Source organism: Halomonas sp. KX33721 (genome assembly GCF_001596805.1).
Lineage (GTDB): Bacteria > Pseudomonadota > Gammaproteobacteria > Pseudomonadales > Halomonadaceae > Vreelandella > Vreelandella aquamarina.
This window is the reverse complement of sequence record NZ_LVIA01000039.1, coordinates 1-56,446: the sequence shown is the minus strand read 5'-3', so window position 1 is coordinate 56,446 and position 56,446 is coordinate 1. Positions and strand designations below refer to the sequence as shown.

Below are 56,446 nucleotides of genomic sequence, written 5' to 3'. Positions count from 1 at the left end.
AGTAGGAGGGGGAGTCGCCTCCCCCGTCCTCTCACACCACCGGGCAAACGGATCCGTACCACGGCGGTTCCTGTCCCCCATTATCGGGCTGAGCTTCGTTCCGCTGAATTCGCTCGCCTGTGTGCTCTGAGCGCTTCGACAGTCTTTGGGCTTCCGGCCCGCCATACAGTTATCGAGAGCCCTCCGGGGAGGCTTCTGCTCGTACACATCAGAGAGTGGTCAACTATCCACTCGTGACAGGTTCAGCCCTTCAGCTCTTGGTTAGAGAGCCTAATATGGCCTCTGCTGACTCCTGTTCGCCCATCCCGACACCTCACGGTGTCGGTGGCCAGTGGCAGGCGAACAGGCCTCCCAGGGTAAGACGCGCGACCTTCCTCCCATCTACCCGCCGCATCTACTTCCACATCTTCTGGATAGCTATTGGGCTTCGAGTTTCATGGCCCTCTCGCCCAGATGTGGCTGCCTCATATGCGGTTCCTGTTCGTCGGGCCAGGAGTTTGCCTACAGCTTCCTTCAGATTCCGCCTCACGACGAACACCCTTGCTGTTCAGCTAACGGTTCCCGCTATCAGGGTCCGTAGGGGACTTTCACCCCCAAGTCATCCGGCCAACCACCACGGCGGACCGGATAGCGCCTAATTGGCGCTGCGCGCCATGCCTGGCGCACCATAAAAAAGCACCGCCCGAAGCGATGCTTTTTACACTTAAATTTTGCCGAGATACTGCATTTCATCAAGCATGTGAGTAGGTACATCCTCAATTAGCACTAGCGTAATTTCAGATTCACCCTCCGCTGTGGTTGCTACGTTTTCACCTAGTGATGCATTCAGGGTGTCAGGCGTAAGGTTGTACATGGCACCAGTAAATGGATCGACAATCAACCACCCAATCAACCCACCGAAAATAATATTACCACCGATATACCAACCATTCGGGCTAGCGTTAATCATCATCGTGCGGCTTTCATAGCCATCCTTGGAAATTTCAACCGTATAGGTTTTACCACCGAAGTAGCTTCCGTCAGATTTACGCAATTGCACCGTGGTCGGCGTATTACCGGAGTGCACTTCCATGCTACGCTCATCAGTGATTAGCACGTTTGCGTTGCTAGGACTGCTGTTGATCGTAATGCTTTGCTCCTTCTCGCCTACAATAGTAGCGCACCCAGTCATTAGCGATACGGTAGCAATAGCAGCGGTCATCTTCAGCATTTTCATTACAATAATCCCTTTTGATCCATAGTTATCGTAGTGGCTTTGGCCACTCTTCCATTACGCAGCCACCATGGCCACGCATTTGGCTTTATACCAAATTCTATTTATACCCCATGCTCCGACATCTTATGTCGCAACATATGCTTCATGCTAAATAGCGGAGAGGAGTTAATGATAGTGAGGTTACCATTATGACTTATGGCGGGCTAGTGTTTCAGGCTACTACTTTCTCTTACTGCCCTCCTCTCCACATAACGCCTAAGTATGCATATTCAAAAATAACGCGACATTAGTTGTCGCATCATCACTATAACGTGCACCTCTAACATCGCGGAGGGTTGAGATGATGGTGATGATGCCCGGTTGTTTAATCTCTGATGATTGCGCTCGGCAGGAGCTGGCGAAGTGGCAGGCGGATCGCGACACATGGGCCGAAACGCTGCCTGTTATGAGCTTTTTTAGCCAGTTCTTAATGTTGTCTCCTATTACTGATCAACATTTCGGTAGCGCCAGCACCGATGGTAAGTTTCTCTATTTTTGCCCACGCTATAGCGCCACACTCACAGAGGAATCGCGCCTCTATTTACAGGCGCATCTGATTTGGCACTGTGTGGCAGGCCATCTTACCGCCCCCTTGGTGGCTAGTCGGCATCGTTGGCACCTGGCCTGCGACCATGAAGTGAACACGCTGCTGCTGGCGTTAGGTGTTGCACTACCGGTTGATGCACCGCTGTTCCCGGTGTGCGTGGGCCGCAATGCAATGGAGGTGTATCGCTGGTTGGAGGGGCACCCTGACACATCGCTCGAAGTGACGGCAGATACTCACCCTGCCGAGCTTTGGTGGCACTTGCCCAATGCGCAACCCGATGTGCGAGTTGCCATGCTCTGGCGTCATCGCGCTCACCTAATCGCTAAAGAGACCAATGGGTTACCCGAGAGAGTCGCTAAGTTTTGTGAGGTTCGGTAAACTCTTCATCTTTATCACAGTGGCCAAGGTTGGCTTATTATGTCCGAAGCACGCGACACGCTCTTTCGTTATTTAACCATGCTGCAGCTGATTCCCCGCTTTCCTGGGCGTATCGCGACCCCTGTGCTAAAGGAGAAGCTTGCCGAGCGTGGTTTTAAGATCGACACTCGCTCCCTACAGCGTGACCTTAGCCAGAAGCTCTCCACTCAGTTTCCGATTGGCTGCGACGATAGCCAGAAGCCTTACCGCTGGTATTTTGATCGTGATTTTCAGTGCCAGCTACCGGCACTGGATGTACCCAGCGCCTTAACGCTGGTGCTAGCGGAAGAGTATTTAAAAGGGCTCTTGCCTCCGGTGGTGGTCGGGCAGTTATCGCCCCACTTTACCGATGCTCGGCGGTTATTGGATGAAATGAACGCCAACGGGCTTAGCCAATGGGCGCGAAAAGTACGCGCCATTCCCAACGGTAAAGCGCTGATTCCGGCTGAAATAGATGAGTCCACTTGGCAAACTATTTCTGAAGCCTTGCTTGAGCAGAAGGCAGTTGATGTCGTCTACCTGTCGCGCTCTAGCGAAACAGAAAAGCCGTTCACGCTTCATCCGCAAGGCATCGTCAGCCGCCATAGCGCGACCTATTTACTGGCCCATGTAAACGGGTTTGAGGATTTGCGCCAGTTTGCCCTGCATCGCATTAAACAAGCCACACTCAGCCAGCACCCCTGGCAGGCACAACCTGATTTTGATATTGACCACTACATTCAGGGCGGCGCGTTTGGTTATCGGCAAGGGCCGAGCGATGTGACGCTGGAAGCGGAGATCGCGAAACCTGTGGCGTGGTTGCTGCAGGAAACACCGCTTTCTGAGACGCAAACCATTGAAGCCCTCCCCGACAGTAACTGGTACTGGTTAACCGCCCAAGTACCTGATGACCAGCAAACCCTCTGGTGGCTGATGGGCATGGGCGCCAATGTGAAAGTCACCGCTCCTGCCGCGTGGCGTGAGGCATTAAAAAAGAGTGCTGAGCAGGTACTAGCACACTACCAGGACACAACGCTTTCCTGCGAGACACACTGAGGCTTTGTACGAAAACTGCCTGCGCTCGGATTGGCGCTGCATGGCCACGCTGAAACGTTAATGGGGAGACATAATGGATAACGATACCCGCTTACTCGCGTTTTATCGCGGTGAATCCCCCGATCATAAAGGGCGTTTACTTGAAGATATCTGGGCGCTCTCGCCTTTTTGGCTAGAGCATACCCACGATTATATCCAGTGGCTGTTTCCTATCCCAGAAGCGAGTCGTTTTAATAGCTTTGCGCCGCTCTTAACGCCTGCGGTGCAAACAGCTTTTGCGAATGACGAGCACTTACGCCACCACCAGCAACGCTCACTGGATGTAATGTTAAATTTTTTGGGGCTAACACGGGATGGCAACATCATCACCGCTCAGCCAACGCTATCGATACAAACCCATATCTGGTTGAAAGCCGGGGGCCATAACCACCTGCGTATTACGCGCATGATTCGGTCGTTAGCGTTATGCCACCAACCAACTTTGGCCCGCGCGCTCCAACAAGCGGTGATTGAGATTGGTACGCAGCATGGCGTGGTATCAGAAACGACACTACAGTACTGGCACGAAGCATTTTAGCTCAGCATGAGCTAGCAGCGTCGTGCTTGCACCCTCTTTCATACGCCATATACTGTATGTTTAAACATATACAGCGACATATCTTACGAGGTGGCAGATGGCGGCGTTTGACCCTTCCCGCACTACCGTGCATAAAGGGCGTGGTGCAACCTACGACCCACATAACCGCTTCGCCCCTACCCGCAGCGTGGCGGAGGATGACGGCTGGTGGCAAGAGGAGGCCACCACCTCGCTGGCAACAGAAGTGCGCGAGGAAGCCAGTAAAAGCGCGCTCTCTTGGAACAACTCTCCAGATTTACCCTTTGATCGTTCGCTTAACCCGTATCGCGGCTGTGAGCATGGCTGTGTCTACTGCTATGCGCGCCCGTCACACGCCTATTGGGATTTATCGCCGGGGCTGGATTTTGAAACCAAACTGATCGCCCGCCACGGGCTGGTGGAGCATTTAAAAGAGGAGCTTTGCCACCCCCACTACGTTTGCAGACCCATTAACCTCTCCGGCAATACCGACTGTTACCAGCCGCTAGAGGCCACCTACCAAACCACCCGCCGCTTGCTGGAATTGCTGTTGGCTTGCCGCCACCCGGTGACGCTAGTGACGAAAAGCACGCTGATTTTGCGGGATATAGATCTACTAGCAGAAATGGCAGAGCATCGCTTGGTGCGGGTGTTCGTGAGTTTGACCAGCCTAGACGCTAACCTAAAGCGCACGCTGGAACCCCGTGCGGCATCGCCGCAGGCGCGCCTGAAAGTGATTCGTGAGCTAAACACGGCGGGAATACCGGTGGGCACGCTGGTATCGCCGATTATTCCCGGCCTGACCGACCACGAAATTGAACGCATTCTGGAAGCCGCCAGTCGTGCCGGGGCGCGCACCGCGAACTGGATGCTGCTAAGGCTACCCCACGAGGTCGCGCCGCTGTTTGAAGCGTGGCTAGAAGCCCACTACCCCGAGCGCGCCGCTAAGGTAATGAGTTTGATGCGCCAGTGTCGGGGCGGTAAAACCTACGATGCTGCCTTTGGTAAGCGCTTTCGCGGTGAGGGAGTATTCGCTGACTTAATCGCCCAGCGGTTTCAGCGTGCTAGCCGCCAGTGGAACATGCAGCCACGCACCGAGCAGGGGCTGAATACCCGTGATTTTCGCCCGCCCCGGGCACAGGGGGATTTATTTGATTAGACTGCTGGAATACCCATCACTAAGAAGACGCCCTCTCCATGTCGCTCAGCAAAACAAAATCCAGCTTTTACCGCCGCCTTTACGTGGCCCACTTGATTGAGCAAGGCGTGGCCAGCGTACCCGCGTTGATGGAAGCCACCGGCATGCCGAGGCGCACCGCCCAGGACACCATCGCGTCGCTCGGCGAGCTAGATATTGAGTGTGTGTTTGAAAAAGGCGACGGCGAGCGCCACAACATTGGCCATTACACCATTAAGCAGTGGGGCGCGATTGACCCGCAGTGGGTGGCATCGAACGCTGAGCGCTTAGGGCAGGCATTGGGCTATCGCTAGCCTCGTCAGGCTCTGCCCACGCAAGGCACGCTGTATTTAACGTCACGCTGAGCGAGCTTGCTGCCATCGCCAGCACGGCGGCCAAGGGCGGGACCGCCATCATGGTCACCAGCCCAAGCGCCAGCGTGTTGTAAAGCGCCGAAAACACCAAGTTTTGCACCATGACTCGGCGGGTGCGCTTAGCCAATGCCAATAGCCTCACGATACCGCTCACCCCAGGCCAAAGCAGCTGTGCGGCGGCTCCTTCGCGGGCGGCTTCGCTGGCTTGCATGGGAGCGACGCCTACCCCGGCTTCAGCAAGGCTTAAGGTATCGTTCACCCCGTCGCCCACATAGAGCGTAGGCGAAGGCAGCGCTTTGAGCAGTGCCGCTTTGGCTTCCGGCGAACGCTGGGCGTAGCAGGCGGTTTTTGCTAACCCTACCTGCTGGCCAAGCCAGCCCACCGGCCCCTGGCGGTCGCCGCTGATCAGCGCCACGATGTACCCTGAGCGCTGTAGTTCGGCAAGGCTTGCTTTCGCATCGCTCACCGGCTGGTCGGCACAGTAAAGCGTGGCGAGCCAACCGCGGCTGTTGGCCACTACCACCTGTGAAGCAAAGGCGTAGTCAGGGTGTTGGGCGTTATCTGGCAAGGGTGTGCCAAGCTGCTGCTCTATCCATGCGGCGCTACCTAACCACCACTGCTCTCCGTTTTGAAACGTTACTTGCTGGCCTTTGCCGGGATGATCTTCAATATGAAGTACGTTATGAAATACTTTATGAAATACTTTATGAAGCGCTTTGGGCGGCGTTGCTGTTTCAGCCTTGTTCGCCCAGTCCAGCAAACCGCTGGCTAGCGGGTGTTCGCTTTGACTAACGGCGCTGTGCAGCATCGTCTGAAAAATCGTGAGATCTTCGCCTTGGCGCAGCGCGGCATGCACTACCTGATGCTGCCCACGGGTGAGCGTACCGGTTTTATCGAAGGCAATACCGCGTACTTTCGCCAGGGTTTCAAAAGCAGCAGGGTCGCGAAGCGCAATGCCCTGCTGTAACGCTTGGCTGCTACCGGCAAGGCTTGCCAGCGGAACCGCCAGCCCCACCGCGCAGGGGCAAGCCACCACCAAAACAGACAGCGCACGCACAGCAGCGTCTTCTAGACCAAGGCCCAATAGCAGCCCGAGTGGGAGTGTCAGCACAGCCAGCAGCAGCGCTACGGGGCTTAGCCATGAGGCAAAGCGGTCGGCCAGCTTGTGCAATTCGCCCTTTTTTGCCTGGGCGCGGCGCATTTGCTCGCACAGTTTATCCACCCGCCGCTGGCCGACGGTGGCCGTCACAGTCACCTTCAAAGGCGCAGCGTTTAGCCTCGCCGCATAGCGGCAGCCCGCATAGACGCGCTGCCCAGCATGCAGGTAACGGGGCACGCTTTCCCCAGTGAGCGTGGCGGTGTCCAGCCAGCCGGGCGTGTCCAGCAGGCCATCCAAGGGCACCTGCTCACCAGGAGGCACTTCAATCACGGCTCCTATGGAGACTTCCCCAACGGGCTGCGTGTCGCGCTGCTCGCCTTGGCAAACCACCACGTCATCCTCCGGCAGCCTTAGTGCATCAAAGGCTTTGAGCCCCTGCTGCCTGCACAGGGTTTCAACCAGTCGGCCCACTAGAAGCAGCACAATCAGCATCACCGCAGTATCAAAATAGACCTCTGAAGAGCCGCGCAGCAGCAGCCCTACCGATACCGCCATGGCGCCAAACACACCCAGGCTTACCAATACATCCATGCCGGGGCGTCGGGCCAATAGCGTGCGCCACCCCGCTCGGTAAAACGGTAGGCCGGAATAGAGCACGACGGGCAGTGAAAAGGCACCGGACACCCACGCGACGACCAGCTCTATGGTGGCATTGGGCAGCGCACCCACGTAGATCAGCAGCGACGCCAGCATGGTCCACATACCCAACACTGCACCTACAATCAGGCGCAGCGTGAGGTAGCGGCTCTCTTGGGCTAAGCGCTGCTGGGCATCTTGCACTGGCTCTAACTCGCTTAGCCGATAGCCCAGCCGCTTCACCACGGGGGCTAGCACCGCCAACTGGGTTGCTGCGGGAGCGCCGTTTACCCATACCGTTGCAGTAGGGTAATGAACGCTGGCCTGAGCGACGCCCGGTACGCGAGCTAGCGCGCCCTCTACCGCCAGCGCACAGCTGGTGCACCACATGCCATGAAGCGTATAGAGCGGTGCGTCGTCATTAGCAGGCGAGTCACTGTTCACGGTTACAGACAAGGCGGCACGCCAATGATGGGTAGCCCCGCAAACGCCACGCCAAAGGCAGAAAACAAGTAGAGCCAACCGGATACCACGGCATGAAAGCGCTGACGCCCCTGATGCTGCTTGGCTGTGCGGCAGCACCCCCAGGCCAACAGCACAAGCCCAGCAGCACAGAGAAGGGTAAAACCGCCCAGACCTGCGTTGAGTAGCGTGAGTGATCTTGCCTCCGGCGGCGGTGGATTTACCGCACAGGCCACCGATAGGCCGCTATAAACGGCCACAAACCAAACGCTCCAGAGCGTTAGTCCCACTATCAAATGGATAGGGTGGGTAAAGTTAAGTCGTTCCATCGCCCTACCCTCCTAACACGCGGGGCAGCACCGCTAGCGCCCCTATGAGCAGCCCAAAGGTGACCACGTTATAGCGCCAAAGCAGGGCTACTACGCCCGGCTCGAAGGGAGCATGAGCGCCCACATAGCCATAGCCCACACGCAGGCCTTGAAGCACGGTCAAGACGACCGCTAAACCGCCGTGGAACAGGGCGTAGACAAGGCCGACCAGCATCACCGCATCGTGGGAGGTTTGCGTGGGGGCAAGCTCGGCTTGCCACAGCGCCCAGCCCGTTAGCCCCACTTGTAGTGCGCCTAACGCAGCGGCTAAATAGAAGCCTGCACCTAGCCCGGCGTCACGCTGCTGGCGCAGCCCACGTACCAGCTTTTCCATCACACCACAACCGGCTAAAACCGCTACGCCAGCTGCACCCATTAATATGAGCGATAGCGGCGGCGACTCTGGCATCTGCCATTGCGGTGAAACGGTCCAAAGGTAGAACCAGCCAAACAGGTAAGAGAGATAAAACGATCCGTTGGCGATCAGAAAAACACCCATCGCCCAGAGGCCGGGGCCATCCATGGTGCGCGAGTGAAGCGGTGGGTCGCCGGGTTTGACGCCTGCATCCGGTGCCGCCTTGGGGTGGGCACCGTTCTCCCAGGACCAGCGCAGCAGAAAGATACCGGCAATCATCACGAACACGCCTGCCAACGCGTACACCTTGGTCAGCAGGCTCAGGCACACCACCGCCAGCGCGGCAGCGGCAAACAGCGGCCACCAGGAGTTACCGGGCAGGTGGATAATCTCGCGCACCTTGCCTGAAATTGGATCGGTGCCCCACATCTCCCTTCTGCCGTGGGAAGCCACCGCCAACGAGTGCTTACCCTCGGCCATGGTATGAGGCAGATTTGGGTCATCCCACAACGGGTGGCGGGTTTCGACATTGGGAAGGCTGACAAAGTTATAGGCGCTGGGCGGCATGGTGTTGGCCCACTCCAGCGTATCGGCATTCCAGGGGTTATGCTTGGCAGGCTTGCCAAACCGAAAGTGCAGCGCGATATCCAGCAGCACCATGGCAATCCCTGCCGAGAGCACAAAGCTGCTGATGGATGAGAGCAGGTTAAAAATCTCCCAGCCCGACCCTGCTTCATAGGTGTAAATCCGCCGGGGCATACCGAGCAGCCCGGTCCAGTGCATGATCAAGAAGGTGCCGTTAAAGCCCAGGAAAGTAAGCCAAAACCCCCAGCGCCCCAGGTTTTCGGAGGGCATTCGCCCGGAGAAGAGCGGCAACCAATAGTAAAGCCCGGCGATCAGCGGGAAGAACATGCCCCCCACCAGCACGTAGTGCATGTGCGCCACCACAAAGTGGGTGTCGTGCACCTGCCAGTTAAACGGCACCAGCGCCAGCATGACGCCGGTTAACCCGCCGCACACAAAGATAATTAAAAAGCCCATCACCCACAGCATGGGCAGCTTCATTTTGGGTTTGCCAAGCCAGAGCGTGGCTATCCAGACAAACACCTGAATCGCCGTGGGCACGGCCACTAGCATACTGGCCGCCGAGAAAAACGCCTGGGCCAGCTGCGGAATGCCAATGGTGAACATGTGGTGAACCCATAGCCCAAAGCTGATAAAGCCCATAATGGTGATCGCTGCCACTACCCAGCCGTATCCCACGATGGGCCGCCCGGCAAACACGGGAATCAGCGTCGAAATAATCCCGGCAGCAGGCAGAAAGATGATGTACACCTCTGGGTGGCCAAACAGCCAGAAAAGATGCTGCCATAACACTGGATCGCCGCCGCCCGCAACTTGGAAGAACGGCATGCCGACCGCGCGCTCGAGTTCTAACAACACGCTGCCCAAGATCAGCGGTGGGAAGCCCACCACGATCATTAGCGCCATGGCGAGGATATACCACGCAAACAGCGGCATCTTATGCAGCGCCATGCCCTGAGTGCGGGTGCGTAAGATAGACACCACCAGCTCCACCCCCGCCGAGAGCGCCGATATCTCCACAAAGGTGATGCCCAGCAGCCAAAAATCAGAGCCCAAATCCGGGGCAAACTCTTTACTGCTCAGCGGCGTATACATAAACCAGCCGCTTGAAGGCGCCATCTCAATAATTAGGCTGGAGGTGAGGATAATCCCGCCAAACAGGTAGCAGAAATAACCCAGCGACGTTAGCCGTGGGCACACCAAGTCACGGGCACCAATCATTTTAGGGATCAGGTAAATCGCCAGCCCCTCCAGCATAGGGATGGCGAACAGAAACATCATCACCGTGCCGTGCATGGTGGTGACTTGGTTATAGATCTCCGGCGACATAAAGTCCTGGTCGTGCATCGCCAGTTGGGTGCGCACTAGCATGGCGAGAATGCCGCCAATCAGGAAAAACACCATCCCGGTGATCATAAAACGCAGACCTAGCGTTGTATGGTTCACGATGGTGAGGGCCTTTAGCCCTTTCGGGTTACCCCAAATGTCATGTAGGTCTTCGTGTAACTGCTGCGGGTCCTGCTCTACCGCCTCTTGATTCACGCTCTTCATGGGGTCAAGGTCTCCAGCCAAGCACCCAGGGCATCCAAGGTGTCCGTATCAATATCGTCGTGGGCGGGCATTTTATTGCCCGGCTTCAGAGTTTGGTGCTGCTGCAGCCACTGGCTCACCGCGCCCTCTTCCATGGCCATCACACCGGCACCCAGCATCGTGCGGCTACCGACATCCGAGAGGTTCGGCCCTACATCGCCCTGGCTGACGCCAGCCACTTGATGGCAGCTCGCGCAGTGGGTCGCAAAGGCCTCTCTTGCACCATCATGAGTGGTATCTTGCGTCGCTAATTCGCTTAGTTCTGCGTCTTGGCGAGCTGCCAGCCATGCATCGAATGCTTCACGAGGCACGGCTTCGACGTACAAATGCATATGGGCATGGCCCACCCCGCACAGCTCGGCACACTGGGCACCAAATACGGCGGGCTCATCGGCTTCCAGGCGAATTTTATTCACCCTTCCTGGCAGCATGTCGATTTTGCCGCCCAGGCGCGGCACCCAAAACGCGTGAATGACATCCGCCCCGCTCACATGAAAATCCACCGGCTCCCCGGCGGGCATGACGAGCTGGTTAGCGGTGACGACTTCGCCGCCTTCGGCGCCTGGGTAGCGTACCTCCCACCACCATTGGTGGCCGATCACTTCAATCACTTCAGGCGGCTCGCCTAGCGGGAGCGGTAGCATGCGTTGCCCGGCGGGCACCCCAAACATCAGCAGTGCAGTCACACTGGTGATCGGCAACACAAGGCCTCCACCAATAATCCAGCGGCGGGCAATGCGTCGTTCTTGGGCAGGCGTGCGCTCCACGTTGCGCGGTTTGAAGGCATACAGCCAAACCACGGTGACACCAATCAGCACGATGGTGGCAAAGCCCAGCATTACCCACCAAATTAACCGAACGTCTCGCGCGGCGGGCCCTGCAGGGTCTAAGATAGATCTGTCGCCTGCACAGCCTGCCAAACTTATTACCAGGGCAGGCCCCAACAGACAGGCGACTCGTCGGGTCCATCGCGGCGATACATACGGAGTGACGGTGGACGTAGCGCTATTGCGTTCCCTCATTAGCGTTTTCCCTGAAGTGCAGTTGATCTATCCGACTGTTTCGCTTTGTCTAACCACAGGAAGTGACGATGACACCTACTCCCCAACGCTCGATCAAAAGCCGCGCGTCGCTGGCTGGCCATCCACTCCATCCGGTAATGATTCACTTCCCGGTAGCGGCGCTGATGGCACTGGTCGCTTGCGATATCGCCTACTGGTATACCCAAGATACGTTTTGGTTGCGCGGCGGGCTTTGGCTGGCGGGTGTTGGCGCGTTTGGCGGCTGGATTGCGTCGGTGGCAGGCATTATTGACTTGGTCTCGGTAGCACGCATCCGTCGACTGATTACTGGCTGGAGCCACGCCATTGTGGCTGTGGTCATGCTCTCTCTGGCGTCGCTGAACTGGCTGCTGCGTTTCACTGAGCCCAGTGCGGTGCTGCCGTGGGGGTTGGCCATCTCGCTGGTAACGGCCGGTTTGATTGCGCTGGCCGGGTGGCTCGGTGGCCAACTGGTGTACGAGCACGCGGTGGGCGTTGAAGTAGAATAGTAACCCGAGCGGCTCAATGGCAGCCCGTAATAGGACATTGGCCATTGAGCTAGCTCCACTCCAGCGGTTTAGAGAGCACAAACCCTAGCACCCCAAAGATGCCTACCAGCGCCAACAGCAGCGCACACAAGCTGGCTGCCTTCACCCCTTTAAAAATTCCCATTTCCAGGCGCAGGATGAGCCAGCCAAAGCACCCGTGAGCGGCCACCATTAACACCACGGCCCCTAGCTTGAGTATTAGCCAGCCCCCTAACAGGCCATGCAACAGAAATAGCAACGTGCCTGAAGCAATCGCCGCAAGGGCCGCCGGCGTGGCGATGGAATTATAGAAAAACCGCGGCATGGGCGGTGTGCCCTGGGCGAAGCCAGCGTCTTTACGTAGCTGAAGCGCCTGTAATAAAAGTGCAGGCAAATAAAGAAGAGCGCCGCACCAAATGACCAGCGCGGCGATGTGCAGCAGTTTTAGCCATGGCATCGAGGCTTCCTTGCGTGACTAGGGCAGAGTCTATTGTGACCCTGATAACCTTAGTCAACCGATGCCATTCTGGCTAGGCAAAACGCCAAGTTTCACTCCACCGAAATCTCGTAACCTGTGAATTTACGTAGATTTATCACACCCGTGTCGAACATGAGGTACTGCCCTTTCACGCCCTGAAGGATGCCTTCAACCAGCGGCTGCTTATCAAAATTATGAGAGACTACTTTGCGGGGAAACGCAGCCACAGGATAGTCGAACTGCAAAGGAGCCTCATCCAACGTGCGAATGGCGTCTTCGCCGTGAACACTACGTAGCTGGCCTAAACCGTCTGCCAGTGTGTTTAACAATCGGTCACGCTCAGCGCGCAGATCAAGGGGATCGACCTCACCTTTGACCATAGCGCGCCAATTGGTGCGATCAGCCACCTGCTCTTTGAAGAGCATCTCGACGAACCCGGACTGCTGGCGGGTATTCACTTCGAGAATCGGCAGCGCCTGAATAGCGCCTTGATCCAACCAGCGAGTGGGCATTTGTGTTTTGCGAGTAATGCCCACCTTCAAACCGGAAGAGTTAGCCAGATAGACGATGTGGGGCTGAAAGCAGTGCGCCTCGCCCCACTCCGGCTCGCGGCAGGTGCCTTGGTAGTAGTGGCAGGTCTCTGGCTTCATGATGCAGGTATCGCACTGCGCCAAGCGCTTAAAGCAAGGGTAGCAGTAGCCTTGTGCAAAGCTTTTTTTGGTTGCCCGACCGCAGTGAGTACAGGCAATGGCACCGCTCCATGCAAGGCGCATGGGGGAGCCAATACGCTCATTCAACGCCACCCGATGCTCACCAGCGCGCAGATGGTAAACCACTTGCTCGTCTTGGCGGCTAGGCAGTGCCGCCGCCATTTTTTGCAAACACCCTTTAACGGGAGAGACCTCGGGGATTAACAAATCAGTCACGCGTGGCATCCCGGCCAAGGCCCGCCATTTCTGGGCTAACGCCTGCGCCTGTCGCACCTGCCCCACAGGTACGCCGCTCCAAATAACCTACGCGATTCTCTTCCGGTACATTGTTTTCAACTTCATAACGCATGACAGCTTCCAAACACAGCTCGGTTTGCTCCGGCGTTAAGCGGCGGCCGTCAGGCCATTTGCGTAGCGACACCCCTTGCTTAAGGCTTTCATAAATCGCAGGCGTCATCTGGCTGATCATTTTATCGAAGGTCATATCGCTCACGGTTAGCACCTCAAGTATTTGCTGCTTTCAAATTGGCGGCGTTAGGCTTTGCTGCGTTTGGAGGAATAATACCAGCCCGTGGCGAGCCCCACGAGCAGCCCGCCCAGGTGGGCTTCATTGGCCACGTTGCCAAAGCCGACGGTACTGGCGATATCGGTCATGGTGAACACCATCCAGCCGAGCATAAACACCACCAGCATTTGCGGCACGAAAAAGCCACTGTTCGGGGCACGGCGGGACATGAGCCACACATGGCCCAATAGCGCATAGACCACGCCGGACATACCGCCAAACAGCACCGTTCCGGTCACGTATTGGGCGACGTTGGCGCCAATGCCCGCTACTAAAAGCAGGAGCAGCATCATTTTACTGCCTTGGCGCAGCTCGATTTGCCGTCCGAAGTACCACACCCACATCAGGTTGAAAATCAGGTGCATCCAGCCAAAATGCAGAAATGCGGGGGAGAGCAGACGCCATACCTGCCCCCCCATCACGGTGTCTGCCAGCGACCCATATACCAATTGGCCGCCGGAGATACCCACCGGCACAATGGTGAGCGCCACAATTAGCAGATCGCCGAAAATGCCGCTTAGGGCAAATACCAGCAGGCTCACGCCGATCATTAACGCCGTGACCGGCACTTGGCGTAGCGTGGCAGCAAGGCTGTGGGCCGCAGGCGGGCGTTTGGGCCGGGTAGCTTCAAGAATCAGCGGTTCGCCTCGCTCCCAGCGGCTAACCAGGGTACGTAACTCTTCATGTTGGCGGGGGTCGGCCACCCAGAGCAGCTGGCCGTCCGCTTCGTCGGTGATCCGGTGGCCAATACGGTAGTGCCATAACGCTTTGCGCAGTGCCTGTGTGTCTGCGCCCGCGGGTAAGAGCATGACTGGATGCATGGCATCTCCCTTCTATCCAAGTGGTGGTCGCGCTTTAGCGCCGCTTTACCAAAGGATAAACAAAAAAATCCGGCGGAGGGGGCCGCCGGATAAAAGCAAGGGATCATTCAAGGGAACACTTACTCTGATAGCCGGCAGCTAGATTAGTTCAGCAGTTTTGCAAAAATTATGTAACCATTTGTAAATCATCCACAGCACGCTTAATCAAAATCTATTTCCCAGGGTTTGGGCAGCGCACGCTCCTCTTTAGGTACTTGAATCCATACGAAATGATCAGCGTTCAACTGGGTTTCACCGCTCCAACGATAGGCAACCAAACGGCCAAACTTTACGGCGCTGTAATCCAAGCAGGCGATATTTGCGGCAGGCAGGGCGGGAATTCCTTCGCACCAGTAGTGGCCAATAAACAGTGGCGGCTGCTCTGGGCCGTAATAACTTAGCCGCTCTCGCTCACTGTCGGTGAGTGGTCGCGCTTCCAAATCGCCGGGCAGGTTATCTGGCTGAAATACCACATCTCCCCACTGCTGCGGGTTAGCTGCCCAAAAGTGGGCGCGAAAGCTTTGTCGGGTAAAACCGTCCCCCGAGTGAATCGCGACACCTTTTGGTAACCGGATATGGGGGCCACGGGTAAGACGATCAAGTATTCGATACGCCTGGGAGCCTGGGTCGTTGGACTCTACCAGAAACTGATCATCCATTCGGGCAGTCGGTAAGCGCTGCTTGAGCTCGCTGATCAGCGCATCATCCCAACACGCGTGTACCACGCGAATACCGTCTAGCTCTAGAAACAGCGGAATGGTTTTGAACCAGGCCAGCGTGTCTTCCCACTCGTTGGTATGGTGGCGATACTGATCAAGAGTGTCTTGAATAATGCGGTTGTGGCGCGGGGTATGTTCGCGCAGCCAGCGCTTGTGGCTGCCAGAGGGCGCGGGATGGGTATAGGCCAACGCGTTATACTCGTGATTGCCCATCACAATATGCGCTTCGCCCGCCTCTACCATGCGCCGTGCAATGGTCACCGCCAAGCGAATACGTGGCCCGCGATCAATCAGGTCGCCCAAAAAAATTACTTTGCGCCGCGGGTGGCGATAAACACCGCCGCGCTGGTGGTAACCCAACTTCTCCAACAAAGCCGCTAGCGTAGCGCCGCAGCCGTGAATATCACCGATTAAATCGTAACCCTCCATATCAATCCCCTAGCCGGTGGCTCCAGCCGAGTTTGCTGCGCAGCACGTCATAAAAATTGTGCCCAATCGGGTGCACGAGCTGAACGCGCTCCGGCTTACGAGTGATCACCAGCACATCGTCAGGCTTAGCCACCGCACGCGTTTGACCATCACAACTGATATGGGGATAGGTTTGGTTGGTTTCGCCAATATGAATGCGTATTTCGCTGGCCGCATCAATCACAATGGGCCGACTGGAGAGCGTGTGCGGGAACATCGGCACCAGCGTCACCACATCCAACTTAGGGTGCATAATCGGCCCACCACCGGAAAGCGCATAGGCGGTAGAGCCGGTTGGAGTGGCGACAATCAGCCCATCGCTGCGCTGGCTGTAGACAAACTGCCCATCGATAAACAGTTCAAACTCAATCATGCGGACCGCTTTACCGGGGTGCACCACAACTTCGTTAAGCGCGTCGCCATTTCCTACGGCGACCCCATTGCGGTAGAGCACGGCATCCAGCAAGAAGCGCTCTTCAACCTCAAACTCCCCCGCCAGCACTTCGCCTACCCGGGTCTCTAACTCATCGGGAGAAATATCGGTTAAGAAGCCCAGCCGCCCGCGATTGACGCCTAGAATCAGCGTACCGCTGCGGCACAGGGTGCGTGCAGCGCCTAACAAGCTGCCATCGCCGCCTACCACAATCACTAAATCGCACAGTTCACCCAACATGCGGCGGCTAGCTTCAGGTAAGCCGTGTTGGGGCAGCGCCGTGGCGGTGCGGTCTTCGATGAGTACCTTATAGCCATGTTCCGTTAAGTAACGGACCAAGCGTTGAAGCGAGTCGACAACTTTGTCGCTGCCTAAGCGGCCAATCAAGCCAATCGTCTTGAACGGCTTCACTGGGTGACTAAGGCTACCGGGGTTGGAACCTGACGATGGGGTATTAGACATGGGCGACTCTCGCTAGCATCAGCCCACATTATGGAGAGGAAGACAGTATCGAGCAAATCACCCGGTGCGGCAGAGATAAGCCTTCCGCACCGGGAAAAATCAGCGGTTTAGCTTAGGCAGCCGCCACCTTGCGGCGCTGCAGCCACCAGTGGTTTAGCCACAGCGAAGCGCCCATGATCGCCGCCCCCAAAAGCAGTTTGCCCACATCAGCATCGCGGTTCCAAATCACCAGGTTAACGACCAAACCAGCCGGCACCAGCGCATTGTTCATAATCGCCAGGGTGCCCGCATCTACCCTGGTTGCCCCTTGGTTCCAGGCAAAATAGCCAACACCCGATGCCACCAGCCCCAGCCACGCCAATACGCCCCACTGCAGAGTGATGGATGGCAGCGCGGCGCTATTACCAAACAGCAAGAAGGCAGGCAGCGCTACCAGCATAGCCCCGATAAAGAACCAGCCAAACACGTTATGCCAAGCAAGAGTGGGCGGCAGGTCTGCCGCTAGGCGGCGGTAACCGACTTGGCCGATGGCGAAACATAAGTTAGCGCCCTGCACGACCAAAAAGCCGAGCCAGAAGCCGCTGTCGATGCCGTCGTAACGAATCACCCCGGCGCCTAGTACTGCCAAAATAGCTGTTACCAAATAGATCGGCGTAAAGCGTTTGAACATCAGGTCATCCAACAACGCGATATACACCGGCGTAAAGATGGTAAACAGCAGCACCTCCGGCACGGAGAGTAGCAAGAAGGAGTGATAAAAGAAGGTGTACATGATGCCTAACTGGATCGCGCCCAGCGCCATCAATGCCAAGCGCTGCTTACCGCGCAGCAGGCTTGGGCGCAGAAAAGGTAGGAACACCAGCATTGCCAGGGTCACGCGGACCAGCACAGCAAAGTAGCTATCAACCTGACCCGCCAAATACACACCAATTAAAGAGAACGAAAACGCCCAGAGCGCCGTTACGCCAACCAAATAGCCCATCAGTAAACCTCAAGCAAGAAGAAAGTTGACGGGGATTATACGCCTTTAGAATCCCCTGCCAATGGGCCAAAAGCGTAAGGCGGTTTTTACCGTTTATTCAGCCAAACAAGTGCATAGACAACACCGGGTAACCAACCTATTAGTGTCAGCACGACACTGATTAACACACGCTGGGCCCCGCCTTCGGTTAAACCAACGGCTAAGGGCGGTAGCAGCACGGCCAGGGCGCGATAAGCTAGCTGTAAGTTGGCAGGTTCTTTCGCGGGTGTGGCGGGTGGTTCTGGTGAAGTTTTTTCTTCAGGGGCTATAGGCTTCGCTGAGGGGGTAAAGTGCCCAACGGCCGCTTGTGCTTTCTCGGCCTGCTCCTTTTCATGGGCAAGCGCTTTACGGTGCGCCTCTTTATCTATTTTTTGCTCTAGGGTGTCTGCGCCCTCTGCCAAGTCGTCGTGGTAGCGCTCCCAATCTTCCCAGTCGTAGGGTGTCCCCGAGTTGGGCCGATGACTGCCTGCGCCACGGGCACGCTCCCAGGCTTTCTCTTCCAGCGTATTGGGCCTGTCAGGGTCTCGATCTAGGCCAACGCCTTTACGGTTCAGATATTCACGAGCATCCATAACGACTCCTCACAGCATTTGAAGCGGGCTTGAAAAATTGGCAAAGCGTTGAATAGAGACAGTATGGGGGCAGCACAGGATGAGTTAAATCACCTACAGTAAGAGAATCGGCAGTGGCCTGTCGATCACGTTAAGGAGTGTTCCAATGAATAAAAAAAATCCCGGATACCGTACGCGATATTATGTCTCGCGACTGCTACCGTGTCTCAGGAGAGACATCCATTACGACGCTTGCACAAGGGCTCGCCCTGCATCGGCTGCCTGGAGCGCCAGTCGTAGATACGTCAGACCGCTTAATCGGCTTTATCTCTGAGCAGGATGTTCTGGGGCACGTGCTCGACAGCATTTACCATGACCACGAAGCGCCGTTGGTCCGAGAGTTAATGCGTCAGGACGTGCTCACTACCCCCCCCCAATAAAAGCGTGACCGATTTAGCGCAGGAAATGCTGGGCGCGAAACCGAAAATTTATCCGGTCGTCGAACAGCATCGCTTAGTGGGCATCGTCACGCGTCGGGACATTTTGATGGCCTTACTAATGATTCGCCGCCATTAGACGCTTGAACACCTGCGGCATGATGCTAATAAAGGTACCTACAAAAAAAACCGCTGCTTGAAACAAGCAGCGGAAGCAAGGGATCGAAAACAATAGCCAGAACAACACTATTAGCGACTGCTATCGCGATGTTGTCTGTACATACTCAGACACCCTGCAGAGAAAAAGTTCGCAAAAGGTTAAAATTTTCGTCTCAGCAGGCGCAGGCGTATACTAGGTGGCTATTCTCAACTGGGCGCATAAGCTGGCGTCTATCCTGATGTGGCCAGGAGCTATGCATGGCACTTTACTTACTGGTGTTTGGCGTTTGTTTACTGGTAATGGGGGCTGTGTTGCTGGTGCTGATGAACGCAGGAACGCCTCGCTACCGCACCGAGCCCAAGGATCTGATCGCGCTGTTTGATAAGGCGCTGGAGAGCAAGGTCAGCGAGACCGAGTGGAATGCTCTGATTGGCTACCCTATCCGCCATGATGAGTATTTAGACAACGTTCGCCGCCGTGCCTCACACCTAATGGATACACACGGGCGACGCTGGCAGATTGCTCAGGGCAAGCCGCTCCTCAACCAAGAGGGTTACGCGGAGCTAAAAGCATTACGTGATCATTTAGCGGCACATACAGCGCTTCGTCAGCGCTAACAGAGCAGCAGCGACGAGGAGAACCGTATGCCGAGTACCATTCGTCAAATACCCCTGGAAACGGCGACGAAGCATCACTCCCATGACTTCCATCAGATAGTGATCACGCTATGTGGCTCTTCTGAATTTGAAATCGAGGGGTTGGGCGGCCGTGTAAACGCTTTTTCCGGCTGCATCGTGCCTGCTAACCATGAGCACTACTATTCTGGCAACGGCCATAATCGTCAGTTGATTCTAGATTTACCAGAAGATGCTCCCGCTTTGACGGGTGAGCACCGTGAATTGGTGGCGCTATTTGATGTGCCGCGCTTTTTTGCCTTAGACAGCCCGCTGCGCCACTATCTTACCTTTGTCGAGAGCGAACTGGCCCGGGGATTAGACAACTCTGCCACCTCGTTTCAGCAAGACCGCCTAGCGGCCACGCTGTTAGGCTCGCTAAAAGCCCGCCTAGGTGCCTCAGGGAGCGCTGCCCAGCGACGCATTGACCTTAACCAGATTGACCGGTTTATCCGCCGTCACTTAGCCGATGAGCTGCGGGTGGCCGACCTAGCCAAGCTCGCCTGCCTGAGCGAAGCACATTTTTCTGAGCGTTTTCGCGCCCAAACCGGCCTTTCACCCTGGCAATATGTCCGCAGACAGCGCCTTCACGCAGCGCGTCAACTCATCATGCAAAGCCGCTTACCACTGACCGATATTGCCATTCAAACAGGGTTTGCCAATCAGAGCGCGCTGTCCCATGCGTTTCGCCGCAGCTACGGAGCCTCGCCGCGCCAGCTACGCCAAGGCTTTGCCAGCCCCTCCTTAGATACCAACAATCGTTCAACGGCTCATTCAACGGCGTTATCACCCTCAGCCACCCCCGCAGGGGCAAGCGTGCTCTCGTCTCGCTGATATTACGTTGGTGAGTGTAGTAAAAAAGTCGCGTTGTTTGCCGCTAGCGAGCCGCACCCAACTCTACTAAAGTCGTAAACAGGCACAGCTTGCCGTGAAATTGACACGTTTTGCCACGAAAACGACATACACCTAACGACGGCTAGCTCTACATTCGAACGTCAGTCTGGGCATCTGCCCTGCCACCACTTTTTGAACGCTAGCTGACACAGCTATTCGTTCAAGCTGTTCGTTTCAGACCTGTCTTACGGGGGCCTCAATGCTCAATGCTAAAAAAAATGCGTGACCCTGCCACCTGGCAAACCGACCTTGATACGCTAATGCAGCGTGTCAGCGAACACTATATCGTCGATGAAGATGCCTACGTCAGCGAGCTGATTAAACTGCTGAACGCCGACCAAGACGATTTTTCGCGCATTGAGGCCAACACGGCAGCGCTGGTGCGCGACGTTCGCAACATGGACACCGCCGTCGACACCATCGACGAGCTGCTTCAGCAGTACAGCCTGGATACCCACGAAGGGCTGATGCTGATGTGTCTTGCCGAGGCGATGCTGCGTATTCCGGATAAAGCCACCGCAGATGCGCTGATCGAAGACAAGCTAGGCCCAGCGGATTGGCAGTCCCATGTAGGCAAGAGCGAGTCGTGGATGGTCAACGCCTCGACCTGGGGCCTGCTGATGACCGGCCGCGTGCTGAAGCTGGACCATCCGAAAGAGGGCCAGCCCGCCCACTTTATTAACCGTATGGTTAATCGTATGGGCGAGCCGGTGATTCGCCGGGCGATGATGGAAGCGATGAAAATCATGGGCAAGCAGTTCGTGCTTGGCCGCGATATTAACGAAGCCCTGAAACGCTCTAAGCCGCTATTCAATAAAGGCTACACCTACTCTTACGATATGCTGGGTGAAGCCGCGCGCACCCGCGACGATGCCAAACGCTACTTTGACGACTACGCCCGTGCTATTGAGCAAGTGGGCAAAGCGTGCAAATCTCTGGGCGACAAAACCCCGGCACCATCGGTCTCCATCAAACTCTCTGCCCTACACCCCCGCTATGAGTTTGGCCGCCGCGAACAGGTACTGACCGAGCTGGTAGATACCGTCATTCAACTGGTCACCAAAGCGCGCGAGCTGGATGTGGCTGTGACCATTGACGCTGAAGAAGTCGACCGCCTGGAGCTTTCTCTGGAAGTCTTCCGTGCGATTTACCAGAGCGACGCCGTCAAAGGCTGGGGCCACTTTGGCCTAGTGGTTCAGGCATACTCCAAGCGTGCTCTGCCCGTGCTGCACTACATCAACCGCTTGGCGGATGAGCAGGGCGATGAAATTCCGCTACGCCTAGTAAAAGGTGCTTATTGGGATAGCGAAATCAAAGAGTCTCAGCAGCTTGGTATCGATGGCTACCCGGTCTATACCCGCAAGGCGTGTACCGATGTGGCCTACTTGGCCTGCGCGCAGTTCCTACTGTCTGACGACACCCGTGGCCGCATCTTCCCTCAGTTTGCGACGCACAACGCCCACACCGTGACCACCATTCTGGAGCTGGCGAACCACGACAGCCGGCCGTTTGAATTCCAGCGCCTGCACGGCATGGGCGAAGCCCTTTACGATGCAGCCCTTGAGCGCGCCCCCAAAGGCACTTACTGCCGTATTTACGCGCCGGTCGGTGCGCATAAAGACCTGCTGCCCTACTTGGTACGTCGCCTGCTGGAAAACGGTGCCAACTCGTCGTTCGTTCACCAGATTGTCGACCCGGACGTGCCGGTGGAGTCGCTGTGCCAGCACCCTATCGAAACACTGCGCCAGCAAAAAACTTTCTACAACAAGCGCATCCCGCTGCCAAAAGACATCTACGGGCCGAAGCGCCGCAACTCCCGTGGGGTCAACTTAAACATCCGTAGCCACTACTACCCGCTGATGGAGAAAATGGCGACGTTCATGGATAAGCAGTACCCCACCAAGCCGCTGCTAGCGTTTGATGTGGCCGACGATAGCGCCAATACCCATAGCGTCACTTCGCCTTTCGACCGCCGCCAAACCGTCGGCAGCGTGCAGTGGACCAGCAAAGAGCAGGCAGCGAAAGCCCTCGACGCTGCCTGGGAAGCCTTCCCGCGCTGGGACACGACTCCCGTAGCCGAGCGCGCAGCGATTGTGCGTCGGCTGGGCGACCTGATGGAAGAGCACATGGCGGAGCTGATGACACTCTGCTCCCGTGAAGGCGGCAAGCTGCTCACTGACGGCGTCGATGAAATCAAAGAAGCGGTTGATTTCTGCCGTTACTACGCCATGCGCGCTGAAGAGTCGTTTGGCGAACCCATCGAACTGCCTGGCCCGACCGGTGAATCCAACCGCTTGATGATGGGTGGTAAAGGTGTTTTTGCCGCCATCAGCCCTTGGAACTTCCCGGTAGCCATCTTCTGCGGGCAAATCGTTGCCGCTGCGGTCGCAGGCAACACTGTTCTGGCGAAACCCGCTGAACAGACCTCTATTGTCGCCCACCGCGTTATCGAGCTGCTATACGAAGCCGGTATGCCCCGTGATGTGGTGCAGCTGCTGCCGGGTGACGGCCCTACCGTGGGCAGCGTGCTGACTTCTGACCCGCGCATTACCGGCGTAGTGTTTACCGGCGGTACCGACACAGCGCAAATTATTAACCGTGCTCTCGCCGCTCGTGATAACGCGCCGCTACCCACGCTGATCGCTGAAACCGGCGGCATGAACGCGATGATCGTTGACTCCACCGCCCTGCCCGAGCAGGTCGTCGTGGATGTCATTCAGTCTGCCTTCCAGAGTGCTGGCCAGCGCTGCTCTGCCCTGCGGGTGCTTTACCTTCAGGAAGATGTTGCTGACCGCGTTATCGAAATCCTCAAGGGGGCAATGAGCGAACTGCGCATTGGCGACCCTCGTGACCTGGGTACCGATGTCGGCCCGGTCATTGATGAAGACGCCCGTAAAGGCTTAATGGAGCACATCGAGAAGCTCAAAGGCGAGAACCGCTTAGTAGCCGAAACACCGATGGCCGCCGAGCACACCCAGCACGGCACCTTTGTACCGCCGGTCGCCTTTACCATTGACAGTATTGACGCCCTGACGCGCGAGCAGTTTGGCCCGGTGCTGCACATTGTGCGCTTCAAAGCACGTGAGCTTGATAAGGTCATCAATGACATTAACGGCCGGGGTTATGGACTGACCTTTGGGGTGCATAGCCGTAACGAATCCTTTGCCGCTGAAATAGCGCAGAAAATTCGGGTAGGCAATGTGTATATCAACCGTAATATCATCGGTGCTGTTGTTGGCGTTCAGCCGTTCGGTGGCCAAGGGCTGTCAGGTACTGGCCCTAAAGCAGGCGGGCCGCACTATTTGCAGCGCTTTGTGACCGAAAAAACGATTACTAATAACACCGCCGCCCTGGGTGGCAACGCGTCGCTTCTGGCGCTAGGCGATGAGTAACGGCTCATCAACACTACTAACCTGAACTCCTGAAAAGGAACCGTCTCATGGTTGACAATAATAGAGCGATTGCCTTCACATTCGTGGCCCCTCCAGGCCGTGTGCTGGGCATAGGGAACATTGCACATAAACGTAGCCATAACCTCTCTAATGACATCCCTAGCGGTTACTCGCTAGGGTCAGCGACTTGAATACGAAAAGGGGTTAACAACAACAAGACTGCGCGGCGGCCAACGTTACTTGGTCGGCGCAGGCACCTGTCGGAGCTAGCTCCGTCCTGATGAATTGGAGATATTTTATGGATATTGGCGTTTGGGTCAGCCTTTTTGCCTACTTTGCGCTCATGATTGCCATCGGCGTTTATGCTATGCGCAAATCGACATCTACGTCTGAGGATTACATGCTGGGTGGCCGTACCCTCAGCCCTAAAGTAGCCGCCCTGTCGGCTGGCGCGTCGGATATGAGCGGCTGGCTGCTACTGGGTTTACCAGGGGCGATGTTCGTCTCTGGCTTGGGTTCGGCCTGGATCGGGATTGGCCTATTTGTGGGCGCACTCTTTAACTGGATTCTGGTCGCGCCGCGCCTTCGTGAACAGACAGTTCACTATGGTAACGCGATTACCATTCCAGCCTTCCTAGCCAACCGTTTCCCCACTCGGGCGCTGTCGCTGAGAACGGTGTCCGCTATCGTCATCGTGATTTTCTTCGCCGTTTACACTGCTTCTGGCTTGGTCGCAGGCGGCAAACTGTTTGAGAGCGCCTTTGCTGGCGTTATCAACATCGGCGGTATGAGCGACTACGCGGTGGGTGTGGTAATCACGCTGGGGGTGGTGCTGGCCTACACCGTGGTTGGCGGCTTTTTGGCCGTGAGCATGACGGACTTTGTGCAAGGCTGCATCATGATGCTGGCTTTGGTCATCATGCCTGCAGTAGTACTGTTTGGTGAAGGCGGTGGTGGCTTTACTCAAGCCTCACAGACCCTCAATGAAGTTGATCCCACGCTGCTGTCGTGGACTGAAGGGTTGACGTTCATTGGGTGGCTCTCTGCCGTTACCTGGGGCCTGGGCTATTTTGGTCAGCCGCATATTATCGTGCGCTTTATGGCTATCCGTACGCTGAAAGATGTTCCGATTGCCCGCAACATCGGCATGAGCTGGATGGCTATTTCCCTGATCGGTGCGGTCTCTCTCGGCATCTTTGGTCGCGCCTATGCGGTTCGCAATGGGATGGAAGTCCAAGACCCGGAAACGATCTTTATCATCCTGGCTGAGTTGCTGTTCCATCCGCTGATCACCGGCTTCCTCTACGCGGCCCTGCTTGCTGCTGTGATGAGTACTATTTCTAGCCAGCTGCTGGTGTCATCTTCATCACTGACCGAGGACTTCTATCGCCTGTTCCTGCGTAAAGAAGCTACAGACAAAGAGTGTGTGGCCGTAGGTCGTGTCAGTGTTGTGCTAGTGGGTCTGATCGCAGCCGTGATTGCCTCTGACCCGAACTCGCAAGTGCTGGGGCTGGTGAGTAACGCTTGGGCAGGTTTTGGTGCCGCCTTTGGCCCGCTGATTATTCTGTCGCTGATGTGGTCGCGTACAAACGGCGCAGGTGCTATCGCCGGTATGGTGGTGGGTGCTGCCACGGTTATGATCTGGATTGCGCTGGGCTGGAACGGCTCCTTCATGGGTGGCCCTGGCGTTTACGAGATCATCCCGGGCTTTATCGCTTCTTTCATTGCCATCCTGGCAGTAAGCAGCATAACCGCCGATGCTGGCGAGTATCAGCATATTGAACGCTAAACGAGCGTAACGTCGCTTAATTAGCCTAAGGCTTAACGGGTTGCAGTTAACCCGTTAAGCCTCCTCTTTTTTTAGCCCCTTCTTTTAGCCCCTTCTCCCTTCAGATATTTACCTTGCTAGGCGCTGAACCTATCAGTTCACAGCTCTTTGCCCTAGGTCAATAACGCTCCCTCGTTGGCTCGATACACTGGCTATATGGTTTACGACAACTTTAAACCACTCACCCACCATGTTATCGGTCAGGAGCGACGCTATGCGCCATTTATCACCGCCTACCCTACTCGCCACTGGGCTTGCCGCTGCCACCTTAGCAGTTAGCAGCCAAGCCGTTGCCTATGGCGCTGGCGATTTCTTTACCCGCGTTGGCGTTGCCAACATCGCGCCGAAAAGCGACAACGGCTCGCTCGCAGGTGGTGCCTTCGCGGTCGATGCTCAGGATAAAACCGACTTCGCTTTCACCCTGGGCTACCGTTTCCACGACAAAATGGGCGTGGAGCTACTGGCTGCGCTCCCTTTCGAGCATGACATTGAACTCAACGGTGACAACCTAGCATCAACAAAGCTCCTGCCGCCCACTCTAACGCTACAGTATTACCCACTGGGTGGTAGCGACTCTCAAGTACAGCCCTACGTGGGTGCGGGTATTAACTACACGCGCTTCTCCGATGAGAGCCTCGCCATTGGCGAACTTGAGCTAGACGACTCATGGGGCGCGGCCGCTCAAGTGGGTGTTGATCTACTCATTGATGACCACTGGGCACTCAACGCCGCTGCCTGGTACTTAGACATCGACACCGACGCCTCTATTAATGGCGCAGGTGCGGGCACCGTCGAGATTGACCCCATGGTGGTCATGGCAGGCTTGAGCTACCGCTTCTAGCTTCTAGCTTCTAGCTCCCACCTTCGCTAACACGTAAAAAAATGCCCAGAGCTTGCCTCTGGGCATTGATTTGGTCTGCCTTACTCGCGTGGTTAATTCTCTGTGACCAGCTTGTCGACACGCTCCACCGCTTTCACTACCAATAGCTGATCGCTTGCTCTTACCTTCTCCTGCATTAAATACGCCGCCACCGCTGGAGCGACTTCACACTTGGCGGGCATGGCAGCCTCGGCTTCAATAAGTGCATTTAAGCGGGCAACAAAGACATAGCGCACCCACTGGGGCAGCGACATGGTATCAATACAAAAAGGCTGCTGACTGGCAAAAGCGGCCGCATCTGGGGTGGGCGTGCGCCACAGATTAGCGGCCTTCATGGCGGCTTCAAGCTCAAGAAGCGCGGTTTGAAGCTGTTGATGGACGCTCATAAGCACCTTATGGGTTGGTCATATTTAGCGTTCATTATCCCAACTCTGTGGGTAAGTTGCCACTCAAAGGCGTGCTCAATGGAGTTATTCACCGATTCACAGAAAACCTGCAAGAGGCTGTGGATAAACTATGGAAAGGTGTCGCCACCGCTAGTCTCACGCGGCTTACGCAAAGTTGCTCATTTTTTAACCACTTAGATGATAAAGCATGGATAAATCAGCGGTTGCGGCTGACAGTGGCAGAACAGCAAGGTAGAGTGCAGGCTTGAAATGCGGAAGGATGTCATGCAGCCAATTAACACCCTTGATGAATTTTTTACACGCAGTGGCGCTGAGGTGTCGCTTTACCATATGGGGCGCAGAGTGACTGCCTGCTCCAGGGAAACCCTGCGCGCGTTTGAAAATGCCGAACAGGCCTGGCCTGAACCGTGGCAAGGGCAAGCACGCCTGGGGATCGTCTTTCGCCTAGGGGCAATGGAAGAGCCTGCTATCTGGTTTTTAGCGCTGCCACTGGATGAGCAAGGCATGCTATCGCCCGCACAGCGCGATGGCTTTATTAACCGCCTATTGGAAACCCTGGGTCGCAATGCCGCTGCTTCTGACCCGACTGTGCTCGACGCTGCAGAATCAGCAGACGTGGACCATTTAATGAAGGATAATCCGCTGGCCTTTACGCCTGATATCACCTTTCAGGCCATGCTCAATGCCCGGGCCACCTATGCCAGCGCCCTACCTGCCAGCCAGCACCTAGAGCCTGTAGAAGCCTATTTAAGTGGCCAACAGACGATTGATTGGCAAGCCCTGGGACTACAGGGCATCGCCGATTATGTAGTACGTTTGGATACACCAACGGCAGATGCCCTAGCGCTACGTATTCCTCAACTGCCGGTGAGCGTTATTCATTCGCTCTGCTACTGCCTTGAGCATCAGCCACTGTCTGAAGCGCTCATTGATGCGTTGCGGACACGAGGCGAGCAGGCGGCCAGCAGCGGCGATTTAGAAACGCTCTGCGCCTGCGTACGTAGCGTGGGTAGCTCAGCGCCGGCTTTTGCAGGCGACTGGTATACCAACCTGCTAAACGATAGCACGGCCTGCGGCCCCGACCTGATGGCCGCCATGGCCGGGCGCGGTTGGCCATTACTGGAAGATGCCGAGCGTTTACCATTATTCTTACAACGTTTAGCAGAGGATGAGCGCAGCCACTTTGCGGCCGTTGTGCGCGATATCGCTTTAATTCCTCGGCTGCGTCTGCCCGTCATGCTGACCTTGCGCGACGCCCCAGCAGGCTCGGCTATCCAATCGCGTTTGTCGGCCATGCAGCCTAACCAAAAAGGCTAGCAGGAATCGTCATCACTATGTCTTGTTTCTCTTATATCGTCAGGAGTGCGCTGTGAAGGAATTACCCTATCAGGCCAAAGCGGTCATCGGCCGCCGTGAAATGGTGACGTTACCTGAACTAGGGCTTCACCTTTGCTGCAAAGCCGATACAGGCGCACGGACATCGGCGTTGCACGCCGAAGACATTGAAAGCCATGAAGATGCTGATGGACAGTTATGGGTAAGCTTTATTACCCATAGCGGTGGGCCAGAGACGCCTGCCCACCGCTATCGCCTGCATTTACACGACCGTCGCCGCGTCACCAGCTCGAACGGCCATAGCGAGTGGCGCTATGTTATCCGTACCCCAATGCAACTGGGCGAACTGAACTTTCCGGTTGAACTTACTTTGACCGACCGTAGCAATATGCGCCACGCGATGCTGCTGGGCAGGCGCGCTATGCGCCGCCTACTGGTGGCCCCCGGCGCTGCATTTTTGCACGGCGAGCCTTAAACACATTTAAACGACGACCCTTTTTGGCCCGGAGCCCTGCATGCATATTGCCCTGCTTTCCCGTAACCGTAACCTTTACTCTACGCGCCGACTGGTGGAAGCCGCCGAACAGCGCGGCCATACCGCCCGAGTGGTCGATACCCTGCGCTGCTACATGAGCATCGCCTCGCACCACCCTTCTATTCACTATAAAGGCGCAGAGATTGAGCCGTTTGATGCGGTGATTCCGCGTATTGGCGCCTCGGTGACTTTCTACGGCTGTGCGGTACTGCGCCAGTTTGAAATGATGGGCACCTACGTGATTAACGATTCGGTCGCGATTACCCGCTCCCGGGATAAGCTGCGCTCGCTGCAGCTGCTGTCGCGTAAGGGATTAGGCCTGCCGATTACCGGCTTCGCCCACTCACCAGATGATATTCCCGACCTAATCACCATGGTGAAAGGCGCGCCCCTGGTGATTAAACTGCTGGAAGGCACCCAGGGTATTGGTGTGGTATTGGCTGAAACCAACCAGGCCGCTGAATCCGTCATTCAGGCCTTTATGGGCATGAAAGCCAACATCATGGTTCAGGAATACATCAAAGAAGCACGCGGTGCGGATATCCGCTGCTTCGTGATTGGCGATAAGGTCGTGGCATCCATGAAACGTCAGGCCGCCGACGGCGAGTTCCGCTCCAATCTTCACCGTGGCGGCACTGCTAGTGTGATCCGCATCACCCCGGAAGAGCGTTCCACCGCGATTCGTGCAGCCAAGGCGATGGGGCTGCGCGTCGCGGGCGTGGATTTGCTTCGCTCTAACCACGGCCCGGTGATTATGGAGGTCAACTCTTCACCAGGTTTGCAGGGCATCGAGAGCGCTACCGGTAAAGATATTGCCGGCATGATCATCGAGCATATCGAAAAGAATGCAGTGCCTGCTCGCAAAGCACCACCCAAGCCTAAAGGCTAACGGTCAATTGCAAAAATAATCCCTATTAGGGGTGGCAAATCAACGCCGCCCCCCCCACAATCTGCGTCACCGAAGGAGGTAGACGCTCATGTTTCTCGACAATCGCCAAGTGGCGATGGACAGCGTGCTGGAAGCGCTGGCCGATAGCATTGATTATTTCCAGGATAATATCGAACGCCTGCGCCCCTCGCTGCGCGATGCACTGAAGCCGCACTATACTGAGCGACTCAAGCAGATGCGTAAGCTGCAGGAACTTGCCCGCGCGCACTTAAAAATGCTGCCTCGGGATGCTGACGTTGAGCGTGATGACTTCTTATGGCTCTGGAGCCGTTTAAAGAGCTTCGTTGGCAGCGATAGCCAAGTCTTGATCAATGAGCTGTTAGAACAAGAGCGTGTACTGATGCAGGCCCTCTCAACCTTGTTTACCCACCCCCTACCCGACCCGATCGAACCGGTAGTGGATGAGTGCATGCGGGGATGCCGTAAGCTGATTCGCGAGCTATACAACCTGCAAAAACGTAATACTCGCCGCTAACTTTGCGGCGTTAACTCGGCTTTAATGCTCAGGGACTGTATATGCCTGCAGTGACTGCTGAAAAAATAGAGCGGCGTTGATATTGACGGTCGCCTCAGGCGTGTTTTCGCTACTCTCTTCTCTACTTTTATCGCCACCCTCCTGGCGATGAAGCTCGATAGGCTCTGCGGGGCCGAGAAAGTAGGGCTCCCTCTGCCATAAGTAGAGATCTCCCAGAGTAGCAATTCGCGCTACCCATTCACGCATTTTTTAACCGCCACTCATCTGCCGCTGACTGCTCCTCAGCAATACAGCCCGTCACTTCCATCCCCAGCGCACGCCCGATAAAAATAGCCCGAGGCAAGTGCCAACTCTGGGTAACCAGCAGCGCCTCTTTAAGCTGAAACACATCCCGCGCCCGCACCATCGTGTCATAGGTGCTGAAGCCAGCGAAATCCATTGTCAGTTGCTCTGCAGACACCCCTCGGCGATACAGATCGCGCCACATGGCACGCGGCTCATTATAGGCTTGGGTGCGATTATCGCCAGAGATGAGCAGATGCTGAACACGCTGGTCAGCGATAAGGCGTGCAGACGTTCGCATGCGGGCATGAAAATGCGGGTTACGTAGCCCACTACGAGTCCAGTGGGAGGTGCCAAAGACAATCGCCACGTCTGTGGGTTGGCACTGCTCTAAATGACCGTCGATATAGCGTGCGGTACTTGCAAGCACCCATAAATTACCGGCTATAAATAGCAATGTCGCCAGTAGCAGCAAGGCTCCTAGCGACATTAGAAAACGCTTTATCCAACGTAATAACAGGCTGTGCATCCAGCTCCCCAGCAGGGGTTAGAACATGCCGAGCTCAAGCTTGGCTTCATCGCTCATCATGTCACGACTCCAGGGTGGGCTAAAGACAATTTCGGTATGCACCTTGCTGATCTGCGGCGCTCCCAGAATCTTGTTGCGCGCATCGGCAGCGATGACATCGCCCATGCCGCAGCCAGGCGCGGTCAGCGTCATACGGATAGTGACTATCCGCTCGCCACTAATCAAGCGCTCGATCCGACAGCCGTACACCAGCCCTAGATCAACAATATTCACCGGAATTTCCGGGTCAAAGCAGGTGCGCAGCTGATCCCAGACAAACTGCTCAATCTCTTCATCAGTAGCACTTTCTGGCAGTGTCGGACGTGGCAGCGACTCAAGCCCCAGCGCATCAAGGTTACGCCCTTCAATGAGATACAAGCGGCCTTCAAAACCAACACTCACCGAGCTACCTTTGGCTTGCATTACGCTGACAATACTGTCTTCCGCCAGCGTATCCGTTTTGCCGAACGGAATCGCGATAGCCTCTACATCCCGCTGGAGCGGGAGTTTTTGACCGCGCTCAAGACTCGCAATTTGCTCGATATCCATAGATGTCCTTAGCGTACCATTCCAATCACACGGTTGAGCGCTGCCACAAACGTGTCTACTTCATCAAGGGTATTGTACGCAGCAAACGATGCACGACAGGTCGCCTCAACGCCAAAGTGATGCAGCAGCGGCTGGGCGCAGTGGTGCCCGGTACGAATTGCTACACCCAGCTGGTCAATCAGCAGACCAATATCCTGCGAGTGCGCACCTTCAACAACGAAGGAGAGCACGCCCGCTTTATGCGGCGCAGTGCCTAATATCCGCAGGCCCTCAATGCCACTCACCGCCTGGGTTGCATGGTTGAGCAGCACGGCTTCCCACGCACCAATCGCCTCAACGCCAATGCCTTCCATCCACTCAAGCGCACGGCCAAGCGCAATCACTTCGGCAATGGCGGGGGTACCCGCTTCAAATTTATGCGGAATATCCGCAAAGGTGGTACCTGCATCAAAGGAAACGGTTTTGATCATTTCACCGCCACCCTGCCAAGGCGGCATGACCTCTAGCAACGCCTGCTTGCCATATAGCACGCCAACACCCGTTGGGCCGTACACTTTATGGCCTGAAAACGCATAGAAATCCGCATCGATAGATTGAACGTCCACCTGCTGATGCGGCGTCGCTTGGGCGCCATCCACCAAGATGAGCGCGCCATGCTGATGCGCCAGCGCTGCCATCTCTTTCACGGGGTTAATCGTACCCAGTGCGTTAGAGACGTGATTCACCGCCACCAGTTTCGTGCGCTCACTCAAGAGTTCACGATACGCCTGCATATCGAGCGCCCCGTGCGCGTCCACTGGGATGACCTTGATCGTGAAGCCGCGCTCCGCCGCCAGCAGTTGCCAGGGAACGATGTTGGAGTGGTGCTCCAACATCGAGATCAGCACTTCGTCTCCGGCATTTAGCTGGCTGCGGCCCCAGCTTTGGGCCACTAAATTGATCGCTTCAGTGGTGCCCCGCGTGAAGATGATTTGGCGGGCATCTTCGGCATTGAGAAACGCTTTAACACGATGACGCGTGGCTTCAAAGGCTGCCGTCGCTTCATCGGCGAGCGTATGCAAGCCGCGGTGAATATTGGCGTTGTAGCGCGAGTAGTAATCGCTAAACACGTCAATCACCTGCTGCGGCGTTTGGCTGGTGGCGGCATTATCCAAATACACCAGCGGCTTGCCGTGAACCTCACGATTCAAAATCGGGAAGTCGCGGCGTAGCGCTTCAACGTCATAGGCCGCAACGCTGCGCTCGGTAGGCTTCTCAATCACGCTATGGGGCATTGATGACTCCTTGATTAATCGTTGAGCGCAGCCGCCGCTTCAACCAGTCCGGCGAGATTGAAACGCTCAGGCAGTTTACCGGCTACCGCCAGCTCAACGCGCTCGGCAATAGCATCAAGCGCCACTTGCTCAAGTACTTCACCAGCGAAGGCGAGGGTTAACAGGCCACGTGCCGTGGCTTCGTCGATACCCCGGGTACGCAGTGCGTAGATCGCATCCTCGTCCAACTGACCGGTGGTGGTGCCGTGGGAGCACTTCACGTCGTCGGCGTAGATTTCGAGCTCGGGTTTTGCGTCGATTTGCGCGCGATCTGACAGCAGCAGGTTCTGGTTGCTCTGGAAGCCTTCAATCTTCTGACTATCGCGCTTCACGTACACTTTGCCATTGAAGACACCGTGAGCACGATCATCCAGAATGCCTTTGTAGTTCTCGTTCGAGAACGTCAGTGGCGCGTTGTGGTTCACCTTAGTGTGGTTATCCACGTGCTGGCGACCCTGGCCAAAGAACAGGCCGTAGAAGTTCGTTTCAGCGCCCTGACCGTTCAAGTCACTGATCAGGTCGTTGCGCACCAGCGCGCCACCCAAATTCAGGTTGTACGAGGTGTAGCGGCTGTCGCGGTTCTGCTCGACGTGAATGCTTGCTACGTGCAGGTCACCAATGGGTGCTTCCTGGAGCTTGTAGTGGTTCAAAATTGCCCCACGATCTAGCATCAGCTCTGCCACGACGTTGGTAAAGTTGGCGGCATCCGCCTCACCCACGTAGTGCTCAATGAGGGTAGCTTCGCTACGCCCAGCGGCTTCGACCAAAATGCGCGGATGGCTCATCACCGGCGTCCCCGCACGAGACAGGAACTGCAGCAAAATGGGCTTTTCGACGACGGTGCCCGGCGCGATGCGCACCACTGCGCCCTCTTCCATAAAGGCGGTATTTAACGCGGCGAACGTGGAGAAATCGACCCCGGTTAAACGCCCCAGCGGGCCGCCCACGGCTTCATGGTTCTCGGCCAGTGCCTTAGAGAGCGGCATCACCTGCACGCTGTCGGGAAGCGCATCGAGGTCCGATAGCGCTGCCGAAAACACACCGTCCACGAACGTCAGCCGGTAAGCATCCAGGGGCAGCGTGAGGGCAGCCGCCTGGGCCTGAGAGAACTCGGCGTTCTCTGCCAAGGCAAAGTTGCCCTGGGCGATGGCGCGCACGTCGGTGTACTTCCACTCTTCGTCGCGGCGGGTCGGGAAGCCCATTGCTTCGAAGCGAGCCGCGCCCGCCTGGCGGCGAGCGGCGATCCAGGTAGGCTCTCCAGCGCGCTGTTGGCTACGCGTGGCTAGCGTGTCCAAAAACGTTTGCGTATCGCTCATGCCACAGACTCCTCAATGCCTTCGTAACCGTTGGCCTCTAGCTCTTTGGCAAGCTCGGCATCGCCGGTTTTGACAATACGGCCATCGACCAGAACGTGGACTTTGTCCGGCACAATGTAGTCCAGCAGGCGCTGGTAGTGGGTGACCAACAGAATGGCGCGCTCTTCGGCACGCAGGCTGTTCACACCGTCCGCGACGACTTTCATGGCGTCGATATCGAGGCCAGAGTCGATTTCATCCAGCATGGCCAGCTTCGGCTGTAGTACCAACATCTGCAGGATTTCGTTACGCTTTTTCTCGCCGCCGGAGAAGCCTTCGTTCACTGCACGCTGCAGGAAGCTGGCATCCATTTTCATAAAGCCGAGCTTCTCTTTGACCAGCTTCATGAATTCCGGCGCGGGCATTTCGCCTTCACCGCGCGCAGCGCGCTGAGCGTTAAGCGCAGACTTCAGCAGGTAAATGTTTTTTACCCCTGGGATTTCCACCGGATACTGGAAACCTAGCAGCAGGCCCGCTTGGGCGCGCTCTTCGATTTCCATTTCCAGCACGTCCTTGCCTTCAAACGTGATGCTGCCTTGGGTCACTTCGTAGCCATCTTTACCAGCAATAACCGCTGACAACGTGGATTTACCCGCGCCGTTGGGGCCCATGATGGCGTGCACTTCACCGGCATTAATGGTGAGCGTCAGGCCTTTCAGAATCTCTTTGCCTTCGACGGTGACGTGTAAATCGTTAACTTGCAACATAGTGATCGCCTTTTAAATACTTGCGGGTCGCGAGTGCGACGCCCTAAAAATAAGTTGGGTGCCGGAGCGGTTAGCCCACCGCGCCTTCCAGAGTGACATTGAGCAGTGCTTCCGCTTCCACCGCGAACTCCATCGGCAACTCTTGGAAAACATCTTTACAGAAGCCATTCACAATCATGCTGACCGCATCTTCTTCTGAGATACCGCGGCTCTGGCAGTAGAAGAGCTGATCTTCACCGATTTTAGAGGTGGTGGCTTCGTGCTCAATGGTCGCGGTGCTGTTGCCAATTTCCTGATAGGGGAACGTGTGGGCACCACACTTGTCGCCAATCAGCAGCGAATCGCACTGGGTAAAGTTACGCGCGCCCTTGGCACGCGGCCCAATTTTGACCAAGCCACGGTAGGACTGGTCGCTCTTACCCGCTGAAATACCTTTGGCAACGATATAGGAGCGTGTACCTTCACCAATATGAATCATCTTGGTGCCGGTATCCGCCTGCTGGCGACCGTTCGTTACTGCAACAGAGTAGAACTCACCGATGCTGTCTTTACCGCGCAGCACGCAAGAGGGGTATTTCCAGGTAATTGCAGAGCCAGTTTCTACCTGCGTCCAGCTGATGCGGGAACGCTCACCACGGCAGTCTCCGCGCTTGGTCACGAAGTTATAGATGCCGCCCTTACCCTCTTCATCACCGGGGTACCAGTTCTGAACGGTGGAGTACTTGATGTAGGCATCGTCCAATGCAACCAGTTCGACCACGGCAGCGTGCAACTGGTTTTCATCGCGCATGGGTGCGGTGCAGCCTTCCAGGTAGGAGACCTCGGCACGATCCTCGCAGATGATCAGCGTGCGCTCGAACTGGCCCGTATTGGCCGCGTTGATACGGAAGTAGGTAGACAGCTCCATCGGGCACTTCACGCCTTTTGGCACGAACACGAACGAGCCATCAGTGAACACGGCGGAGTTTAGCGCAGCAAAATAGTTATCAGCCACGGGCACTACCGTCCCCAGGTACTGCTTGATCAAATCCGGGTAGTCACGAATCGCTTCGGAAATGGAGCAGAAAATCACGCCCGCTTCCGCCAGCTCTTTTTTGAAGGTCGTCGCAACCGAGACGGAGTCGAAGACCGCATCGACGGCAACCCCTGCCAGGGCGGCACGCTCGTGCAGCGGAATACCCAGTTTCTCGTAGGTTTCCAGCAGCTTGGGGTCGACTTCATCCAGGCTCTGGGGGCGATCTTCTGGGCGCTTGGGCGCACTAAAATAGGAGATCTCTTGGTAATCGATGGGCGGATAGTTCAGGTGTGCCCAGGACGGCTCTTCCATCTTCAACCACTGACGGTAAGCGTCCAGGCGCCACTCCAGCATCCACTCCGGCTCGCCTTTCTTCTTGGAGATGAAGGCGATGGTGTTTTCATCCAGGCCAGGTGGCAGTGTGTCGCTTTCAATATCGGTTACAAAGCCATCTTTGTACTCGCGACGAACCAACTGTTCCATTTCTTCGCTTGCCATGGTGATACCCTCCGGGCAGTTGGGTGGCGAGGTTAGCTCGCCGTGAATAGGGTTAAATTGCCTAACGGTTTAAGCCGATGCCGCCGATAGGCTGATACTTTGAATCGGTAACTGTACGGGTAGCTTGATGGGCGCGGTGTCCGCCAAGTGAGCAAGCGTCACGCTTTCAAGCAGCGTGCGAATAGCCAACGATACCCGCTGCCAGTTATCTGCTACGCCACAAGTGGCGACCAGTTCACAGCCGCCTTCCGCTTGGCTGCACTCGGTCATGGCGACCGGCCCTTCAATCGCACTGATAATGTCGGCGGCAGTAATTTTCGAGGCGGGACGCGCTAAGCGGTAACCGCCTTGGGCACCGCGCTGCGACTCCAAAAGCCCTGCTTTCACCAGCATCTTAAGGGTTTTGCTCACCGTGGGATGGGGCAATTGAACCGCTTCTGCTAAGTCAGCCGCCGCATGCGACGCCTGGGGATGACGGGCAATTTGTGCCATCACCACAGCGGCATAATCTGTCAGCCGAGAAAGCTTGAGCATAGTCACTCCCGTTTTCCATCACGTTAGGGCGAGCCGTTGGCTTACCCGTTAATTGAGTACCATTTTAGTACTGTATAAATTTGATGTGAAGCCCTTCTGCAAAATCCTTATCAAATAGCGCGACTTCTTAGCACGTTCGCGGCTGATAACATCAAAAAAGCCAATCATTATCATTTAGAGAAGCTATGACAGCTCGAAAAATAAAGCCCACGAGATTCATCGCAGGCTTGGAGAGGGAACTAGGATGATCTTAGCTCGATGCTAAGCTTTTTTGACAAAGATGGACTTCAGCTTCATGGGGCCAATCCCATCGACTTTGCAGTCGATATCATGGTCACCGTCTACTAAGCGAATATTCTTCACTTTGGTACCCACTTTCACAACGGAGGAGCTGCCTTTCACTTTGAGATCTTTAATTACAGTGACGGTGTCACCATCAGCCAGCATATTGCCGTTTGCGTCACGGATGCCTGAGCCCGCCTCCACTTCGCTTGATTCGCCGTCCTTAGACCATTCATTACCACACTCTGGGCAAACGTATTGAATGCCATCGTCATAGGTAAACTCAGAGGCGCAAGCAGGACAGTTGGGCATATCACTCATCAAAGGCTCCATCGCAGCAGACAATCACACAAACATTAGCAAGCGACGGAGCCTACACGGCTTCAGCGCAATGCTCCAGCCTGGGGAGGTAAATCAGGCGCGCTCGTAGGTGCCGACGAGACGGTTCATTCCTAACAAGTGAGGCTCAACGGCGCTCAATAGTTCAGGCAACGTAAGTCCTTCCGGCAGCATTGTTTGTTCATCCAGCGCCAGCACCCAGAAATAGTAAAGGTGGCTGCCGTGGCCTTCTGGGGGCATGGGCCCGCCGTAGCCAGGTTTACCAAAATCAGCCATACCCAACGTGCCTAGCGTGGTGTTTTCATCCAGCGAGGTGATATCCCCCGGCAGGTTGTAAAGCACCCAGTGCACAAACCCGTAGCTGCCCTCTTTCACCAGCGGGGCATCAGGGTCGTGGCAGATCACCGCAAACCCTTTGGTGCCTTCCGGAGCCCCTTGCCAAGCGAGCGCAGGGGAAACATCGTCGCCCTCACCCGTGTGCTTGGCAGGAATCGCTTGATGGTTACCAAAGGCCGTGCTGGTGACTTGCATGCTAGATAGTGCAAATGCCATAGAGCTCTCCTAATCAGCGAAATAAGGGGCAAGGGTCAATGTAGCGAATGTGTTAGCGCAACTCCAACTGTGTCGCATAGCGCTCCCACCACTGCTGAGCAATGCGCCGATTTTCCCCATTGGCGCTTGGGTCCAGTACCGTCGGCAGTTGAACGGCTTCGCCGCCGGTTTGGAAGGTCACGAGCGGGTCTTGTGTGGCTAACTGCAATGCGTAGAGCACCAGCATAAGTTCGTACTGGTCCTCGGTATTGAGGCGGGCAAACAGCAGCGGAACGGCAGGCATACCTATTTCGCCCAGACGCTCGGCTGCGATATACCAGGGTCTTGGGTTATCGGGCCCACCATACTGGCTGACAAAACGGCGGTCGGATAACCGGCTCACATAGTAAGCGGCGTCCTCTTCCGGGCTCGCCTGCAGCGGGGGTGCCCAATCTTCCGCCTGTGCCATTCTGACGGGTTGATAGTTCGATGCGGCTGCAGCAGGAACTATCTCTTCACTGCTCGCGGCAGGAGCTGAACGGCTGTCGTTACGGGCTGGGGCACTTGGTTGACCCGCACACCCTGCCAACAACAGCGTTAATGAACAAAGACTGGCGATCCCTATCATTTTGGCCTGCTGACGCATGACGCGATTCCCTTTTTGATCGTTCAACACGGAACACCCTATCCCATACGCGGTTTTAAAGCGTTTGATTGGTTTGCCCTAAGACCTCTAGGCTGTGTCATTAAGTGCTGTCAGTGTGGCACCTCTTGAACACACCGCCAATTGCCTGAAGACATCCTCATGAAACGCTTATTAATCGTCGCTCACTCGCCCTCCGTCAATACCCAGGCATTGTGCCGTGCCGTACACCATGGCGCTGAACACGAGGACATCGAGGCGGTGGAGTGCATTGTCAAAACGCCTTTCGAGGCGGGCCCAGCGGATATTCTCGCCTGCGATGGCATTGTGCTGGGCACCACCGAAAACCTTGGGTACATGAGCGGCGCGCTGAAAGACTTTTTTGACCGCAGCTACTATAGCGTACTAGAAGAGAAGCAGGGCCTGCCCTGCGCGCTCTATATTCGCGCGGGCCATGACGGCACGGGCACCCAACGGGCGGTGGAAAGCATCATCACCGGGCTACGTTGGCGCTGGGTACAGGACCCGCTTATTTTTCGCGGCGAGTGGCAGGAGGCCTTCACCCGCCAAGCCGAAGAGCTGGGCATGATCATGGCCGCTGGACTGGATAACGGGCTATTTTAAAGGTCTGTTTTAAAGTACTTTAAAACGAAAAACGGCACCGCGAAGGTGCCGTTTTTGTTGCTTTTGCAAAGCAGGTCGAGCGTATTACTTTAGACGCTCAAACACCGTCGCAACGCCCTGCCCCATACCAATACACATGGTGGCTAAGCCCAGCGTGGTATCGCGCTGCTGCATGACGTTCAGCAGCGTCGTGCAAATGCGCGACCCAGAGCAGCCTAACGGGTGGCCAAGCGCAATTGCACCACCGTTTAGGTTTACTTTTTCGTCCATAGCATCCAGGAAGCCAAGATCCTTCAATACCGGCAGGCCCTGCGCCGCAAAGGCTTCGTTCAGCTCAACGGTCTGAATATCGGCAGCAGACAAGCCCGCCGCTTTCAGTGCCTTTTTAGAGGCTGGCACCGGGCCATAGCCCATGATGGAGGCATCGCAGCCGGCCACACCGGTCGAGAGCACTTTGGCAATCGGCTCCAGCCCCAGCGCCTGGGCACGCTCGTAGCTCATCACGGCCATGGCGGAAGCGCCCACTGAAAGCGCTGACGAAGTGCCCGCCGTCACGGTACCGTTACGCGGATCGAAGACCGGCTTCAGGTTCGCCATGGATTCCAGGCTGGCATCGGCGCGAATCACCTCATCGTTTTTCACTAGCACTTTGAAGCCACGCTGGTCGTGACCTTCGACGCCGATGATCTCATTGTCGAAGCAGCCCTTCTCCATCGCCGCTTGTGCACGTTGATGCGAACGGACACCGAACTTGTCCTGATCTTCGCGGGAAATACCGTGCATTTTACCCAGCAGTTCCGCCGTGAGCCCCATCATCATGGCGGCTTTGGCCGCGTATTTACTCGCCGCCGGATTCACGTCGACGCCGTGAGCCATCGGTACGTGCTCCATGTGCTCAACACCGCCGATCACGTAAAAATCACCCATGCCCGCCTTAATGTTTGCAGCAGCAATATGCAGTGCGGTCATCGAAGAGCCGCAGAGGCGGTTCACCGTTTGGGCAGGCACCGTACGAGGAATACCGGTCATGATCGCCGCGTTGCGAGCGATGTTCATGGACTGCTCTAGTGTCTGATTGACGCACCCCCAGATCACGTCGTCTACTTCCGACGGATCCAGATTAGGGTTTCGGGTAAACAGCGCCTGCATCACGGCAGCGGAGAGGTTTTCGGCACGCACGTTGCGGAAGGCGCCGTTTTTCGCTTTCGCCATGGCGGTACGAACACCGTCAACCACCACGATATCTCTCGGATTCAAACTCATCTTATTTCTCCTGTGGGTGGTGACTTAGGCCTGAGCGTTTGCAGTGGTGCCAGCGTAGAACTGCTCGTTATTCTGTGCCATAGCACGCAGCTTCTCGGTGGGTGCATAAAGCGGCCCCAGCTCTTGTGCTAAACGGTCGGCCAGCGCAACAAACTCGGCTACGCCCAGCGCGTCGATGTAGCGCAGCGCACCGCCACGGAAGGGAGGGAAGCCAATGCCGTAAATCAGCGCCATATCGGCTTCTGCGGGCGTATCGACAATGCCATCTTCCAAGCAACGCACAGTCTCAAGGCACAGCGGCACCATCATGCGAGCAATGATGTCCTCATCCGAAAACTCTTTTTGCTCTTTCACCACTTCTTTTACTAGTGCGTAAGCCTGCTCGTCGCTGACTTTCTTAGGCTTACCCTTCTTATCTTCTTCGTAGGCGTAGAAGCCTTTGTCGTTCTTCTGACCCAGGCGCTTGTTATCGTACATCACTTGAATAGCGGTTTTGCCTTCACGTGCCATACGATCCGGGAAGCCTTCGGCCATCACCTCGTTGGCGTGCACGGCGGTATCCATGCCGACGACATCCAGCAGGTACGCCGGGCCCATGGGCCAGCCAAACTTCTCCATGACTTTATCGACGCGCTGGAAGTCGGCACCCTGCTCGACCAGGAAGCTAAAGCCACCGAAGTAAGGGAAAAGCACACGGTTGACCAGGAACCCAGGGCAGTCATTCACCACGATGGGGGTTTTACCCATGGCCCGGGCATAAGCCACGGTTGCGGCAACGGCGGCGTCCGAGGTTTTCTCGCCACGAATGACTTCCACCAGCGGCATGCGGTGCACGGGGTTGAAGAAGTGCATGCCACAGAAGTTTTCCGGGCGCTTCAGGTTCTTAGCCAGACGGTTAATCGAAATGGTCGACGTGTTGGAAGTTAGAATCGTGTTCTCACTTACCTTGTCTTCTACTTCGGTCAACACGGCGTCTTTGACGTTGGGGTTCTCGACCACCGCTTCTACGACCAAATCGACATTACCGAAATCGCCGTAAGAGAGCGTTGGACGGATGTTAGAGAGTTTTTCGGCCATCTGCTCGGTGGTGAGCTTTTTACGCTCTACCTGTTTAGAGAACAGCTTGCGCGCCTCTTTCAGGCCTAGCTCGATGGCATCGTCCTTGATGTCTTTCATCAGGATCGGCGTACCCTTGCTGGCACTCTGGTAGGCGATACCCCCGCCCATGATGCCAGCACCCAACACGGCGGTTTGCTTGACTGGCTGCGCCTGCTTCTCGTACTTGCTGCCTTTCTTTTTAACGACTTGGTCGTTAATGAACAGACCTACCAAGTTGAAGGCAACGCTGCTCAGCGCCAGCTTGGCGAACGACTTGGCTTCAATGGCCTGCGCGCGGGCGCGGGTTTCACCGGCACCTTTTTGAATCACTTTGATCGCTTCAACGGGCGCTGGGTAGTGCGGGCCCGCTTTACCGGCCACATAGCCTTTGGCTGTTTCAAACGCCATCATCTGCTCAATGGCATTGAGCTTCAGCGGGGATGTTTTTTCTTCCCGACGGGCTTGATAATCCAGCTCGCCTGCATTGGCGCGGTCAAGAATATCCAGCGCCGCCTCTTCCAACAGCTCATGGGCAACAGCCGCATCTACCGCGCCCACTTTTAAAGCGGCATCTGCGCGATTTTCAGTGCCACCCGCAATCCACTCAACGGCGTTATCGGCACCTATCAGGCGCGGCAGGCGCACGCAGCCACCCCAACCCGGCAGAATGCCCAGCTTGGTTTCTGGCAGGCCAATTTTGGCCTTCTCGCTCATCACGCGGAAATCGGTGGTCAGCAGCACTTCGCAACCGCCGCCCAGCGCCAACCCGTTGATCGCCGTCACGGTGGGGAAAGGCAGGTCCTCAATCGCATTGAAGATGTCGTGAACCTTGAGGTTCATCTCCACCAGATACTCTTCGCCCTTGTCGAACAGGCTGTGAAATTCGGTGATGTCGGCGCCGACGATAAAGGCGTCTTTGCCACTGCGTATCATCAGCCCTTTCAAACCACTTTCGGCCTGAATCGCTTTTACCGCATTGCCCAGCTCTGCCATAACGGCGCTGGATAGCTTATTGACGGACTCATCTTTCAAATCGAAAGTGAGCATTGCGATGTCATTGCCACCCAGGGTGTCACGACGCTCCACCGTGATGGCATTGCCTTGATAGATCATGCGCGCTCTCTCCACAAGTTCGGGCTGGCACGCCGTTGACGAGCCTGCCACGCATTTCATACGGTCGTTTGATTGCCTTAGCTTGGTTGAGTTACGCCAGTACGTCAAGCCCTGACTTTTGGCTAATCCGCTTGCTTGATAGACACCTTTCTAAATGCACACATTTCTTACGCTTTTTAAGCGCATAATGGCGTATCACATCGACTTTACCCGCTATCCCAACGATCATATACGTTTCATTGACGAGTTTTTAACGCTATGGGGACACTCTTAACTCCCGCCCGCATGGAAGCACTGCAAGGGCGCGTCGAAAGGATCGTAGAGCGCCTAAAGCCCTGGAGTTGGCTCTGGCCGCCCATGGCGTTTGCAGCCGGATTAGGCAGCTTTTTCCTCGTTGATCGCCAACAGTGGCTGGGGGCTGTTCTAGCACTGGGGCTGCTGTTTGCTTGGCTACTGCTACTATCCGAAAGTTTGATTGGCCGCTGGCTGGCCCATCGCGGTCATCCGACGCTGCCGAAAGGCATTACCGCTTTTATCGCTCAAATGATTCACCAGGAGACGCTGTTTTTTACCTTGCCGTTTATTCTGGTGACCACCGTGTGGAACAGCGGCCAAGCGCTGTTCGCGCTGTTGGTGATTGGCATGGCCGTGTGGTCGATTATCGATCCGCTCTACTACAAGCTCGCTGGGCGCTGGCGCAGTCTCTATTTTATGTTTCATGCCCAGTGTGTGTTCTTGGTACTACTGGTCATTCTGCCCATCATGGTGCACCTCACCACGGGACAGAGCCTACTGCTAGCATTGGTATTAACTGTTTTAGTGGCTCTACCTAGCTTTTGGCATTTATTGAAAAAGCGCTCCCTCGCGCGCTGGCTAGGCTTTTTTGCACTAGCCGTGGTGCTGGCTTATGGGGCATGGCTTGGTCGCGTGTGGGTACCGCCCGCTAGCCTCTGGATGACCAGCACAGCGCTATCCCCAGCGTTTGATACACAGCAGCGCACACCTCAAGGCACCATGGCATTGACGCCTGATGCTATCCGCAGTAATGGGCTGTATGTGTATACCGCTATTCGTGCGCCTCGCGGATTAAGCGAAACTATCTACCATGCGTGGCATCATAACGGTGCAGAAATGGACACTGTGGAGCTTGCGATTAACGGCGGGCGCGAACAAGGCTACCGCGCATGGAGCCACAAGCAGAACTTCCCCGAAGACCCATCGGGGGAGTGGCGGGTCGATATTATGACGGACGGTGGCCAGCGGCTGGGCCTAATTCGGTTTACTGTGTCGGAAGATGCTGACAAGGCAACCGTCGCCGATAGCACCATTCAGCCTAGCGGGCTGAGCGCGCTTAATTTACGTCGTTTTATCCCTGGAAAGAACGGCACTCAAAGCGACTCATCAGAGCCGGAGTAGCAGAACACCTTGCATTCAGCGACGCAGCTTATGACAATTCGTTCACTTACACTTTTCGGCAGTTAGTTACCTATGGCATCAACAATTGGTTTTCGTATTGCTCGTTTGCCCCATCTGTGGCGCTCGATCCTCGATCGCAGGCTGGCACCATTAGGGCTGACCCAAACCCGGTGGGTGACTCTGTACCATCTTTGGAAACTGGGGGAAGGCAATCCTCAGTGTGATTTGGCGCGCGCGATCGGTGTCGAGGCGCCGTCGCTGGTGCGTACTTTAGGACAGTTGGAGGCGCAAGGTCTGGTCGAGCGTCGCGCCTGCGATGACGATCGACGCAGCAAACGGCTCTACCTTACTCCAGCCGCCATACCGCTCCTGGAGCAGATCGATAGTGTGGTACTGGCTGCGCGTCAGGAGATGCTAGCAGGCTTGAGCGAACAGGACCTGGACCAGTTGGATAAGTGGCTTGCGCTGATCGAATCCAACGGTCTGGCGATTCAGACAAGGGATCAAGATAGCCCCACAGCCTAATCATTAGACGTTTCTTTGTTCCACGCCATCTGGCGCTAGCGGTTTGGCAGGTGGGTGGTCTGAAAGGCCGCTCAACGCCTTCTTGAGAGGTTCGATATCCGCCAAATAGCGCGTAAACCGCTCGGCGGTTTGTGATTCCCACCACCATAGCGTCAGCGAATGGGCGTTAGATTCCAATACCAACGCATCCTGGGGCAGACGCTCTAACAGAGTTCGTAAGTGTGTGCTGGCCACATCGGGCAAGGGACGCAGCGGCGCAATGCGCCAGCGCCAACCCGCGTGAAAAGGCTCCAAAGCGTCACTAGCGTTGGAGTCACGTACCAGTACAAAATCAGGCCCAGGCGCCTGTTGCGGGTAGTGCCAGCGATACGCGGGCATCGTGCCTCTAAAATGATGTAGAGGTGGTTTGGCCATTTTGACCGCCACCCCCTGACGCGCTGCGCAGGAGCGCAGCGCCATCTGGCGCTTTTGGCGCGGGCTTGGTTTTAACCACATGACTGGCGCAATCACAAACATCAGAATAAAAACGATGATCAACCATTCCATTGCAACGCTTACCCTCTTTTCGTCAAACTCAACTCGTAATATTTAAAAACTATGACCTAGGTCGTTGTTAAGATTCATTTTCAGACCTAAAGTAAAGGTATCGAACAAGAGCCTTTCTGTGTGCCACATCACCAAGGAGATACGCCATGAGCTATCGCCATATCCTGGTCGCCGTCGACTTAACCAAAGACTCTCACAAAATCCTTGAGCGTGCGGTGGCGATTGCCGAGCGCAACAACGGCGCGAAAATTTCGATCATGCACACTCTGGAACCCTTGGGATTCGCCTACGGCGGCGATATTCCTATGGATCTTACCAGCATCCAGGACCAGCTAGATGAGCATGCCAAGAAGCGCTTAGCGGAGATCGCCGCGCCTCACGTCGAGGCTGCTGACCAGCATGTGGTGGTAGGTATGCCAGACACGGAGATTCACCGCTTTGCCGAAGAGCACGGCGTTGACCTCATCGTGGTCGGCTCCCATGGCCGTCACGGCTTTGCTTTGCTGCTTGGCTCCACCTCTACTGGCGTATTACGCGGCGCTCAGTGCGACGTTTTAGCCGTTCGTGTGGGCAAAAAAGGTGAAAAAAGCGACGAATAGCTTTTTTAACGGTAAAGGCCCCACCCGGGGCCTTTAGCATATAACAGCGCTAGCTATTCGCCATTGGCCATTGCTTCAAGCTCCATCCAACGCTCCATCGCCACTTCCAGCGCCTGCTGAACCTTCTCTAGCGCTTGCAGTTTAGCCGTCACAGCGGTGGCCTCCTGCTGATAAAACGCCGGGTCGCCAACCGCCTGTTCAAGCGACGCCACTTCGCTCTCTAAGCGTTCAATCTCGGCGGGCAAAGCATCCAGCTCACGCTGCAGCTTGTAGGAGAGCTTAACAGCTTTTTTGGCCGGTTCAGCCGCTGGGGCTGGCGCAGCTTTTTTAACGGCCTCGCTGGTGGGTTCTGTGTGCTGGCGTGCAGCACCTTCCCACGGTGCAGGGGGTAACTTACCGCCCTGGCGAATCCAGTCGGTATAGCCGCCCACGTATTCACGCACGCGCCCTTCACCTTCGAAGGCCAGCATGCTGGTCACCACGTTATCCATGAAGGTTCGGTCGTGGGAAACCAGAAGCAGCGTGCCATCAAAATCTAACAGCAGCTCTTCAAGCAGCTCCAACGTTTCCATGTCTAGGTCGTTGGTGGGCTCATCCAGCACCAGTACGTTAGCAGGCTGAGTAAACAGCTTGGCTAACAGCAGGCGATTGGACTCGCCCCCGGATAGCGCTTTCACTGGCTGACGCACGCGATCTGGGGTGAACAAGAAATCCTGCAGATAGCTCATCACATGGCGGTCTTTACCGCCCACGCTGACGCGATCACTCCCCTGGGCTACGTTGTCATACACCGTTTTTTCCAACTCGAGGCCGGCCCGTAGCTGATCAAAATAGGCCACTTTGAGATTAGTACCTAACTGTACGCTGCCTTCGGTAGGGGCCAGCTCGCCAAGCAATATTTTCAACAGCGTGGTTTTACCGGCACCGTTACGCCCCAAGAAGCCGATGCGGTCGCCACGCATCACTTCCAGGTTCACGTTGCGCAGGATCACCTCATCACCAAAGCGCTGAGTAACGCCTTTGAGCTCGACCACCCGCTTACCGGTGCGCTCGCCACTATCCACCGTGAGACTGGCGGTGCCTTGACGCTCGCGGCGTTGGCTGCGCTCATTGCGCATGGCTTCTAGCGCGCGGACGCGCCCTTCGTTACGGGTACGGCGCGCTTTGATCCCCTGGCGAATCCAGGCCTCTTCCTGAGCGAGCTTTTTATCGAACAATGCATTCTCGCGCGATTCGACCTCCAGCTCGTGCTGTTTGCGCTCTTGATACTCGCTGTAGACACCGGGATAACGCCCGAGCTTCCCGCGATCCAGTTCTAAAATATTCGTCGCGAGTTTCGACAGGAACGCCCGGTCGTGGGTGATCAGCAGCACAGCGCCGTTGAAAGCGAGCAGCTGCTCTTCCAGCCACGCGATGGTGTCCAGGTCTAAATGGTTGGTCGGCTCGTCCAGCAGCAGTAGGTCCGGCTCGGAAACCAGCGCACGGGCCAGCGCCACCCGACGACGCCAGCCGCCGGAAAGCGCGCTCATCTCCGCTTCGGGTGGCAAACCCAGTCGTGTGAGCACGACATCGATACGCTGATGAAACGACCAGCCGTCAATGGCCTCGAGCCGCGTCTGCAGCGTCGCCATGCGGTTCATATCTGGGTCTGGGTCATTGATGAGGTGCTGATATTCAGACAGCAGCTCGCCCGCTTCGGGTAGGCCTTGGGCGACCATATCAAAAATCGTCATGCCCGATGATTCAGGCAACTCCTGGGCCAGCACGCCGATTTTTAAGCCCGGCGCACGCCAAATGGTGCCATCATCCGGCTGAATATCGCCCGCTACGAGCTTTAGTAGCGTGGATTTACCGGTGCCGTTGCGTCCGACCAGCGCCAGCCGCTCGCCTCTTTCAACCGTCAGGTCGGCGCGATCGAGCAGTACTTGGGTGCCGTAAGCGAGTTGCAGCTGTTCGAGTCGTAACAGGGTCACGCAGTGTCCTCCTTCGTCGTGAGGCGCACAGTGTAACGCATGCTTCCGAATTACGATGCCCCCTTGTAGAGCCAAGCGAGACAACGTGCTAACGTCATAGAAGGATCACGACTATAAAGCGGTGTTTAAGGAACCGCTGATCAATTCGTCTCTAAGCGGCTGAAACGCTCATAATGGCACTTTCACTGCATCAGCGGTCGCTTTCTGACCAGCGCGTCGATGAGCCGTTGCCAAGGCACCAGCACCTCCATCTGGGCCAGGAACCGCTCGCGGCGGGTCACCTTTTTCTTGTTCTGGTGTTCTGCCTGGGCGAAAGAGATCTGATTCATCGGGTGGCTCGGTCAGGTGGTGGCAAGGCGAACAGATTTTACCCCGCCGACGGCCGCCAGACAGCTGTGGCGGGATGTGTGCAGCCTTTCCCTAACAAGCCAGTTTTTTTGCAATTCGTGCCATTCGTACTGTGTGTGAACGGTAGGAGCATTAGTGGTTGTGGGCCGCCAGCGTTACAATAGCGTTAATGACACATGGCGGAGGAATACAGTTTGGCAAGCACTGAGGCCGATACGTTTTTACCCGAAGCACTGCAATTTCGCCCTTCGACGCCTTTAGTGGATATTGGCGCGAATTTGACCCACGAAAGTTTTCAGCGCGACCTGGGTGACGTGCTGGCGCGGGCCAAGGCAGCCAATGTCACGACGCTTATCGTGACCGGCACCGATGTCGCCCATGCTAAGCAGGCCGTGCAGATGGCGCAGCAGTACGCGGGGATCTACGCAACGGCGGGCGTTCATCCCCATGATGCCAGTGGGTGGAACGACACGGTCGCCCAAGAAATGCGGCAGCTTTACCGTATGCCGAAGGTCGTGGCGGTTGGCGAGTGCGGGTTAGATTTTAATCGCAACTTTTCAACCCCAGAGCAGCAGGAGCGTGCGTTCGAGGCGCAGTTGGCTCTGTCAGCAGAAAGCGGCCTGCCGCTGTTTTTGCATGAGCGGGATGCTGGCAAGCGAATGCAAGACATACTGCGCAGTTGGCGAAATGATATTAGCCAAGCGGTTATACACTGCTTTACGGCAGACCAAGAGACGCTGCATGGCTATCTTGATTTAGATCTGCACATTGGTTTGACAGGCTGGATATGCGATGAGCGCAGAGGCCATCACCTGCGCGACATGGTGCGCGATATACCGCTAGACCGCCTGATGGTGGAAACCGACTGCCCTTACCTACTGCCCCGCAATTTGCCTGCTAAATTGAAGGGACGCCGCCACGAACCAGCGCTACTGCCCTGGATTGTTAAAGAAATAGCCCGCTGGCATGACGTGAGTGATACCGAGCTTGGCGTGGCGACCACTCGCACCGCCCAGCGTTTTTTCCGAATTGAAGCGGACGCTTAAAAGGAGCAACTGCGTGGCTGACTATCCTGGATTTATTGCCATTGAAATAGGCGAAGATAATGGCTTGCCGCTCTCTATTGCGTGGTCGTTACCCGACGGACGAATCAAACAAACGCTGATCCAGCCGGACGACAGCTGGATCACCGAAGATAGCAATGTGATGGGCGCTTACAGCATTGAGGAGTTAGAGAGCCTAGGCGTCAGCCCTCTAGATGTGATTCGTGAATTAGAGAACGACCACTTCTCTGCCACGCTATACACCAGCGATAACGGCGAAGATGAGGCCGCGCTGGCGCGTTTGTTTGACACCTACGGCCTGGACCCTTTTGTAGAGCTGGCACCCGCAGGGGTACTTTACGATCAGATCAGCTCTAGTGAATGGCACCGCCTACGTAGCGAGATGTTTAACGACTTGGGCTTAGAGCCAATGCGTCCAGAGCACGAAGTTAAGGTGATGCTCACGTTGCACCAACAGCTTAATGAAAAAGATTAAGCGCTAACTTCAGTGGCTGCTAGCAGCGCTCTGCCTGCGGCTATTGCCTGTTCCAACGTATCGCCCTGCTGATAGTAGCGCGCCAAGGCTAAGTAAAACGCATTGGCGCGTTGCGGCAACCCTTCTGCTAAATAGCGCTGCGCCCGGGCAGCGACTCTCTGCGCAAAGGCATCTCGATCTACCTCTACTTCGCCCCCTAGGTTATCCACGCTCACGTGGAAGGTACGCCCGCAGGCCTGGGTGAATAGCTGTTCCAGCGCCTGAGGAGCAATTTCAGCATTTTCGAATGCTTGCTGCTCTTGGGCGTTACGGCCATCAGGCAAGTACCAATAGCCATAATCTTCTAACAGTCGCCTTTCTTTACCCGCAATACACCAATGGCTGATTTCATGTAGCGCACTGGCAAAGTAACCACGCGCAAAAATGACCTGATGATAAGGCGTTTGATCGGTGGCTGGTCGATACAGCGGCTCATCGCCTCCTTTTATCAAACGCGTCTGGTAATGCGCCGCAAAGACGCCATCAAACAGCGCCATAATATCGCCCAGGGTCCAACGCTCTTGCTCTTCAATCACCATATTGCCACTTTTCCCATGCATTTCGCGCAGTATACCCGCTGTGGCTTAGCCAGCTAAAGAGGAGACAGCAAAGCGCAGCGACTCCTGCTACTCTATCGGCCTTTCTTAGGTCTCTTGGCTAAAGGGGAGCCATACCTTGGGCGGCTTTACTAGCGACATCAAATCCATCTATTGGCCAGAAACTCGCACACTTGTTGCGCTGGCCTTGCCTATTTGCGGCGCTCAGCTAGCCCAGGCGGGCATGAGCGTTGTCGATGTCATGATGACAGGTAGACACAACGCAACGGACTTAGCCGCCGTATCAGTGGGCTCAAGCTTATGGATGCCGCTGATGCTGTTTATGACCGGCACGCTGATGGGGCTAACGCCGATCGTGGCGCACTTATTAGGCGGCCAGCGCAATAACGATATACGCCCAGCCGTACATCAAGCCCTTTGGGTGGCGTTGGCATTAGGCATCACTGCCGCTGGTTTATTATGGGTCGCCGTTACACCTATTTTTGAACTGATGAACGTTCCTCCTGGTGTTGCACAGGAGTCGGCGGCTTATCTAAGCGCCGTTGCTTTTGGAATGCCTGGGATCGCGCTTTTTCAAGCGTTACGCGCCTTTTCAGATGGCATGAATCATACTCGCCCTGCTCTCTGGATCAGCCTTGTGGGCCTTGCCGTTAACATCCCCTTTAACTATTTGCTCATTTACGGTGGTGATGGCCTAGTCAACCTATTGGGTACTGGCATCCCTAATAGCTTGCAACAGCTACCGGCGCTGGGGGCTTTTGGCTGCGGTATTGCCACCGCTATTTCGATGTGGACAATGGCCATCGCGATGGCGCTTTATACAAGGCGCGGAAACACCTACCGCAGCGTTTCACTTTGGGAGCAGCTTACGCCGCCACAATGGGCGGGCATTCGTGAACTTGTGGTGGTGGGTGTGCCTATCGGCGTCGCGATTTTTGTTGAAGTCACTCTATTTACTCTGATCGCGCTTTTTATAGCCAGCTTTGGAGAAGTTACTGTAGGTGCGCACCAAATCGCCCTCAGTTACACCACCATTCTGTTTATGCTGCCCATGTCGTTAAGCATGGCGTTGACCGTTCGAGTAGGTAATACGCTGGGCCAGCGACGCTTAGCCATGGCACGTAAAGTTGCCTGGAATGGCATTACGATTAGCGTCATTGTTGCGGCGATCAATAGCACGCTATTGTGGTTTACGGCCCCAACAGTGATTTCGCTATACACATCAAATACTGAGATTCAGGCATTAGCATTAACTATTATCGCGCTAGCGGTTATTTTTCAGCTGTCGGATTCTCTGCAGGTAAATTTAGCAGGGGCCTTACGAGGCTATAAAGACACGCGCATCGTCATGGTCATCACCGTGCTCTCTTATTGGATTGTGGGCTTAGGGGGCGGACACTGGTTAGGAGCCTATGGCTTGGGAGGTGTGTCTGAACCAATGGGTGTACACGGTTACTGGATTGGGCTGATTGCTGGTCTCAGCACAGCCGCTATATTGCTGGCTTGGCGATTAAAAACGATCAGCCAACAGGAGTCCCCAAGCAACGTTACGGCAAGTGGCTAGCCGCTTCGGCGAGCCTATTTCTGGAGGGATGTGGTGACAACAGCGCCGACCAAGCCTGGCGCAGCAGTCTGAACAGTGGCTGACCCACGTCAATCAATTAATTGACGTTCACCCTATTTCCTCCCCTGAGGCTATTACGGCCTATCAAACTTCGTGGTTCTCTATGAGTGAGTAACCCTGAGGCACCTTGGCTACAATTTCAGAATGCTTTGGAGGAGCGCCAGCAACTAAAAGCGGCATTTTCTGCCTGTGATGTCGATTAAAAATCATGTTTACGCTTAACCTCGCGCTCAAGCTGTGCTATTGGTGAAGGTAGCGGCAGGCGGTGTTCACTGTCTGCCAATGTCGTGACCACGCAGTACAAGGAGGGACACCATGGGCGCACCCCTGTCAACTCGCTCTGCCCAGGTCATCGACCTGGAAACCGTGCGTCAGCGTCAGCAGGCGCGAAAGTGTTTAGTTCGTTTAGCACCAGAGCTAGATGGCTTAGAGATGGTCTACCAGCTCGCTGCGAGTCCCGACACCTACTACGGCCTGCCCATTCTTGCCTGGGGGCTTAGGGAAGATGGCAACGTTGTGGGGCTTGTTCCTTGGATGGAGTCGCTGGCGGCCTGCCATGAGCTGGATAGCCATGAAAGTGGTTTCTTCGTCGGCTACCGAGACCCTGAAACCGACGAAATTTTCGAGCTTCCCCCTGACCATAAGTATGATGAGCTAAACGCCGCTGCCAGCTATTTTGAGTATGAGGCTTCTAGCGAAATTACGCTGATTCAACAGCTTCCTGATACTTTGGGCACACATGCACTCTGCATGAACCACCCTAATGCGCCATGGCACATGAAGCCTGTGTACGGATGGCGGCTGTATAGTGATGGCAGCATAGAAGCGATGGTGGCAGACGAGCAAAAAGCCACCATGACCCCCATTTTACTGGGCGACAAGTGCTTGTACGACGCGCATTCTCGGCATCAAACCGTCTATTTCTTCCAACGCCATATTGCTAATCGCATTCTGGAAGAGGATCCAGCCACGCTTGAGGCACTCGCCATGATGGTAGTGCCGAGTAGTGATCACGCTTAGCGATAATAGGCAAGGCGCTACACCCTTAGTCGTTGAGCGCCTTGCTTTGGCTCCACAAGATCACGCTAAGCGGATAAAGTAGACGTACTGATCGTCTGCGATATTTTTATCTATCAGCTCGTGCCCTAAAAATTGACAAAATTTTGGCACATCGCGCGTAGTCGCAGGGTCGGTTGCCACGACCTTCAATACTTGGCCTGCTGTCATATCACGGACTTTATTATGCATCAGCATAATAGGCTCAGGGCAATACAGCCCGGTGGTATCTAGTTCAGCGTCAAACGCGTTGTGGTCATCGGTATTATCAGTCATCGACTCTCTCGGTTAGGAAACAGACACTATGATAAAAATCATCATTGAACGGCGCATTATGCCCGGTTTAGAGGACGAATATGAACAAGCAGCGCGCGAAGCAATGCGTGTGTCACTGGGCGTTAGAGGCTTCGTTGGTGGTGAAACCTTGGTTGAGCTTGGCCACACAGACCGCCGTTTAATGATTACCAAATGGCGCGACTTGCGCGCTTGGAAAGAGTGGCACGCCAGTGAAGAGCGCGCCATGGCAATGCAGCGTATTTTACCGCTACTTACCGAAGACGAAACCATCCGCATTTATGAGCCAGGCTACTAGCCCAGCGGCGGATACCTGCCAGGTTAGTGAGCCAGCCTAACGTATACCGTCACCTCTTCCCGATCATGGTAGAGGTGGCGACAACGAATAGTGGCCCCTACGCCCGCTGTCGCTAACGCTTCTTCTAGCGTTGTCAAACAGCGAGTTACTTCATCCCAGCGCTTTTTCATCGGCAGCTTGAGGTTAAAAATGGCCTCCCGGCACCACTTGCGCGTCAGCCAGCGCTCAACCATGGCCAAGACCCGTACTGGCTTGTCGACGATGTCACACACCAGCCAGTCCAAACGCTGGGGCGGCTCCCAGGTAAAGCCATCTTCACGTAGGTGATCGATCTGCCCGGTGGCCATGAGCTGTTTGTCCATTGGGCCGTTATCGATGGCATAGACATACATACCACGCTGCACAAGCTGCCATGTCCAGCCACCTGGCGCTGCGCCTAAATCAGCCGCCTGCATATGCGTAGCTAGGCGCTCGTCCCACTCTCCTCGGGGGATAAACTCGTGCCAGGCTTCTTCGAGCTTCAACGTTGAACGGCTAGGTGCTCTGGATGGAAAACGCAGGCGACGAATTCCGTTAATTAACTCACTGCGGTTATCGGGAAAGCTCATGCCTAGCTGCACACGATCACCGTCTGTCCAAAAAATATGCAAGCGGCGAGCCCCCGCCTTACCCCGTAATGCACCACGCTTTTTCAACATACTCTGAAGAGGTTTTGTCAGCGCTTTAATTAATCCGGCTAGCGCTTTGCCATCATTAGTATCCGGCGTTTCGTGCCAAATTTCTTCAAAGCTCCAGCGGCTTGCTTTGACCTGATCTAAAATCGCCGTAAGCCGATCATCCCGAGACAGGGTCAACGCGGGCAGCGCTGCTAAACTTTGCCTCGCAAATATGAGCCGTTTAAAGGCTGCCTGACGGTGTAAATCATTTATCGCCTCGCCATCATGGCGCGTTAAACTTACCCAGCCTTCACCTTGCATCGGCTCACAGGGAACCCCCTGTTGCTTCGCATGGTGCTGCATCTCTGCCAACGCATCGTGTTCAAAACCTGGCCGGCAGTAAACAAGCCATGACGTGGGTACCGTGTCACTCACCTTTCACCTCTAACATAATCTGCAACCCATAAACGCGATATAACAGCTTGCTCGCGTAGCGGCCTGCATCATAGCACTTTATGCGCACCTCACTCTAAGCGCGTCGTCTTTTCGTTCGAAGTGTCGTACACTACTAGCTTGATATCTCGACAGTCCTTTCTTTATGGAGAGGGCTTTTTTTTATGTCATTCAATACCATTTGTATAACGACGCAACCAGCCTTTTGCTACTGCGTTTGCCAAGGAGAGCATCATGGGGCAGCGACCTCCCCTTATAATCAATCGACTTGATGCAGACCGCTTGCAGCGCCTGATTGATGCAGCGACTGAAAAGGATCAAATGGTGGCCGAGCTGTTACAAGATGAGCTTAGTCACGGGGAAATAGTCAATCCCGAAGAGATTCCTGATAACGTTGTGAGCATGAATAGCCAAATTCAGTTTACCGATCTCACCCGTAATCAGCAGATGGTACGTACACTGGTTTACCCGCACTCTCTCGGTAACACCGAAGATGCCATCTCCATTATGGCCCCCATCGGTGCTAGTCTTTTAGGTGTGAAGGTAGGCGATACTATCGATTGGCCACTGCCTAACCAACAGGCAACCCGTTTACGGGTAGACGCCATTCTATGGCAGCCTGAACGCGAGAAACAGTACCACCGCTAATCGTTTAGTAACCTATTTAGCCGCCCCTAACGGGCGGCTTTTTATTGCCGATCCCCCCGGACGGAGCATGCCCACAGCAAAAAGCCCCGAACATACTGTGTTCGGGGATTTTCTTCGGCGCAACAAAAAACCCAGCCGTTTGGCTGGGGTTTTTGCGGTATAGGTGCCTGACGATGACCTACTCTCGCATGGGGAGACCCCACACTACCATCGGCGCTAAGCGGTTTCACTGCTGAGTTCGGCAAGGGATCAGGTGGTTCACGCTTGCTATGGTCGTCAGGCGTAACTGTAAATGCATACCATGCTGTGTTTTGTGTGCGTCTCTTACCAAGCCGTTTGATCGGCTCAGTACACGTATCCGGTTATCCGAGTGTTTTCACACTCATCGTTATCACGGCGACCAGACCCCTTGGGTGTTATAGGGTCAAGCCTCACGGGCCATTAGTACACGTTAGCTCAACGCCTTGCAGCGCTTCCACACCGTGCCTATCAACCAGCTGGTCTCGCTGGGCCCTTTAGGAGGCTCGAGGCCTCAGGGATGTCTCATCTTGAAGGGGGCTTCCCGCTTAGATGCTTTCAGCGGTTATCCTGTCCGACCATAGCTACCCGGCAATGCCACTGGCGTGACAACCGGAACACCAGAGGGTCGTCCACTCCGGTCCTCTCGTACTAGGAGCAGCTCTTCTCAAACATCCAACGCCCACGGCAGATAGGGACCGAACTGTCTCACGACGTTCTAAACCCAGCTCGCGTACCACTTTAAATGGCGAACAGCCATACCCTTGGGACCGACTTCAGCCCCAGGATGTGATGAGCCGACATCGAGGTGCCAAACACCGCCGTCGATGTGAACTCTTGGGCGGTAT

The 56,446-nt window shown here is 55.7% G+C and carries 55 protein-coding genes, 2 rRNA genes and 3 pseudogenes; 26 read left to right on the top strand and 34 right to left on the bottom strand.

Translation table 11 applies throughout. The features are described from left to right. Positions 1-703: 703 nt before the first annotated feature. Positions 704-1,216, bottom strand: a complete 513-nt coding sequence (locus tag A3220_RS14070) for a hypothetical protein (RefSeq protein ID WP_062375378.1) — start codon at positions 1,214-1,216, stop codon at positions 704-706. Positions 1,217-1,556: 340 nt separating this feature from the next. Between A3220_RS14070 and A3220_RS14065 the strand changes: the two genes are divergently transcribed. From A3220_RS14065 to A3220_RS14045, 5 genes are all read left to right on the top strand, one after another. Further along, on the top strand, positions 1,557-2,180 hold the full coding sequence (locus A3220_RS14065) for a hypothetical protein (RefSeq protein WP_252860477.1): 624 nt from the start codon (positions 1,557-1,559) through the stop codon (positions 2,178-2,180). Positions 2,181-2,219: 39 nt separating this feature from the next. Then, on the top strand, positions 2,220-3,254 hold the full coding sequence (locus A3220_RS14060) for a WYL domain-containing protein (protein ID WP_062375376.1): 1,035 nt from the start codon (positions 2,220-2,222) through the stop codon (positions 3,252-3,254). A 73-nt stretch (positions 3,255-3,327) separates the two neighbouring features. Further along, positions 3,328-3,831, top strand: coding sequence for an opioid growth factor receptor-related protein (locus A3220_RS14055; protein WP_062375374.1), 504 nt, complete (start codon positions 3,328-3,330; stop codon positions 3,829-3,831). 97 nt (positions 3,832-3,928) lie between these two features. Then, complete coding sequence (locus A3220_RS14050; protein WP_062375373.1) at positions 3,929-5,008, top strand: PA0069 family radical SAM protein; 1,080 nt, start codon at positions 3,929-3,931, stop codon at positions 5,006-5,008. Positions 5,009-5,046: 38 nt separating this feature from the next. Beyond that, on the top strand, positions 5,047-5,340 hold the full coding sequence (locus A3220_RS14045) for a winged helix-turn-helix domain-containing protein (protein WP_054641096.1): 294 nt from the start codon (positions 5,047-5,049) through the stop codon (positions 5,338-5,340). Here A3220_RS14045 and A3220_RS14040 read toward each other — a convergent pair. Genes A3220_RS14040 through coxB form a run of 4 tightly spaced genes read right to left on the bottom strand, consistent with a single transcriptional unit; the run spans position 5,261 to position 11,517 of the window. Beyond that, entirely contained in the window at positions 5,261-7,525 is a 2,265-nt protein-coding gene (locus A3220_RS14040) for a cation-translocating P-type ATPase (RefSeq protein ID WP_084812786.1), read from the bottom strand. The genes A3220_RS14045 and A3220_RS14040 overlap by 80 nt on opposite strands. Before the next feature lie 56 nt (positions 7,526-7,581). After that, a complete protein-coding gene (locus A3220_RS14035; RefSeq protein WP_054641095.1) occupies positions 7,582-7,926 on the bottom strand; it encodes a hypothetical protein in 345 nt (114 codons plus the stop codon). A 4-nt stretch (positions 7,927-7,930) separates the two neighbouring features. After that, complete coding sequence (gene ctaD, locus A3220_RS14030; RefSeq protein ID WP_062375371.1) at positions 7,931-10,456, bottom strand: cytochrome c oxidase subunit I; 2,526 nt, start codon at positions 10,454-10,456, stop codon at positions 7,931-7,933. Continuing rightward, entirely contained in the window at positions 10,453-11,517 is a 1,065-nt protein-coding gene (gene coxB / locus A3220_RS14025; protein ID WP_084812785.1) for a cytochrome c oxidase subunit II, read from the bottom strand. The genes ctaD and coxB overlap by 4 nt, the downstream gene beginning before the upstream one ends. 68 nt (positions 11,518-11,585) lie before the next feature. Here coxB and A3220_RS14020 point away from each other — a divergent pair, with 68 nt between their 5' ends. Further along, the gene (locus A3220_RS14020) at positions 11,586-12,044 is read left to right on the top strand and encodes a DUF2231 domain-containing protein (RefSeq protein ID WP_062360241.1); all 459 of its coding nucleotides are present in this window, start codon (positions 11,586-11,588) and stop codon (positions 12,042-12,044) included. 49 nt (positions 12,045-12,093) lie between these two features. Here the strand turns inward: A3220_RS14020 and A3220_RS14015 are convergent, their stop codons facing one another. From A3220_RS14015 to A3220_RS13980, 8 genes are all read right to left on the bottom strand, one after another. Beyond that, the gene (locus tag A3220_RS14015) at positions 12,094-12,519 is read right to left on the bottom strand and encodes a CopD family protein (protein WP_044630638.1); all 426 of its coding nucleotides are present in this window, start codon (positions 12,517-12,519) and stop codon (positions 12,094-12,096) included. Positions 12,520-12,611: 92 nt separating this feature from the next. After that, positions 12,612-13,412: a DUF2797 domain-containing protein gene (locus A3220_RS14010; protein ID WP_062375368.1), complete on the bottom strand. Its 801-nt coding sequence runs from the start codon at positions 13,410-13,412 to the stop codon at positions 12,612-12,614. A 46-nt stretch (positions 13,413-13,458) separates the two neighbouring features. Further along, positions 13,459-13,743 carry a DUF1315 family protein gene (locus tag A3220_RS14005; protein WP_058578321.1) on the bottom strand — a complete coding sequence of 95 codons (285 nt, stop codon included), beginning with the start codon at positions 13,741-13,743 and terminating at the stop codon, positions 13,459-13,461. Between the two features lie 41 nt (positions 13,744-13,784). Then, positions 13,785-14,636 (bottom strand): rhomboid family intramembrane serine protease, encoded by an 852-nt coding sequence (locus A3220_RS14000; RefSeq protein ID WP_062375366.1) that lies wholly within the window; start codon positions 14,634-14,636, stop codon positions 13,785-13,787. A gap of 200 nt (positions 14,637-14,836) precedes the next feature. Continuing rightward, a complete protein-coding gene (locus A3220_RS13995; protein WP_058578319.1) occupies positions 14,837-15,823 on the bottom strand; it encodes a metallophosphoesterase in 987 nt (328 codons plus the stop codon). Between the two features lies 1 nt (position 15,824). Beyond that, positions 15,825-16,757, bottom strand: a complete 933-nt coding sequence (locus tag A3220_RS13990) for an NAD(+) kinase (RefSeq protein WP_062375365.1) — start codon at positions 16,755-16,757, stop codon at positions 15,825-15,827. Positions 16,758-16,869: 112 nt separating this feature from the next. Beyond that, positions 16,870-17,739 (bottom strand): carboxylate/amino acid/amine transporter, encoded by an 870-nt coding sequence (locus A3220_RS13985; protein ID WP_062375363.1) that lies wholly within the window; start codon positions 17,737-17,739, stop codon positions 16,870-16,872. Between the two features lie 86 nt (positions 17,740-17,825). Continuing rightward, positions 17,826-18,350, bottom strand: coding sequence for a YqaE/Pmp3 family membrane protein (locus A3220_RS13980; RefSeq protein ID WP_044629749.1), 525 nt, complete (start codon positions 18,348-18,350; stop codon positions 17,826-17,828). 182 nt (positions 18,351-18,532) lie between these two features. Between A3220_RS13980 and A3220_RS13975 the strand changes: the two are divergent. The 6 genes and pseudogenes from A3220_RS13975 to A3220_RS13950 all read left to right on the top strand — a co-directional run bounded on the left by A3220_RS13975 (position 18,533) and on the right by A3220_RS13950 (position 26,555). Further along, positions 18,533-18,905 (top strand): annotated as a pseudogene (locus tag A3220_RS13975) (CBS domain-containing protein). A 278-nt stretch (positions 18,906-19,183) separates the two neighbouring features. Next, on the top strand, positions 19,184-19,543 hold the full coding sequence (locus A3220_RS13970; RefSeq protein ID WP_044629751.1) for a hypothetical protein: 360 nt from the start codon (positions 19,184-19,186) through the stop codon (positions 19,541-19,543). 27 nt (positions 19,544-19,570) lie between these two features. Beyond that, positions 19,571-20,434: an AraC family transcriptional regulator gene (locus A3220_RS13965; protein WP_062375361.1), complete on the top strand. Its 864-nt coding sequence runs from the start codon at positions 19,571-19,573 to the stop codon at positions 20,432-20,434. Between the two features lie 266 nt (positions 20,435-20,700). Next, positions 20,701-23,886 carry a bifunctional proline dehydrogenase/L-glutamate gamma-semialdehyde dehydrogenase PutA gene (gene putA / locus A3220_RS13960; RefSeq protein WP_062375359.1) on the top strand — a complete coding sequence of 1,062 codons (3,186 nt, stop codon included), beginning with the start codon at positions 20,701-20,703 and terminating at the stop codon, positions 23,884-23,886. Positions 23,887-24,184: 298 nt separating this feature from the next. Beyond that, the gene (gene putP, locus A3220_RS13955) at positions 24,185-25,675 is read left to right on the top strand and encodes a sodium/proline symporter PutP (protein ID WP_044629754.1); all 1,491 of its coding nucleotides are present in this window, start codon (positions 24,185-24,187) and stop codon (positions 25,673-25,675) included. Between the two features lie 253 nt (positions 25,676-25,928). Beyond that, complete coding sequence (locus tag A3220_RS13950) at positions 25,929-26,555, top strand: OmpW family outer membrane protein (protein ID WP_062375358.1); 627 nt, start codon at positions 25,929-25,931, stop codon at positions 26,553-26,555. Between the two features lie 92 nt (positions 26,556-26,647). On the opposite strand, the gene A3220_RS13945 is transcribed toward A3220_RS13950, so the two are convergent. After that, positions 26,648-26,980, bottom strand: coding sequence for a YqcC family protein (locus tag A3220_RS13945; protein ID WP_044629756.1), 333 nt, complete (start codon positions 26,978-26,980; stop codon positions 26,648-26,650). A gap of 285 nt (positions 26,981-27,265) precedes the next feature. On the opposite strand from A3220_RS13945, the gene A3220_RS13940 reads away from it, so the two are divergent. The 4 genes from A3220_RS13940 (at position 27,266) to A3220_RS13925 (ending at position 30,295) form a co-directional block, all read left to right on the top strand. Next, entirely contained in the window at positions 27,266-28,318 is a 1,053-nt protein-coding gene (locus A3220_RS13940) for a DUF3549 family protein (protein ID WP_062375356.1), read from the top strand. A gap of 52 nt (positions 28,319-28,370) precedes the next feature. Continuing rightward, a complete protein-coding gene (locus A3220_RS13935; protein WP_062362040.1) occupies positions 28,371-28,811 on the top strand; it encodes a RimK/LysX family protein in 441 nt (146 codons plus the stop codon). A 40-nt stretch (positions 28,812-28,851) separates the two neighbouring features. Beyond that, on the top strand, positions 28,852-29,760 hold the full coding sequence (gene rimK, locus A3220_RS13930; protein WP_044629759.1) for a 30S ribosomal protein S6--L-glutamate ligase: 909 nt from the start codon (positions 28,852-28,854) through the stop codon (positions 29,758-29,760). Between the two features lie 88 nt (positions 29,761-29,848). Continuing rightward, complete coding sequence (locus A3220_RS13925; RefSeq protein WP_062375354.1) at positions 29,849-30,295, top strand: hypothetical protein; 447 nt, start codon at positions 29,849-29,851, stop codon at positions 30,293-30,295. A 21-nt stretch (positions 30,296-30,316) separates the two neighbouring features. Here A3220_RS13925 and A3220_RS13920 read toward each other — a convergent pair. The 10 genes and pseudogenes from A3220_RS13920 to A3220_RS13875 all read right to left on the bottom strand — a co-directional run bounded on the left by A3220_RS13920 (position 30,317) and on the right by A3220_RS13875 (position 38,941). Continuing rightward, positions 30,317-31,106, bottom strand: a pseudogene (locus tag A3220_RS13920) (ElyC/SanA/YdcF family protein). An 18-nt stretch (positions 31,107-31,124) separates the two neighbouring features. Continuing rightward, positions 31,125-31,694 (bottom strand): putative Fe-S cluster assembly protein SufT, encoded by a 570-nt coding sequence (gene sufT, locus A3220_RS13915; RefSeq protein ID WP_058578313.1) that lies wholly within the window; start codon positions 31,692-31,694, stop codon positions 31,125-31,127. 8 nt (positions 31,695-31,702) lie between these two features. Then, positions 31,703-32,968 (bottom strand): cysteine desulfurase, encoded by a 1,266-nt coding sequence (locus tag A3220_RS13910; protein WP_062375353.1) that lies wholly within the window; start codon positions 32,966-32,968, stop codon positions 31,703-31,705. 14 nt (positions 32,969-32,982) lie between these two features. After that, positions 32,983-34,323, bottom strand: a complete 1,341-nt coding sequence (gene sufD, locus A3220_RS13905) for a Fe-S cluster assembly protein SufD (RefSeq protein ID WP_062375351.1) — start codon at positions 34,321-34,323, stop codon at positions 32,983-32,985. Then, entirely contained in the window at positions 34,320-35,069 is a 750-nt protein-coding gene (gene sufC / locus A3220_RS13900; RefSeq protein ID WP_044629764.1) for a Fe-S cluster assembly ATPase SufC, read from the bottom strand. The genes sufD and sufC overlap by 4 nt, the downstream gene beginning before the upstream one ends. Positions 35,070-35,139: 70 nt before the next feature. Continuing rightward, complete coding sequence (gene sufB, locus A3220_RS13895; RefSeq protein ID WP_044629765.1) at positions 35,140-36,582, bottom strand: Fe-S cluster assembly protein SufB; 1,443 nt, start codon at positions 36,580-36,582, stop codon at positions 35,140-35,142. Positions 36,583-36,651: 69 nt separating this feature from the next. Beyond that, positions 36,652-37,116, bottom strand: coding sequence for an SUF system Fe-S cluster assembly regulator (locus tag A3220_RS13890; RefSeq protein ID WP_054641091.1), 465 nt, complete (start codon positions 37,114-37,116; stop codon positions 36,652-36,654). Positions 37,117-37,377: 261 nt separating this feature from the next. After that, positions 37,378-37,719: a zinc ribbon domain-containing protein YjdM gene (locus tag A3220_RS13885; RefSeq protein WP_054641090.1), complete on the bottom strand. Its 342-nt coding sequence runs from the start codon at positions 37,717-37,719 to the stop codon at positions 37,378-37,380. Between the two features lie 93 nt (positions 37,720-37,812). Further along, the gene (locus tag A3220_RS13880) at positions 37,813-38,289 is read right to left on the bottom strand and encodes a YbhB/YbcL family Raf kinase inhibitor-like protein (protein ID WP_054641089.1); all 477 of its coding nucleotides are present in this window, start codon (positions 38,287-38,289) and stop codon (positions 37,813-37,815) included. Positions 38,290-38,341: 52 nt separating this feature from the next. Continuing rightward, entirely contained in the window at positions 38,342-38,941 is a 600-nt protein-coding gene (locus tag A3220_RS13875; RefSeq protein ID WP_354702744.1) for a hypothetical protein, read from the bottom strand. Positions 38,942-39,073: 132 nt separating this feature from the next. On the opposite strand from A3220_RS13875, the gene A3220_RS13870 reads away from it, so the two are divergent. Then, the gene (locus A3220_RS13870; protein WP_062375349.1) at positions 39,074-39,535 is read left to right on the top strand and encodes an NAD(P)H-dependent oxidoreductase; all 462 of its coding nucleotides are present in this window, start codon (positions 39,074-39,076) and stop codon (positions 39,533-39,535) included. 84 nt (positions 39,536-39,619) lie between these two features. Here A3220_RS13870 and fadA read toward each other — a convergent pair whose 3' ends face one another. After that, on the bottom strand, positions 39,620-40,798 hold the full coding sequence (fadA, locus tag A3220_RS13865) for an acetyl-CoA C-acyltransferase FadA (protein WP_062375348.1): 1,179 nt from the start codon (positions 40,796-40,798) through the stop codon (positions 39,620-39,622). A gap of 24 nt (positions 40,799-40,822) precedes the next feature. After that, complete coding sequence (gene fadB / locus A3220_RS13860; RefSeq protein WP_062375346.1) at positions 40,823-43,009, bottom strand: fatty acid oxidation complex subunit alpha FadB; 2,187 nt, start codon at positions 43,007-43,009, stop codon at positions 40,823-40,825. Positions 43,010-43,267: 258 nt separating this feature from the next. Here fadB and A3220_RS13855 point away from each other — a divergent pair, with 258 nt between their 5' ends. Next, positions 43,268-44,425 carry a DUF5924 family protein gene (locus tag A3220_RS13855; RefSeq protein ID WP_062375345.1) on the top strand — a complete coding sequence of 386 codons (1,158 nt, stop codon included), beginning with the start codon at positions 43,268-43,270 and terminating at the stop codon, positions 44,423-44,425. A gap of 72 nt (positions 44,426-44,497) precedes the next feature. Beyond that, positions 44,498-44,950 (top strand): transcriptional regulator SlyA, encoded by a 453-nt coding sequence (gene slyA / locus A3220_RS13850; RefSeq protein ID WP_054641086.1) that lies wholly within the window; start codon positions 44,498-44,500, stop codon positions 44,948-44,950. A gap of 3 nt (positions 44,951-44,953) precedes the next feature. On the opposite strand, the gene A3220_RS13845 is transcribed toward slyA, so the two are convergent. Then, the gene (locus A3220_RS13845; protein WP_058577842.1) at positions 44,954-45,496 is read right to left on the bottom strand and encodes a hypothetical protein; all 543 of its coding nucleotides are present in this window, start codon (positions 45,494-45,496) and stop codon (positions 44,954-44,956) included. A 146-nt stretch (positions 45,497-45,642) separates the two neighbouring features. On the opposite strand from A3220_RS13845, the gene A3220_RS13840 reads away from it, so the two are divergent. Next, complete coding sequence (locus tag A3220_RS13840; protein WP_062362015.1) at positions 45,643-46,095, top strand: universal stress protein; 453 nt, start codon at positions 45,643-45,645, stop codon at positions 46,093-46,095. 53 nt (positions 46,096-46,148) lie between these two features. Here the strand turns inward: A3220_RS13840 and A3220_RS13835 are convergent, their stop codons facing one another. Both A3220_RS13835 and A3220_RS17310 read right to left on the bottom strand, forming a co-directional pair. Continuing rightward, a complete protein-coding gene (locus tag A3220_RS13835) occupies positions 46,149-48,068 on the bottom strand; it encodes an ATP-binding cassette domain-containing protein (RefSeq protein ID WP_062375343.1) in 1,920 nt (639 codons plus the stop codon). 209 nt (positions 48,069-48,277) lie between these two features. After that, a pseudogene (locus A3220_RS17310) lies at positions 48,278-48,397 on the bottom strand (IS5/IS1182 family transposase); the annotation flags it as partial. A gap of 213 nt (positions 48,398-48,610) precedes the next feature. Between A3220_RS17310 and A3220_RS13830 the strand changes: the two are divergent. Continuing rightward, positions 48,611-49,462 (top strand): TatD family hydrolase, encoded by an 852-nt coding sequence (locus A3220_RS13830; RefSeq protein WP_233420306.1) that lies wholly within the window; start codon positions 48,611-48,613, stop codon positions 49,460-49,462. 13 nt (positions 49,463-49,475) lie between these two features. Next, a complete protein-coding gene (locus tag A3220_RS13825) occupies positions 49,476-49,955 on the top strand; it encodes a hypothetical protein (RefSeq protein WP_044629783.1) in 480 nt (159 codons plus the stop codon). On the opposite strand, the gene A3220_RS13820 is transcribed toward A3220_RS13825, so the two are convergent. Further along, positions 49,952-50,533 carry an elongation factor P hydroxylase gene (locus A3220_RS13820; protein WP_058577833.1) on the bottom strand — a complete coding sequence of 194 codons (582 nt, stop codon included), beginning with the start codon at positions 50,531-50,533 and terminating at the stop codon, positions 49,952-49,954. The genes A3220_RS13825 and A3220_RS13820 overlap by 4 nt on opposite strands. Before the next feature lie 136 nt (positions 50,534-50,669). Here A3220_RS13820 and A3220_RS13815 point away from each other — a divergent pair, with 136 nt between their 5' ends. Together A3220_RS13815 and A3220_RS13810 are read left to right on the top strand one after the other, a co-directional pair. Then, positions 50,670-52,115 (top strand): MATE family efflux transporter, encoded by a 1,446-nt coding sequence (locus A3220_RS13815; RefSeq protein WP_062375342.1) that lies wholly within the window; start codon positions 50,670-50,672, stop codon positions 52,113-52,115. Between the two features lie 375 nt (positions 52,116-52,490). Then, a complete protein-coding gene (locus tag A3220_RS13810; protein ID WP_044629786.1) occupies positions 52,491-53,195 on the top strand; it encodes a hypothetical protein in 705 nt (234 codons plus the stop codon). Positions 53,196-53,255: 60 nt separating this feature from the next. Here A3220_RS13810 and tusA read toward each other — a convergent pair whose 3' ends face one another. Then, positions 53,256-53,507 carry a sulfurtransferase TusA gene (gene tusA, locus A3220_RS13805; protein ID WP_044629787.1) on the bottom strand — a complete coding sequence of 84 codons (252 nt, stop codon included), beginning with the start codon at positions 53,505-53,507 and terminating at the stop codon, positions 53,256-53,258. Positions 53,508-53,535: 28 nt separating this feature from the next. Between tusA and A3220_RS13800 the strand changes: the two genes are divergently transcribed. Beyond that, complete coding sequence (locus A3220_RS13800) at positions 53,536-53,823, top strand: antibiotic biosynthesis monooxygenase family protein (RefSeq protein ID WP_044629788.1); 288 nt, start codon at positions 53,536-53,538, stop codon at positions 53,821-53,823. A 23-nt stretch (positions 53,824-53,846) separates the two neighbouring features. Here the strand turns inward: A3220_RS13800 and rlmM are convergent, their stop codons facing one another. Beyond that, the gene (gene rlmM / locus A3220_RS13795) at positions 53,847-54,914 is read right to left on the bottom strand and encodes a 23S rRNA (cytidine(2498)-2'-O)-methyltransferase RlmM (RefSeq protein ID WP_058577831.1); all 1,068 of its coding nucleotides are present in this window, start codon (positions 54,912-54,914) and stop codon (positions 53,847-53,849) included. A gap of 252 nt (positions 54,915-55,166) precedes the next feature. On the opposite strand from rlmM, the gene rnk reads away from it, so the two are divergent. Continuing rightward, positions 55,167-55,580 carry a nucleoside diphosphate kinase regulator gene (gene rnk / locus A3220_RS13790; protein ID WP_054641084.1) on the top strand — a complete coding sequence of 138 codons (414 nt, stop codon included), beginning with the start codon at positions 55,167-55,169 and terminating at the stop codon, positions 55,578-55,580. A gap of 165 nt (positions 55,581-55,745) precedes the next feature. Here rnk and rrf read toward each other — a convergent pair. Next, positions 55,746-55,861, bottom strand: a 5S ribosomal RNA gene (gene rrf, locus A3220_RS13785). A 139-nt stretch (positions 55,862-56,000) separates the two neighbouring features. Beyond that, positions 56,001-56,446, bottom strand: a 23S ribosomal RNA gene (locus A3220_RS13780); the annotation flags it as partial.

Excerpts from the sequence above, each read along its gene's own strand:
- ctaD (WP_062375371.1), bottom strand. The coding sequence starts at position 10,456 with ATGAAGAGCGTGAATCAAGAGGCGGTAGAGCAGGACCCGCAGCAGTTA.
- A3220_RS14070 (WP_062375378.1), bottom strand. The coding sequence starts at position 1,216 with ATGAAAATGCTGAAGATGACCGCTGCTATTGCTACCGTATCGCTAATG.
- A3220_RS13855 (WP_062375345.1), top strand. The coding sequence starts at position 43,268 with ATGGGGACACTCTTAACTCCCGCCCGCATGGAAGCACTGCAAGGGCGC.
- tusA (WP_044629787.1), bottom strand. The coding sequence starts at position 53,507 with ATGACTGATAATACCGATGACCACAACGCGTTTGACGCTGAACTAGAT.
- A3220_RS13980 (WP_044629749.1), bottom strand. The coding sequence starts at position 18,350 with ATGGATGCTCGTGAATATCTGAACCGTAAAGGCGTTGGCCTAGATCGA.
- A3220_RS14015 (WP_044630638.1), bottom strand. The coding sequence starts at position 12,519 with ATGCCATGGCTAAAACTGCTGCACATCGCCGCGCTGGTCATTTGGTGC.
- sufB (WP_044629765.1), bottom strand. The coding sequence starts at position 36,582 with ATGGCAAGCGAAGAAATGGAACAGTTGGTTCGTCGCGAGTACAAAGAT.
- A3220_RS14020 (WP_062360241.1), top strand. The coding sequence starts at position 11,586 with ATGACACCTACTCCCCAACGCTCGATCAAAAGCCGCGCGTCGCTGGCT.
- A3220_RS13910 (WP_062375353.1), bottom strand. The coding sequence starts at position 32,968 with ATGCCCCATAGCGTGATTGAGAAGCCTACCGAGCGCAGCGTTGCGGCC.
- A3220_RS14000 (WP_062375366.1), bottom strand. The coding sequence starts at position 14,636 with ATGCATCCAGTCATGCTCTTACCCGCGGGCGCAGACACACAGGCACTG.
- rnk (WP_054641084.1), top strand. The coding sequence starts at position 55,167 with ATGGGGCAGCGACCTCCCCTTATAATCAATCGACTTGATGCAGACCGC.
- A3220_RS13945 (WP_044629756.1), bottom strand. The coding sequence starts at position 26,980 with ATGAGCGTCCATCAACAGCTTCAAACCGCGCTTCTTGAGCTTGAAGCC.
- coxB (WP_084812785.1), bottom strand. The coding sequence starts at position 11,517 with ATGAGGGAACGCAATAGCGCTACGTCCACCGTCACTCCGTATGTATCG.
- A3220_RS13965 (WP_062375361.1), top strand. The coding sequence starts at position 19,571 with ATGCCGAGTACCATTCGTCAAATACCCCTGGAAACGGCGACGAAGCAT.
- A3220_RS13870 (WP_062375349.1), top strand. The coding sequence starts at position 39,074 with ATGAAACGCTTATTAATCGTCGCTCACTCGCCCTCCGTCAATACCCAG.
- slyA (WP_054641086.1), top strand. The coding sequence starts at position 44,498 with ATGGCATCAACAATTGGTTTTCGTATTGCTCGTTTGCCCCATCTGTGG.
- A3220_RS13845 (WP_058577842.1), bottom strand. The coding sequence starts at position 45,496 with ATGGAATGGTTGATCATCGTTTTTATTCTGATGTTTGTGATTGCGCCA.
- A3220_RS13995 (WP_058578319.1), bottom strand. The coding sequence starts at position 15,823 with ATGGAGGGTTACGATTTAATCGGTGATATTCACGGCTGCGGCGCTACG.
- A3220_RS13820 (WP_058577833.1), bottom strand. The coding sequence starts at position 50,533 with ATGGTGATTGAAGAGCAAGAGCGTTGGACCCTGGGCGATATTATGGCG.
- sufC (WP_044629764.1), bottom strand. The coding sequence starts at position 35,069 with ATGTTGCAAGTTAACGATTTACACGTCACCGTCGAAGGCAAAGAGATT.
- sufD (WP_062375351.1), bottom strand. The coding sequence starts at position 34,323 with ATGAGCGATACGCAAACGTTTTTGGACACGCTAGCCACGCGTAGCCAA.
- A3220_RS14010 (WP_062375368.1), bottom strand. The coding sequence starts at position 13,412 with ATGGCGGCGGCACTGCCTAGCCGCCAAGACGAGCAAGTGGTTTACCAT.
- A3220_RS13880 (WP_054641089.1), bottom strand. The coding sequence starts at position 38,289 with ATGGCATTTGCACTATCTAGCATGCAAGTCACCAGCACGGCCTTTGGT.
- rimK (WP_044629759.1), top strand. The coding sequence starts at position 28,852 with ATGCATATTGCCCTGCTTTCCCGTAACCGTAACCTTTACTCTACGCGC.
- A3220_RS13950 (WP_062375358.1), top strand. The coding sequence starts at position 25,929 with ATGCGCCATTTATCACCGCCTACCCTACTCGCCACTGGGCTTGCCGCT.
- putA (WP_062375359.1), top strand. The coding sequence starts at position 20,701 with ATGCTAAAAAAAATGCGTGACCCTGCCACCTGGCAAACCGACCTTGAT.
- A3220_RS14055 (WP_062375374.1), top strand. The coding sequence starts at position 3,328 with ATGGATAACGATACCCGCTTACTCGCGTTTTATCGCGGTGAATCCCCC.
- fadB (WP_062375346.1), bottom strand. The coding sequence starts at position 43,009 with ATGATCTATCAAGGCAATGCCATCACGGTGGAGCGTCGTGACACCCTG.
- A3220_RS14065 (WP_252860477.1), top strand. The coding sequence starts at position 1,557 with ATGATGGTGATGATGCCCGGTTGTTTAATCTCTGATGATTGCGCTCGG.
- A3220_RS13890 (WP_054641091.1), bottom strand. The coding sequence starts at position 37,116 with ATGCTCAAGCTTTCTCGGCTGACAGATTATGCCGCTGTGGTGATGGCA.
- A3220_RS13925 (WP_062375354.1), top strand. The coding sequence starts at position 29,849 with ATGTTTCTCGACAATCGCCAAGTGGCGATGGACAGCGTGCTGGAAGCG.
- fadA (WP_062375348.1), bottom strand. The coding sequence starts at position 40,798 with ATGAGTTTGAATCCGAGAGATATCGTGGTGGTTGACGGTGTTCGTACC.
- A3220_RS13885 (WP_054641090.1), bottom strand. The coding sequence starts at position 37,719 with ATGAGTGATATGCCCAACTGTCCTGCTTGCGCCTCTGAGTTTACCTAT.
- A3220_RS13800 (WP_044629788.1), top strand. The coding sequence starts at position 53,536 with ATGATAAAAATCATCATTGAACGGCGCATTATGCCCGGTTTAGAGGAC.
- A3220_RS13810 (WP_044629786.1), top strand. The coding sequence starts at position 52,491 with ATGGGCGCACCCCTGTCAACTCGCTCTGCCCAGGTCATCGACCTGGAA.
- A3220_RS14035 (WP_054641095.1), bottom strand. The coding sequence starts at position 7,926 with ATGGAACGACTTAACTTTACCCACCCTATCCATTTGATAGTGGGACTA.
- A3220_RS13985 (WP_062375363.1), bottom strand. The coding sequence starts at position 17,739 with ATGGGCTATTTGGTTGGCGTAACGGCGCTCTGGGCGTTTTCGTTCTCT.
- A3220_RS14050 (WP_062375373.1), top strand. The coding sequence starts at position 3,929 with ATGGCGGCGTTTGACCCTTCCCGCACTACCGTGCATAAAGGGCGTGGT.
- A3220_RS14060 (WP_062375376.1), top strand. The coding sequence starts at position 2,220 with ATGTCCGAAGCACGCGACACGCTCTTTCGTTATTTAACCATGCTGCAG.
- putP (WP_044629754.1), top strand. The coding sequence starts at position 24,185 with ATGGATATTGGCGTTTGGGTCAGCCTTTTTGCCTACTTTGCGCTCATG.
- A3220_RS13970 (WP_044629751.1), top strand. The coding sequence starts at position 19,184 with ATGGCACTTTACTTACTGGTGTTTGGCGTTTGTTTACTGGTAATGGGG.
- A3220_RS13840 (WP_062362015.1), top strand. The coding sequence starts at position 45,643 with ATGAGCTATCGCCATATCCTGGTCGCCGTCGACTTAACCAAAGACTCT.
- A3220_RS14040 (WP_084812786.1), bottom strand. The coding sequence starts at position 7,525 with ATGTGGTGCACCAGCTGTGCGCTGGCGGTAGAGGGCGCGCTAGCTCGC.
- A3220_RS13940 (WP_062375356.1), top strand. The coding sequence starts at position 27,266 with ATGCAGCCAATTAACACCCTTGATGAATTTTTTACACGCAGTGGCGCT.
- A3220_RS14045 (WP_054641096.1), top strand. The coding sequence starts at position 5,047 with ATGTCGCTCAGCAAAACAAAATCCAGCTTTTACCGCCGCCTTTACGTG.
- A3220_RS13990 (WP_062375365.1), bottom strand. The coding sequence starts at position 16,757 with ATGTCTAATACCCCATCGTCAGGTTCCAACCCCGGTAGCCTTAGTCAC.
- sufT (WP_058578313.1), bottom strand. The coding sequence starts at position 31,694 with ATGGATATCGAGCAAATTGCGAGTCTTGAGCGCGGTCAAAAACTCCCG.